Genomic DNA, 53414 nt, shown 5'->3' with positions numbered 1-53414 from the left:
TCTACATCTTCGTGCCCGACCGCTATCCGCGCCTGCTTGACAAGCTGTTTGCCAGCCGCGCCGTAGTCGACCCCGAGGATGCCGACTTCTTCGGCGCCTTTGCCGTCGATCCCGCCCGCTCGGCCGCAGAGCTCGAGGCCGCATACACTCCGGGATTGAGCGAAGCCGAGCAGAAGCTCACCGTCGGCGCGCTGGTGACGGCGCGGCTCGGCGGCCATGCCGAATATGCCGACCGGGTGCTGATCGGCCCGATCGAATTGATCGTCCGCGACGTCGACGACAAGGGCAAGATCACCGGTCTCGGCCTCTCCTTCGAGCCGACCGCGCCGGTGGCGCGGGTTCCGGTGTTCCTGAGCGCCGGCGAGATCGGCGATCGGGTCTCCGCCTTCATCCGCAACTGGCGCAAGCCGACCGAGACGCAGACTGCAGAGGCGACAGCCAATGAGAAGGCCCTTGAGCCGACGGCGGAAAAGATAACGACCGAAGGCTGACAAGCGATCGGTTCACGCTGACGTCCCGCATCATCACGACAGCCTTCGCCTTGATCTCAAAATTTAGCTCGCACCCCGGCTCAAGCCTTGCATCGTCATCGATGCGAGGTATGGTCCCGGCGATTTTCCACGGAAAGGAACCCGCATGGCCGCCTTCAAGACACTCGACGATATCGGCAATATCAGTGGCAAGCGCGTGCTGGTGCGCGTCGACCTCAACGTGCCCGTCGCCGACGGCAAGGTCACCGACGCCACCCGCATCGAACGCATTGCGCCGACCATCGCCGAACTGTCCGGCAAGGGCGCCAAGGTCATCCTGCTCGCGCATTTCGGCCGCCCGAAGGATGGTCCCTCGCCCGAATTCTCGCTGGAGCCGATCGCCAAGGCTGCCGCGGAGGTGCTTGGCCGCCCCGTCGGCTTTGCCGGCGACTGCGTCGGCGACACGGCGGGCAGTGCGGTCGCCGCCATGAACAAGGGCGATGTGCTGCTGCTGGAAAACACCCGCTTCCACAAGACCGAGGAGAAGAACGACCCGGCCTTTACAGAGCGGCTCGCCGCCAATGGCGATATCTTCGTCAACGACGCCTTTTCCGCCGCCCACCGGGCGCACTCCTCGACCGAAGGCCTGGCGCGGCTGTTGCCGTCCTATGCCGGCCGCACCATGCAGGCCGAGCTCGAGGCGCTGGAGAAGGGGCTCGGCAATCCGGTCCGCCCTGTCGTCGCCATTGTCGGCGGCGCCAAGGTGTCGACCAAGATCGACCTGTTGATGAACCTGGTGAAGAAGGTCGACGCGCTGGTGATCGGCGGCGGCATGGCCAACACTTTTCTCGCCGCGCGTGGCACCGCTGTCGGCAAGTCGCTGTGCGAGCATGACCTTGCCGCGACCGCCAAGCAGATCATGATCGAGGCCGCCGAAGCCGGCTGCGCCATCATCCTGCCTGTCGACGGTGTCGTCGCCAAGGAATTCAAGGCGGGTGCGGCCAGCGAGACCGTTGCCATTACGGATGTCCCGGCTGACGGCATGATCCTCGATGTCGGCGAAAAGACCGTGAAGACGATCCGCGAATGGATCGACCGCGCCGCGACCCTGGTCTGGAACGGCCCGCTCGGCGCCTTCGAGATCGAGCCTTTCGACCACGCCACGGTGGCGGCGGCCAGGCACGCGGCGGCCCGCACCAGGGCCGGCAAGCTGGTCTCGGTCGCCGGTGGCGGCGATACGGTGGCCGCCCTCAACCATGCCGGCGTCGCCGACGACTTCACCTATGTCTCGACCGCCGGCGGCGCTTTCCTCGAATGGATGGAAGGCAAGCCGCTGCCCGGCGTCGACGTGCTGAAGAAACAAGCCTGACCGGATCGGGGGCGCAAAAACGGACGCCAGGAACTTTCAATCGATTCGAGCTTTCCGATGCCATTCCTTTGGCGGTAGACTTCCGTTACGCGCGGAACGTACCCCCTTAGGAGAAGAAAAATGAGCGAACGTCTCGAAGACATTGCCGCCGCGATGGTGGCCGGCGGCAAGGGCCTGCTGGCCGCCGATGAGAGCTCCGGCACCATCAAGAAGCGCTTCGACGTCATCGGCGTCGAATCGACCGCCGACAGCCGCCGCGACTACCGCGAGATGATGTTCCGCGCCAAGGACGCGATGACGAAGTACATCTCCGGCGTCATTCTCTACGACGAGACCATCCGTCAGAAGGCTGCCGACGGCACGCCTCTCGTCGACATCATCAAGGCGGCGGGCGCCATCCCCGGCATCAAGGTCGATGCCGGCGCCAAGCCGCTCGCCGGCTTTCCCGGCGATACCGTTACCGAAGGCCTCGACGGCTTGCGCGAGCGGCTCGCAGATTATTACAAGCTCGGCGCCCGCTTCGCCAAATGGCGCGCGGTGATCGACATCGACACCGGCAAGGGCGTGCCCTCGGTCAATTCGATTGCCTCCAACGCCCATGCGCTGGCCCGCTATGCCGCACTGTGCCAGGAGGCCGGCATCGTGCCGATCGTCGAGCCGGAAGTGCTGATGGACGGCGCGCACGACATCGACACCTGCTACGACATCTCGAAGGCAACGCTGATCAAGCTCTATGACGAGCTGCATGCGGCGCGCGTTTTGCTGGGAGGCACCATCCTGAAGCCGAACATGGTGCTGGCCGGCAGGAAGTCGGGCAAGGTGAGCAGCCCCGAAGAGGTCGCGGAAAAGACCATAAAACTTTTCCGCGAAACCGTACCGGCAGCGGTGCCGGGCATCGCCTTCCTTTCGGGCGGGCAGTCGGACGAGGAGGCTACCGCCAACCTCAACGCCATCAACGCCATCGGCCCGCATCCGTGGAAGCTGACCTTCTCCTATGGCCGCGCCTTGCAGGCCGCCCCGCAAAAGGCCTGGAGCGGCAAGGCATCGAACGTCGCCGCCGGCCAGGCCGCCTTCACCCATCGTGCCCACATGAACCATCTGGCGGCGCTGGGACAATGGACGGCGAGCCTCGAACAGGCCGCCTGAGCGCAGTCCTCCCGTTGTCATACAACCCGGGCCGATGCGCCCGGGTTTGTTTATGCAAAGCCCGGCTTGGACGGAGTTCGTCCATCCTTATCTCCTTTTCGGCAAAAGCTGACGGCGATGTCGGTTTCTGCCCACCCCAAACGTCCTTGGGTGAACAGACAGGGAGAACTTCATGACTCGCAGCAAGGTGGTTTCGCGTGAAAACTGGTTTGAGGCGCACAAGGCGCATCTGGCGCGCGAGAAGGAATTGACACGGTTGCGTGAGCGCATCGCCGCCGAGCGGCGTGAACTGCCCTGGATGAAAATCCGCAAGGACTATGTCTTCGAGACCGAGCAGGGTCCGAAGAACCTGGCCGGACTGTTCGGCGCCAACAGCCAACTGATCGTCTACCACTTCATGATGACGCCAGGATCGAACCACCGCTGCGAAGGCTGCTCCTTCCTTGCCGACCATATAGACGGCGCCGATCAGCATCTCAGGCACCACGACGTGTCGCTGGTGGTGGTTGCGCGCGCGCCGCTGGCGGAACTGCTGCCTTACAAGCAGCGTATGGGCTGGAAATTCGACTGGGTGTCGTCCTATGCCTCCGATTTCAACTTCGACATGCAGGTCTCCTTCACCGACAAGCAGATCGCGGCCGGCGACACCACCTACAATTTCGAGACGCGTCCGCGCACGTCAAAGGACCTTCCCGGCACCAGTGTTTTCTACAAGGACGAGAACGGCGACATATTCCTTACCTTTATGTCGCGCGCCCGCGGCGGCGAGGCCCAGATCGGCACTTACGACTATCTCGACATGACACCGAAGGGCCGCGGCGAAAATGGCCCTTATCATAGCCTGATGGACTGGGTGCGGCTGCATGACGAATATCAGGACAAGCAGGCGGACAAGCCGAACTGCTGCGACTAGAAGCTCGTTCACCTCAGGCGAAACTTGCGCTAAGGCTGCCGCTGATCTCTAAACGGTATCGCCATGCGCTTCCCGGCCCTTCTTACCTGGCTCGCCTACCCCGTTTATGTCTGGCAGGGCCTCGGCGTGCGCCGCCGCACCACCCGCATGCTGCCGGCACAAGGGCCGGTCATGCACGAAATATCGGGCAAGGCGCCGGCCATCTCGCTGCTGGTGCTGGGCGATTCCTCGGCCGCTTCCGTCGGCATCGGCAATTCCGAGAACGGGCTTGCCGCGCAGCTTGCAATGCTGGTCGCAAAACGAACCGGCCTTGCCGTGCGCTGGCGCGCCGCCGGATTCAACTCGGCAACGTCGGGCCAGATCCGGGACCATGTGCTGCCCAATCTGTCGGCCGATCGGTGGACGCATATAGTGCTGGCCATCGGCACCAACGACACCAAGAATTTCCACTCGGTGCCGCGCTTCAAGAAAGAGTTCGGCGGCCTGCTTTACGCGCTGCGTGCCAAATGGCCGGAGGCCCGCGTCGTCTGGTCGCCGGTGCTGGAATTCACCCGCGCGCCGGCCATGCCGCCGCTGCTCGGCAAGATACTCGAAATCCGCGCTACCGCAATGAACCGCATGGGCGAGCGCCTCTGTTTCGAGCGCGGCGCCGTGCCGGCGCCACGGCTGCCGATCACCAACCCTGAGGCCGGCTTTGCCTCCGATGGCTTTCATGCCTCGGAAGCCGGTTACCGCGCCTGGGCCGAACATCTGGTCGGATGGGTGCTCGCCGATTGACCTGAGGGGGCACAAGCTCGGACTGGTGGGCTTCAGAGAACTGACACGAGTATTTCCAAATACTGTTGATTGCAGTCTGCTTCCAATGGATCTGAGCCAGAATATCATCCAGCAGCAATGGATGAGCTACGGCCTGGATTCCGAAACCGGCAACGACACCTGCACGCTGACCGGCAACCGCGCCGAATCGAGCAAGCATGTCATTCCGGCCGGTCCGGCCAACGCCACGCCCTCTATTGCGGCGAACCTGCCGAAATTCGTGACGACGCGCGGTGGCGATTATTTCTTCGTGCCCAGCCTCAACGCCATCCGGATGATTGCCGTGGGAACGGTGGACCCGACCTGACCCTCAAGGCTATGTCCAGTGCCCCAGCGCACCCGCCAGCGCGATGGCCGCCATGGCGAGCAGGGCCAGCTTCCAGAAATCGCCGCGCCGCTTCAGGCCCGGCCAGCCGAGCGGCTTGATCAGCTGAATGGCCATGATGCCGATGATGACGAGCGCGAGGAGTTTCGACATGCCCGCCTTTGAGCAGCATCGCGACAGGCTGTCAAAGCGGTTCTTGCATGGTCTCGGTCGACTTGGCCATTCCTGACAAAAGGCTCGTTTCCGAACCGACCGCGAAGCACCTCGCAGCTTTCTTCAACGAGCTGACATGCTCCTGACAGACTGCTGTCAGGAGGGGTATGCGATAGTGTCTCCATCAGAGAAGAGGAGATGGTCATGAACAGCTTTGGTATTTTGAACAGCGTACAGCACTATGTCGGCAAGATCCGCACGATGCGCAATGAAGTCCGTACCCAGCGCTTCCTGAACTCCTTGCCGGCGGACATCCGCAAGGACATTGGCTGGCCGGATATGTATGAGGGTCACAGCCGCATTCGCGAGATCTGAGGCGTTTTACATGACAATGCTTGGATGCGAACCCCGCAACGCCCGGATCATTGACATGGCCCCCCCGGGCGGCGACCCCTCGGGCTGGCGCAAAAACTTTGGCGCCTGCTACGGACAATGCTGAAGGCTCCTGACAGAATGCTGTCAGGAGCACCATGCCATAAACGTGTCAGGAGACATGAATGGTGAAAAGCTGGAACGACAGGCTGAACACGCCGGGCGTCAACGGCGTGAAGCCGACGCCACGCACAATGGGCGACGTCGTCGAGGGCCAGCCGATGCTGGTGCCGACGCCCCGTCAGGTCGATGATTTCATCCGCACGATCCCCAACGGCGTCGAGATGGATGTACGCGCCTTGCGCACCGCGCTCGCCATCGAGCATGGGGCGCAAGTGACATGTCCGGTCACCATCGGCTATCATCTGCGCACCGTCGCCGAAGCCGCCAATGAGGATCTCGAACGCGGCATGACGCTGAACGATACCACGCCGTACTGGCGTGTGCTCGACGTGAACACGCCGACAACGAAGAAATTGTCCTTCGGCGCGGAATTCGTCGCCGTGCAGCGCAAGCGCGAAGGACTTAAACCATAATGCGTGTCGCCCAAAAGTGCGCAGCGGTTTTTGGGAGAACGACAAGCATAAAACAGGAGATGGATGTCACCCGGAACCGGTTTCGGGACCGTGACATTCATAGAAAAGCAGCCGAGGGACCATACGATGCGACGTGCCGACAGGCTCTTTCAGATCGTGCAGCACCTGCGTGGCGGCCGGCTGGTCACCGCCCAGAAGCTCGGCACATGGCTCGAGGTTTCCGAGCGGACCATCTACCGCGACATCGCCGATTTGCAGTCGACCGGAGTGCCGATCGACGGCGAGGCCGGCGTCGGCTACATGATGAGGGAGGGTTTCGACCTTCCGCCGCTGATGTTCACGCGTGACGAAATCGTCGCGCTGGTCGCCGGCGCCCGCATGGTGCGGGCCTTTGGCGGTGCGGCCATGGCGCGTGCGGCCGACGAGGCGCTGGTCAAGATCGGCGCCGTGCTGCCGGACGCCGAGAAGGACCGCATCGCCCGCACCGAGATCCACACGCCGATGTGGGTGGTGAGCGACGCCGCGCGTGAGGCGATCGACGTGATCGAGCGCGCTGTCGAGAAGCGACAGGTGCTGACCATCGACTACCGCGACGAGGCCGGCCGCGGCACCGGGCGTGACATCCGTCCGCTCGGTCTGTGGTTCTGGGGCAAGGTATGGACGCTGGTTGCCTGGTGCGAGATGCGCGACGATTTCCGCGCCTTCCGCATCGACCGCATCGCCTCGGTGGTCATCGCCGGCCGCATCTTCAAGCCTGAGCGCGGCAAGCAGCTTGCCGACTTCTACCGCGCCGTCGAACGCTCGGAGGACTATGGCATGACGCCGGACCGGGCGGCGCGCAGCTGAGACTTCGATAATCAATGAAAAAGCCCGCTCGAAGCGGGCTTTTTTGATGAACTGTCGCAAACCTTACTCGTCGTCCGCATCTTCCTTCTTGGACTTGAGCGCCGAGAGCTTGGCGAACACGGCGTTTGCGTCGAGCTCGGCATCCTCGTCCTTCGGCTTCTCCGGCGCCGGCACCAGGCGCTCGGTCACGGCAGCCGGCAGCAGCGTGTCGCCGACAGGCTGCGCCTGCTCGCGGCCGCGCGAGGCGCGGTTGACTTCCATGTCGAGGTCGATCTGCGAAGCGAGACCCAGCGTCACCGGGTCCATCGGCTGCAGATTGGCCGAATTCCAGTGCTTGCGCTCGCGGATCTGTTCGATCGTCGACTTGGTCGTGCCGACCAGGCGCGAAATCTGCGCGTCCTTCAATTCCGGATGGTTGCGGACCAGCCACAGAATGGCGTTGGGCCGGTCCTGGCGCTTCGACAACGGCGTGTAGCGGGGACCCTTGCGCTTGGATTCCGGCACCCGCACCTTGGGGTCGGACAGTTTCAGGCGCTGGTTCGGATCCTTCTCGGCGCGCGCGATCTCGTCGCGGGTCAGCTGTCCGGTCATGATCGGATCCATGCCCTTGATGCCCTGCGCCGATTCGCCGTCGGCGATCGCCTTGACCTCGAGCGGATGCAACCCGCAGAACTGCGCGATCTGCTCGAAGGAAAGCGCGGTGTTGTCGACCAGCCAGACGGCGGTCGCCTTGGGCATCAGCAGCGTATTGGCCATTTCAAAAATCCTTCTCGTTCGCCCGCGTTCCCGCGCGGGCGGTGGTTTAGAGCCACCAAAATGGGAAATTCGCGGCCTGTATAACCGCTCCGCTGCCGTTTCGCAATGTTTTTGGCGCAGGGCGCAGCCGTCGGACACCGGACAGCGGGGGAGGCCAGGAGGACCTCGGCTCCGGCGATCATTGATGCCGAGTTGTACAGGGGGTCCAAGACGACAAAACCCGCCGGACAGGGTCCAGCGGGCTCGGAACCGGCGACGGGATACCGTCTGCGGCGGCTCTTGCTTCTGCCGCGTGGTCAGGCCTCATCGGCCGACCAGGCTTCGAATTAGATGGCCTTGCGGGCAATCCTCTCGATGTCGCCGCGGCTGATGCCGAGGTCGCTGAGCTGACGGGCGTTGAGCTTGTTCAGCTCGCGCACGGTTTCGTTGTACATACGCCAGTTACGGAAAGCGCGGATCGGGTTCATGGTGTCCTCCAGTTGTTGGATCAAATCGTTTCGATGACGCTTAGATAGGCAGTGCTGCCCACGAATTGAACAGACGTCTTTGCATAGCCGCAATGCAAATGCTGCATTGCAGCATTAAGCTTGTGTTCATCTTGCCGACAGGCTGAGCGCGGAGCATGGCGCGAGGTTCAGGTCAGGCCGAGCAGAGAATGGCGGCTCCCGAGAACCGGAGCGGAGCGTACTTCAGTACGAAGCACCGGCCTACGCCGGCCGTAGCCTTAACTGCCGCAACGCCGCATGAGGGCTTCGGCCGGCGAAGGCCCGAAGCGCAGGGAGCCGCCATTCGCAGGCCGGCCTCACCTAAATCTCGCCCCATCTAGCCGACGTCGAGAACGATCTTGCCTATATGCTCGCCCTCTTCCATGCGCTCATGCGCCCGCCAGGCGTCGGTCAGCGGGAAGATCATGTCCATCACCGGCGCTACCTTCCGGGTGCCGAGCAGCGGCCACACCTGTGCTTCCAGTGCGGCGGCGAGCGCCGCCTTGAACTCGACCGTGCGAGGCCGCAGCGTCGAGCCGGTGTGGGTCAGCCGCTTGACCATGATTTTCGAGAAATCGGCGCTCGCCACCGCGCCGGCCTGGACGGCGATCTGGACGATCCTGCCCTCGACCGCGGCGGCCTCGTAGTTGCGCGCGATATAGTCGCCGCCGACCATGTCGAGAATGACGTCGGCCCCGTTGCCGCCGGTCGCATCCTTGACCGCCGCGACGAAATCCTCCTCGCGGTAGTTGATCGCCCGGTCGGCGCCGAGCTTCAGGCAGGCGTCGCATTTCTCCTTCGAGCCGGCGGTGGTGACGACATAGGCGCCGAAGGCCGACGCCAGCTGGATCGCCGTGGTGCCGATGCCCGATGAGCCGCCATGGACCAGCAGCGTCTCACCCTTTTTCAGGCCGCCGCGCTCGAACACATTGTGCCAGACGGTGAAATAGTTTTCCGGAACCGCGGCCGCCTCCGTGTGGGTGAAGCCGGCGGGCAGCGGCAGCACGCTGCCGGCATGAACCTTGACATATTCGGCATAACCGCCCCCCGGCGTCAGCGCGCAGACCCGGTCGCCGATGCGCCAGCGCGATATGTCGTCGCCAAGGGCGGCCACTTCGCCCGATGCCTCGAGACCGGGCAGGTCGGAAGCGCCGGGCGGCGCCGGATAGGCGCCCTTGCGCTGCTGCACGTCGGGGCGGTTGACGCCGGCCGCACGCACCCGGATCAGGATTTCGCCGGGACCAGGCACCGGCACGTCGCGCGTTTCCGGTTTCAGCACCCGCGGCCCGCCCGGTTGCGAGATTGCGATGGCCGTCATCGTGGCTGGAATTTTATGTCCGCTCGCCATGAAATTTCCCGTCTCGGTCCGCCGGTCTGTCGCCGGCTGCCAGCTTCTTGCCGGCTGTTTGCATCTGCGCCCCTGCCCTATGTATGCTGATTGCCGGATCAGGCAAATGGCCAAATCAGCCCAATACTGAATAGGGAGGAGCGACGATGGCGATCTTCGACGACGAACCCAAAAAGAAAGCCCGCCCGCATGAGATCGGACAGGATCTGTCGCTGCTTTCGGTCGGTGACCTTACCGAATGGATCAGCATCCTGCGCGAGGAGATTGCCCGGCTCGAAGCCGAGCTCCAGACCAAGGGCAGCACCAAATCGGCGGCCGAAGCCCTGTTTCGCCGCGGCTAGTTTTCGCGTTAGTTTCGGCGTTGAGCATCCGCCGCCGAAAAGCCCGAATGCGCCTGTCTTCAGACCCCGCCACCGAATCTCCAGACGGATCAAACAATGTTTGCAAGCTACAGGCCGATCCTCTCGCTGCTTCGCGGCACCGCTTTCCTGCTTGCGGCTTCGGGATTGCACGGCCTGTTGTTGCCGTTGCGCGGCCAGATCGAAGGGTTTTCGACCGCATCGCTCGGTCTGATGGGCACGGCCTGGGCCGGTGGCTTCGTCACCGGCTGCTTCTTCGCACCGCGCCTGGTGCGCCGCGCCGGCCACGTCCGGGCGTTCGGCGCCTTTGCCGCTTCGGGCGCCATCGTGGCGTTGCTTACCGGCCTGATCATCGACGAATATGTCTGGATCCTGCTGCGCGCCTTCACCGGCTTCACCATGGCCGGAGCCTTCATGGTCATCGAAAGCTGGCTGAACGAGAAGGCCACCAACGAGAACCGCGGCACCGTCTTCGGCCTCTACATGATGGTCACCTATGCCTCGATCATGGGCGGCCAGATGATCGTTGCGGGCGGCGACGTCAGATCGGCGTCGCTGTTCATGATCACCGGCATATTGTTCTGCCTGTCGCTGATCCCGACCGCGGTGTCGTCGGCTTCGTCTCCCAAGCCTTTGCAGGACGTCAAGCTCGATGTCAAAGGTCTCTACGCCAACTCGCCGGTGTCGGCGATCGCCTGCCTGTTGGTCGGCATCGCCAATGGCGCCTGGGGCACGCTTGGCGCCGTCTACGGCGCCCGTATCGGCATCTCCACCGCCCAGATCGCACTGATGATGAGCCTTGTCGTTATTGCCGGCGCGGCCATGCAGCTTCCGGCCGGACGCCTCTCCGACAAGACCGACCGCCGTTTCGTGCTGGCGGGCGCGGCTTTCGGCGCCGCACTGTTCGCCATCCTGATCTTCCTGTTCGAACCGCGTTCCGCCGTCCTCGTCATTGTCTTCGCCGCCGCCTACGGCGCCTTTGCCTACACGCTCTATTCGATCGCCGTGGCGCATGCCAACGACCACGCCCGATCGGAGGATTTCGTCAAGGTCTCGGGCGGCCTGCTGCTTCTGTATGGCTTCGGAACCATGATCGGGCCCTTGCTGGCTGCCGCCCTGATGGGCTGGCTCCGCCCCGAAGGCCTGTTCCTGGCCACCGCGCTGGCGCATCTCAGCCTCGCCGCCTACACGCTGCTGCGCATCAGCCGCCGCGCGCCGGTGCCGATCGAAGACCGCGATGCCTTCAAGACCCAGCCGGCCGATCGCTCGGTCACCCCTGAAGCACTGCGGCTCAGAAAAGCGGAAGCCGACGGTTGAGATTTGAAAAGCTTTGCCCCACAAGTATAGGCATGATCTTTTCTGACGCCTTCATGGCGATTGCCGACCCCAACCGGCGCTATCTTCTGGAAGAGCTCCGGCGTGGCCCGAAAACCGTCAACGAGCTGGCTTCGGGCCTTCCAGTCTCCCGCCCGGCCGTGTCCCAGCATTTGAAAGTGCTGCTGGACGCCGGTCTGGTTCAGGCCAGGGCCGAGGGCACGAGGCGGGTCTATACAGTCAGCAGTGCCGGCTTCCTCAAGCTCAATATTTGGCTTGATCAGTTCTGGGAAGCATAGGCCGAGATTCCAGCTCGCCTCCCTGGCTTTCAAGTGTCCGTTGCCAGCGCCTTGCCCAGCGCATCGAGCAGGAATCCGGTACCATGCTCGCGCGATGACGGTGTGTCGTGCCCATCGAGAAACGCGCCCTGCTCGGTGAGCACCAGACGCGTGCCCGTGCCTTCCGGGCGAAGCTCAATTGTCGCCAGCGAAACCGAGATTCTGACATCACCGAACAGCATGTCGTAGCTGTAGACGATGCGCTGGTTGGGCACGATGTCCTGATAGGTGGCGGTATAGGTGTGGATCGGCCCGTCCTTCGGCCCGCCGGCATTGACCTCCTGGCCGCCGACGCGAAAATCCATTTCGTGCCTGTGGGTCATCGGGTTGTCGGGGTCGGCGAACCAGCGCCGCTTGGCGGCCGGATCGCTGAGCGCGAAATAGACTTTCGCCGGTGCAACTGTATAGAGGCGCTCGAGGACGAAGGTGGAGTGGACGACGGATCGTTCGGCCATGGTCAGGTCCTCTTGGTCAGCTTGATGGTTTCTGCGCGACGAAGACGCCGTCGCGATAGGACGCGCCGAAATAGACTTCGACGGCGCGCAACCTGTCGTCATGGAACAGATGCAGTTCGGTGTTGCGGAAGGTCTTTCCGTCCGCCGTCTCGCAGCGATAGAGGACAAAGGCGGCGTCCTCGTCCTCGCATATCCGCTCGATGACGATCGAGCTGAAGGCCGGGCTGTCCGGCCAGCAGCGCTCGAAATAGGTCGCACGGTTGATGGCGTCGTCATAGGGGCTGGTGAAGGTGAAATCGTCGGCGAGCACCGCCGCGACGGCAGCCTTGTTATTCGCCTGGTAGGCGGAAAAATAGCCGCGGATCAACTCCGCTCTGCTTTTGCCGGGCATGGTCATTTCTCCTCTGCTTCAGGTCATTCGGTCCCGGCGAGAAAATCGCCGAGCCGGTCGAGCCGACGCTCCCATGTCAGCCGCCGTTCGTTGATCCAGTGTTCTGCGCTGCGCAGCGCCTGCGGCGCGATCTGGCAGGTGCGCACGCGGCCGAGCTTTTCCGAGCGCACCAGCCCGCTTGCTTCGAGCACGTTGAGATGCTGGACGACGGCCGACAGCGACATCGCCAGCGGTTCGGCCAACTGGCTGACCGAGGCCGGCCCACGCGACAGCCGTTCGACCATGCTGCGCCTGGCCGGGTCTGCGAGCGCCTGGAACATCAGGTCGAGCTGGGCGGGATCGTGCAGCATCGCGATCAGCCGTTATTGTAGGGAAAGAACTTGAAGTAGGGCTGCGCCTCCTCGACCACCCGGGCGAAGGACGGCCGCTTGAGCAGGCGGTCGTGGTAGTGTTTCAGGGCCGGATAGCTGTCGCCGAATGGCTCGACCTTGTTGGCGTAGAACAGCGCCGGCGAGGCCGCGCAGTCGGCCATGGTGAAGGTAGGCCCGGCCGCCCAGAGTTTCGAGCGCATCTCCTCCTCGATGATCGCATAGGCGTTGCGCAGTTGCGCGCGCGCCTCATCGACCCCGAACGGATCGGTCTTGTCCTGCGGGCGCAACCTGTCGCCGACGATCTTCTGCATCGGCGCCTGCACGTAGAAATCGTAGAAACGGTCGGCCTGGCGGACCTGGAGAGCAAGGTCGGCCTCGGCCGGGATGAGCTCGACCGGCCCGGGATAATGCGCGGCCAGATATTCGATGACGATGGTCGATTCCAGCACCGTGCGATTGCGTGCATCGTCACGCAGCGCCGGCATCTTGCCGGTCGGCGACACCTTCAGGAACGCTGCCCGCGACTGCTCGTCGCCGAGGTCGACGATAACCGGCGTGAAGGGCGTATCGTTCTCGTAAAACGCAATCAGCGGTTTCCAGCAGAACGATGCCAGCGGATGGAAATGGAAGGTCAGGGACATTTTTTGCTCGTCTGTTTGCGGTTCGTCGATACTGGAGCGGTGCCAGCCAGCGCCAACACTGAAGCATTTACTTAACTATTTCCGTGAGGCGAATGTGTCAAGGTTCGAGACTGCCTTCAGGGCTTGGTATGCGTGACGATGGCGGCAACGATCGTGCCCCAGTCGTCGGGATGCAGTTCGTGGCCACCGCCTTCGACGCGGACAAGCCGCCCGCCGGCAACAGCGTCGGCAAGGGCTGCGCCATGCTCGACCGGAAAGATCGGATCCGATGTCCCGTGAATGACGAGCAGCGGAACCTTGATCTCGCGCAGGCGTCCTTTCAGATCCTCGCAGCTCTTCAGCATGAAATGGTTAGTCGCGCTCAGGAAGCCGCCGGATCGGTCGTAGTCCTGTTGGACGAACGCGCGCATCGCCTTCTCGTCGAAGGGATGCGCGGTGCTGGCGATCGCACGCGCATCCTTGACGACGAAGCCGATCACCTGGTCGCGGTCCGACCAATCGACCTTGGCGCCATCGGCCGAGTGCTCCATATAGGCCTCGGTCGTCCCCGGCAGGTGCGATGTATCGATCCCCACCGGCGAACTGCTGATTACGGTCAGCGAGATGATACGCAAGGGATGTTTCAACACCAATCGTTGCGCGATCATGCCGCCTATCGACATCCCGATCACATGCGCCTTGCCGATGCCGCAACTGTCGAGGACGCGCACCGCATCGTCCGCCATGTCGTCGAACGTATACGGCGGCTCGCCCGGCGTATATTTGGTCGACAGGCCGGTGTCACGATTGTCGTAGCGGATCACGAAGCGTTCGCCGGCGAGCTTTTTGCAGAGCGCCTCCGGCCACCAGAGCATCGAGGCCATGGCGCCCATGATCAGCAGAATGGCTGGATCTCCGGGATCGCCAAACGTCTGGGAGACGATTTCGGGTGCTGCGGCCCTTGTCATGGGACTCTCCTCGCATCGGCCAATCAAAGGCCAACCAAACTGATTGCGTTTTGCAATCGGTTGCACGATAATAAAACTGATACGATAATGCAACTGGTTTTTGAGGAGAGTCGGATGAAAACCGAACACCGCTCGGGATGCCCTATCAATCTGTCGCTGGAAGTATTCGGCGATCGCTGGAGTCTGATCATCCTGCGCGACATGATTTTTGGCGGCAAACGCCACTTTCGCGAACTGCTCAACGGCTCGATCGAGGGCATCGCTTCCAACATCCTGGCCGACCGGCTGAAGCGGCTGATGGAACTCGGCATGCTGACCAAGGCCGACGACCCCTCGCACAAGCAGAAGGCGATCTACAGCCTGACCGAGATGGCTATCACGCTGGTGCCGATCATGGCGCATCTCGGCGCTTGGGGCCGCGTCTGGCTGCCGGTGAGCGAGGAGCTTTCGATCCGCGCCGAGCTGCTGGAGAAAGGCGGACCGCCAATGTGGGAGCAGTTCATGGACGAGTTGCGCCACGACCATCTGGGCATGCCTGTCGCCCCACCCGCGCAGCCTTCCGTCCGCGCTACATTGCAGGCCGGATATGAGGCGGTGGTAGCCCGCAAGGCGTCGAGCGGCATCGAGGCCCCGGCCGCTTGACCAACTTATTTCCCCATTATCAGGCCGGCTCTGCTATCAAGGGGCTGAAAAACATAATTTACGGGATTGGATAACGCTCTTGGTCGAGAACTCTAAGGATACTGCCCGCGCCAGGGCAGATATGCGTTTCAAGAAGCAGGAAGAGGCAGCCACGGTGCGGCAAAAGGCGATGGCGGAGTATGTCGCCGAGGCCGACGCCCGCCAGGCCAAGACCAACAAGCTCCGGGCATTGCGCCTTGCCAAGGAAGCGGAAGACCTCGCCAACGCCCCTGCCGTTCCGGTCAAGAAAGCGCCCCGAGCCAAGAAAAAATAGCGCGGCCCTCTTCATCGACGCCCGATCTGGATGCCGGCGGATCGTATCCGCCATGTGCCACGATCAGCAATGCTCGCCATTTCCGCTTTCCCGCGCGAAGCAATTTCAACCGCAACCGGGATTTCGCATCCCGCATGTCAGGTCGATGATTGACGCGTTTTGATCAGGAGACAGCCATGACCGCACTGACCCTCGAAAAAGCCAAGCACATCATCGACGCCGCCTTCGCCAAGGGCGCCGAGATGAAGCTCAAACCGCTCGGCGTTTCCGTGCTGGATGCCGGCGCGCATCTCGTCGCCTTCCAGCGTCAGGACGGCGCCTCGTTCCTGCGCCCGCAAATGTCGGCCGGCAAGGCCTATGGGGCGCTGGCCATCGGCATGGGCTCGCGCCGTGTCGAGGCTTTCGCCAAGGAGCGGCCGCATCTCGTCGCCGGCATTTCCGACGTCTCGGGTGGACGCGTATTGCCGGTCGTCGGCGGCGTGCTGATCCGCGACAAGGCAGGCGCCGTCATCGGCGCCGTCGGAATTTCGGGAGATACGTCGGACAATGACGAAGCCGCCGCCATCGCCGGCATCGAAGCCGCCGGCTTCACCGCCGATCCGGGCTGAGGGGGAGCTTCGTCATCCCAGGGCGAAGCAGGAGCGAAGCTACGCGGCGCAGACCCCGGGATGACGACCAGAAAGAGCAGCCACGCCAATCGCGAACGGATGCGACCATCCAACGAAGGCGGCTAGTTCAAATTTATGTCTCTACTCGCCGACCGCATCGACACCGAAAACCCGGCCAGCACATCGAACAAGGCGATCACCATCAGCGTGAAGAAGACGGAGTGCGCCGCGCCCTTCACCAGCAGGAACTCGACCAGGAACGCCACGAAGACCAGCGTCGACAACAGATGGTCCATGATCGAGGCGTTCGTGGTGCGCACCGACTTCACCATTTCGAGGAACAGGAAGATCAGCCCGATCACCACCATCAGGTCGCCGAGCGTCATCGAGAACACCCCGCCCGACATCATGCTGAACGAGAAGATCTCGGTCGCCCACGGATCGTCGCCGCTGCCGAATATTCCGAGGAGTCCGAGATTGTAGGCCACGAAGGGCACGATCAGCAGCGGGATGGCACCGAACATCAGGCGTCTCCTCTAGCAATTCCAGGAAAGCGGTTTCCCAAGGAATTGCCTAAACAATGGGGGCACCTTCTGTAGAATGCCCCGCAGGCACGCCGTCAAGATTTTTCGCTAGCGCCCGCAAACACGGAAAAAGACCGCGCGAAACAACCCTGTCAGCCACAGTTGCCCCGGCTGACCACCGACACGCCGGATTCAGCGCTTGAACTGGCCTGTCCGCACGGCGGCGCCGATAGCGTTGAGGATGAAAAGGCCGGCGGTCATCGAGGTGATCTCGTTGACGTCGCGCGCCGGCGCGATCTCGACGATGTCGATGCCGACGACACGTCCCTTGGCGAACAGCCCCTTGATCAGTTCGATCGTCTGCCGGTAGCTGATGCCGCCAGGCGCCGGCCCTTCGACCGCCGGCATGACAGCGGGATCGAGACCGTCGGCATCGATGGTCAGGTAATAGCGGCCACGGTCCGGGATGCCCTTGAGCAGCGCCGCCGTACCGATATCCTGCCATTCATTGGCGGTGACGATGTTGGAGCCGTAGGCGCGGGCCGCCTCGACCTCCTCGAGCCGGGCGCTGCCCTGGCCGCGGATGCCGAGCTGGAAAATCCCGGCTATATGCGCCATCTCCGAAGCGCGGCGGATGGGGCTGGAATAGCCTTCCCTGACCCCGTTGACATTGTCGCGCCAGTCGAGATGGGCATCGATCTGAACCAGGGTGATCGGCCCTTCGCCGTCAAGCGCCCGCAGGATCGGGATCGGAACGCCGTGATCGCCGCCAATGGTGATCGGCAAGGCGCCGGCGACGCGGATCTTTCGGATCGCCGCTTCGGCCAACCTGTAGTGGCCGCCGGCGGCATCGCCGGGGACATCGCCGACATCGACCACCTTGACGTCCTGCCCGTCGAACAGGGTTCCGCCAATGTCGAAATCATAGCGGTCGAGCCCGAGGCTGATGCGTTGCGAGGCGCGCCGCACCGCCGTCGGCGCGTTGGTCTGGTCGTTGACCAACTCGTCGATCGTGTAGGGACTGCCGTAAGGCATGCCGATGATGGCGACATCCGCCTTCAGCGCATCGAGGTCCTCGACCAGCGGGAAGTTCATGAAGGTCTGGAAGATATCGCGCGGTGCTGTGGTGAGCTTGGTCATGCGGTCCCTCTGAAGCCGGCCGATCATCGCGCGGAAGCGCCGCGACAAGGCATCACTCAATACAGCACCGCCGCCGCAGCTTGTATCGCCACGGACGCCCGGTCTTTGGCATAGTTGGCGGCGCGACGCGCACCAAACGCAAAAAAACCGGCCAATGGCCGGTTCTTTTGGCATTCAAACCCTTCGAAAGCTGGTCTCAGCTTTCCTTGGGCGTCAGCACCTGGCGACCGCGATACATGCCGGTCTTCAGGTCGATATGGTGCGGGCGGCGCATTTCGCCGGAATTCTTGTCCTCGACATAGGTCGGGGCCTTGAGAGCGTCGGCCGAGCGGCGCATGCCGCGCTTGGACGGAGAGGTTTTTCGTTTCGGAACGGCCATGGATATGCTCCACTACATGGTCAAAATGCCCCGATAGCCCTCGTGAAAGGGCCGCGTCAGGGCCATAATCTGAGAAAGTCGGGTGCCTATACACGCCCTGCGCCGTTTTGGCCAGCACCGTGGCGATTTTTTTTGAACTGGCAGCGGTTCTACCTAATCAAGACAACCGACATACGCGCCCGAACGGCCGGCGCGGCGTTCGATCAGCGACGCCAGCCGCCGCAGACCCGGACCGGGCTTGGCCGGATTGCGGGCGATCGGATTGGGCAGCGAGACGGCCAGCAATGCCGCCTGCCGCCGCGACAGCTGTTTGGCCGAAACGCCGAAATGATGCTGGGCCGCCGCCTCGATGCCGTAAACGCCCGGCCCCCATTCGGCGATGTTGAGGTAGATCTCCATGATCCGCCGTTTCGACATCACCGCGTCGAAATAGACGGCCAGCGGCAGTTCGACCACCTTGCGCACCGAGCCCAGCGGCCGCGACCACAGGAAAAGGTTCTTCACCGTCTGCATGGTGATGGTCGAGGCGCCGCGCGTCGCCTCGCCGGCCAGCGCATCGTCGACGACGCCGCGCAATTCGCCGAGATCGATGCCGCGATGGAAGCAGAACTGACCGTCCTCCGACATGATCACCGAATTGGCCAGCACCGGCGACACATCGTCGATCGACACCCAGCGCCGGTCGTAGCCGGAAAAGGTCGCGAGGTCTTTGACCATCAAGGTCGATATCGGATGCACGAAGGACGGCAAATAAAGGAAGGTCAGCACAACGGGTATCGCCGCCAGCACGACGGCGACGACCAGGCCGCGCCGTGCCAGGCGCTTCAGACCGGCGCGGTTCACGCGCCTTGGTCGCGCCATCTCAAACCCTTCGGTTTCATGATCGACGATCGGTTCCGTCAAGCCGCCCCCACCCGCGCCACTCTCCCGCCTCCGGCATAATGGCGCGAGGCTTCTTGCGCAACGTCTGAGTGTCGGCTACCGCTCCCGGCCATGACGAAAGACGAGCAATTGGCCTTTGAGGCCGCACTTCCGAGGCGGGCGGCGGCGATCGAGACCGAACTCAGGCTGCTGCTCGAAGGCCGCACGCTTGCCGGCGAGATCGCCCGGCCGGAGCGCTTGATGGCTGCCATGCGCCATGGCGTGCTGAACGGCGGCAAGCGACTGCGCCCCTTCCTGGTCATGGAAAGTGCCGCCCTTTTTGGCGCCGATGGCGAGGCGTCGCTTCGCGTGGCGACAGCGCTCGAATGCGTGCATTGCTATTCGCTGATCCATGACGATCTGCCTGCTATGGACGACGACGATCTGCGCCGCGGCCAGCCGACCGTGCACAAGGCCTTCGATGAAGCCACCGCCATCCTTGCCGGCGACGCGCTTCTGACGCTTGCCTTCGATGTCCTCGCCGATGAGGCGACGGCGCTGCCGGCGGAGCGCAGGGCGGCGCTGGTGCTGGCGCTGGCGCGCGCCGCCGGCACGGGGGGCATGGTCGGCGGGCAGACGCTCGATCTCGAAGCCGAGCGCAACAGGCCGGACGAGGCCGGCATCGTCCGGCTGCAGGCGATGAAAACCGGCGCGCTGATCCGCTACGCCTGCGAAGCCGGCGCGATCATTGCCGGCGCTGCACCGCAGGACCGCGACCGGCTGGCCGAATTCGGCTCGGCGGTCGGGCTTGCCTTCCAGCTTGCCGACGACCTGCTCGACCTGACCGCCGATGCCAGCCAGATGGGCAAGGCGACCGGCAAGGACGCAGCCGCCGGCAAGGCGACGCTGGTGGCGCTGCATGGCGCGAACTGGGCGCGCAGCCAGCTCCATGGGCTGGTCAAGCAGGCCCATGAATTGCTTGAGCCTTACGGTGAACAGGCAGCCTTGCTGAAGGCAGCGGCAAGCTTCGTGGCAGTCCGCAACAACTGAGGTTTGGGCAATCGGATGCCGAACCGTTTTCGGAATTTGTCGGCCTTGCGCTGCCTTGCTTGGTGTCTCTCAAATGCCCCAAAGCAACTGGGCGCGCTATCTGACCTTGACGACGACCTTGCCCTTGGCGCGTCCTGTTTCGACGTAAGCCAGCGCCTCATTGGTCGCTTCAAAAGGAAAGACCCTGTCGACGACCGGGCGAATCGCCCCATCTTCGATGAGGGACGTGATTTTGCTCAGCTGCTCACCTTGCGCCGACATGAACAGGAACGAAAATCCCACGCCCCGGCGCTTGGCTTTGGTCCTGATACCACGGCTCAGCAGCCGCAGCAGCAGCCTTAGCACCACGTTCAGTCCCTGTTTCCAGGCAAATTCGGGATCCGGAGGACCGGAAATCGAGATGAGCTTCCCACCCGGTTTCAGCACAGTCAGGGATTTCTCAAGCGTCTTGGCGTCCTGGCTGTTCAGGACGACGTCGTAGCCCGACAGGATTTTCTCGAAGTCGTCCTTCCTGTAGTCGACGACAACATCGGCGCCGAGATCCCTGACCAGATCGGCGCTTGCCGCGCCCGCTGTTGTCGCAACGATCGCGCCGAGGTGCTTTGCCAACTGGATGGCGAATGTCCCCACGCCGCCGGAGCCAGCCTGGATGAAGATCTTCTGGCCTGTCTTCAGACCCGCCCTCTCGATGAGAGCCTGCCAGGCGGTCAGACCGACCAGCGGGATCGAGGCCGCCTCTTCCATGCTGAGGTTCGCCGGCTTCAGCGCCACGTCGGCTTCATCGATTGCGATGAATTCGGCGAATGTCCCGATCCGGCCGTCGCGCGGCCGCGCATAGACGGCGTCGCCGGGTTTGAATTTGCGGACTTTCGAGCCCACCCTGACAACCCTCCCAGCAACGTCGTGACCGAGGATGAAGGGCCGGCGATAGGGAAGGACGAGTTTGAATTCGCCGGTCCTGATTTTGGAATCCAGCAGGTTCACCCCGGCGGCATGGACCTCGACCAGGACGTCATTGTCCAGCAGCTCCGGCTCCGGCATCTCGGCCAGCCGCAAAATGCCTTTCTTGCTATATTTATCGACAACGAATGCCTTCATGGCAGTGACTTTCTGAGAGTGTCCGTTGGTGTGCCGTTTGTGTGTGAAATTCTCCGTCCCACCGTTGTTCAGACCGGCAGGCGGAACTGCTTGCGCAAGGTCTTGTCGAACATCCCCGCGGGGGCGAAGCGGCGCAGCAGGCTGACCTGGCGCGCTGCCTTCCCTGCGGTATAGCGCCGTCGCGGACGGGCGTCGGTCGCTGCCTTGACGACCACATCCGCCACCACTTCCGGCCGGTCGGCTTTGGGCATCACATCGGCAAGCAGCGCCTTGAGACCGGCGCGCGCCTGATCGTAGTCCTTCAACAGGGAATCCGGCTCGATGCCGTTCTGGTCGAAGACGGTGCGCACGAATGCCGGCTCGATGACCGAGACGCGAATGTTGAAGGCGCGAACCTCATGATCGAGCGATTCCGAATAGCCCTCCAGCGCGTGCTTGACCGCCGAGTAGTGCGCTGAGTATGGCGCGGGCACCAATCCTAGAATCGAGCCGATGTTGACGATGCGCCCTTGGCCGCGGCGCCGCATCGACGGCAACACCGCATTGGTCATGCGCATGACGCCGAACAGATTGACGTCGAACAGAGCCTGCACCTGTGCGACCGAAGATTCCTCGGCGCCGCCAAGCAGGCCGACACCGGCATTGTTCACCAGCAGATCGATACGACCGGTCTGGGCCAGCACGGTTGCAACGAGGGCGCTGACGGACTCCCCGTCGGTCACGTCGCAGGTCAGCATGGACACCTTAGCCGGGCCGTTGCCGGCCTTGCTGCGGCTTGTCCCGAAGACGGTATACCCCGCCCGCGCCAAGGCCTCGGCACTGGCGCGGCCGATGCCCGAAGAGGCTCCGGTCACGACTGCGGTTCTTCCCGAAAGGGTACTCATTTGATACTCCACAGACATGAGGGCTAGCTTTTTGCCGTTGATTGAATTATGATCGTAATATCACATTACACCTATAATGCAATAGCAGAAAGGAAGAGCGCCATGCGCTACGAAAAGGGCCGAAAGGACGCCTCCCGCGATCGCATCGTCGAGGTCGCAGCCCAGCGTTTTCGCGGTGACGGCATCGCCGCGTCCGGACTGGCAGCCATCATGGGCGACGCCGGGCTGACGAACGGAGCCTTCTATCCGCATTTCCAATCCAAGGCGGAGCTTGTGCGTGAAAGCCTGGTAGCGGCCCTAGAGAGCCAGGTGCAGCAACTGCAAGAGGTATTGGCCGCCGGTGGTCCGGAGATGGGGATAGCGGCGTATCTGTCAGCCGGGCACCGGGACAATCCGGGAAGGGGCTGCGCCAACGCCGCGCTGCTCCCGGAACTCGCGCGTCAGCCGCTCGAAACGCGCCAAGTCTACACCGAACGCTTGCTGGTTTTGGTGCGCCAGTTGTCTGCAGCGCTTCCGCAGGCCAGGGATCCGGAAGGCGTTGCCATGGGCGTCTTTGCGACCCTCATCGGCGCGCTTCAACTGGCCCGCGCGGTGGCAGGGACCGAATTGTCGGATCGCTTCCTTGCGGCAGGAGCAGATGCCGCGCGCAGGCTGATCCAGCCACGTGACGGCGAGAAGGCATCCTAGAGGCCGGTGGCGGCAGCGGCAAAGGGCCCTGACATCGTCCTGCGGGTCGCACACAGGAAGGGCCGGCTTTTGGAGGCGGGCCGAACCGGTATTTCGCTCCGATTCAATCGGGTCTAACGCAGATGCCTGAGCTTGTCGGGATTGCGCATGACATAGACGGCCGCGATCTTCCCGTCCTCGATGTCAAGCGCGGTCGTCTGCAGTTCGCCATCGGCCTCCTGGGTGACGAACCCCGGCAGTCCATTGACGAAGCCGATGCGCACCAGCGTCGAGCGATTGTCGCGCAGCCAGGCCGCGACTTGCGCGTATTCCTTCATGACGGCGTCGAAGCCCAGCACCGGCGCCAAAGCCGCCGGACGCTTGCCGCCGCCATCGGCATGAGCGCTGACATCTTCCGTCAGCAGCGCGCCGAGCGCCTCCATGTCGCCGCTGCGCGATGCCGCGAAAAAGGCTTCGGCGATCTCCAGGCCACGCTGCTTCTCCACCTTGAAGCGAGGCCGCGCCTCGCGGACATGGCCCCGTGCGCGAGCGGCAAGCTGGCGGCAGGCGGCTGAATCGCGCTCGATGGCGGTCGCGACCTCCTCGAATTCCAGTCCGAACACATCGTGCAGCAGAAAGGCCGCCCGCTCGAGCGGCGAAAGCCGCTCCAGCGCCAACATCAGCGGCAAGGTGACATCTTCAAGATCGTCCTCTTCGACGATCGGCTCGGGCAGCCAAGGGCCGATGTAGGTCTCGCGCTGGCGCCGCGTGGATTTGAGCTGGTCAAGGCAAAGCCGCGTCACCGTGCGGCGCAGGAACGCTTCTGGCTCGCGAACCTGCGAGCGGTCGGTCCCCATCCAGCGGATGAAGGCATCCTGCACGACATCCTCGGCGTCGCTCACCGAGCCCAGCATGCGATAGGCGACCCGCATCAGCTTCGGACGCAGCGGGCCGAAGCCCGCTGCCGCGTCGTCGGGTGCCGTCGCCGTCATCAGGCCGCCTTGGCGCTGGCGCGTATCGTTGCTGCGTCGGTGTAGAGCCCGAAGCCAACGGCGATGCGGTTCCAGCCATTGATGATGTTGATCAAAACGGTGAGCTTCACCTGCTCCTCCTCGGTGAAATGCGCCTTAAGATCATCATAGGCGCTTTCGCGGTCCTGTCCTTCCGAGAGGCGCGTCAGCGCATCGGTCCAGCCGAGCGCGGCACGCTCGCGGTCGCTGTAGCAGGGCGCTTCGCGCCAGGCCGGCAGCAGATAGATGCGCTGCTCGGTCTCGCCATTCTCGCGCGCTTCGGTGGCATGCAGATTGATGCAGTTGGCGCAGCCATTGATCTGCGACGCCCGAAGCTTCACCAGCTCGTTGAGGCTGTGCTCGAGCCCGGCGGCGACGGAGAGCTCGGTCGATGCGCGCTGCCACTGCTTGATCAGCGCAGGGGCGGCGGCGAAGAGGTCGATTTTGGCGGTCATGATTGCAGTCCTTGTGTTGGGTACGCCATCATGACGAGACAAGACCGGCCGGTGTGACATTCAGGCTTTATTTTTTCGAAGGTGCTTTCCCGGCGCGTTCAATCGTCTTTGATCAGCACGATCTTCGCCGGATCGAAATCGATCCCGACCATCGTCCCTTCCGCCACGGCGGGTGTGACATCAGGCGATGTCGCGAACAGTTCAACCGCCGGATCGCTGATCGCGATGCGGTATTCCATGTGGTCGCCGAGATACGAGCTCTTGACCACCCGGCCCTTCATGGTGCCCGCTGGCTGGCCGGGCAAGATGCGCACGGCATTCGGGCGCACAGCGAGCATCGCCGGCCCCGGAGCGTTACCGCGACCCGGCATGTCGAGCAGCAAGGGTCCGACCTTGACCCTCGCTCTGGTCGCATTGCTGGAAAGCACCTCGACGTCGAGCAGATTGGCGTCGCCCATGAAGTCGGCGATGAAACGGTTGGTCGGCTCGTTGTAGAGGTCGCGCGGCGTGCCGTCCTGGGCGACGCGAGCGGCGTTCATGACGATGATGCGGTCGGAGACGGCGAGCGCCTCTTCCTGGTCATGCGTGACATAGACCATGGTCAGCGCCAGATCTTGCTGGAGACCGCGGATTTCGTCGCGCACCCGCCGGCGCAGCTTGGCGTCGAGATTGGACAGCGGCTCGTCGAACAGCAGCACCTTCGGCTCCAGTACGATGGCTCGCGCCACCGCGACGCGCTGCTGCTGGCCGCCGGACAATTCGCTCGGCTGGCGCTTCTCGTAGCCGGACAGGCCGACAAGCGACAGCTTTTCGGCGGCGCGCTCGGCTGCCTGCGCCTTGCCAAGCCCCATAGCCCGCAAGCCGTAGCTGACATTCTCCATCACGTTCATGTGCGGGAACAGCGCATAGGACTGGAACACCATGGAGACATCTCGCTCGGCGGCGGACAGCAAGGTGACGTCCTTGTCGTCGATCAGGATGCGCCCGGTGCTGGTCTGTTCCAGTCCGGCGATCAGCCTGAGCGTCGTCGTCTTGCCGCAACCCGAGGGCCCGAGCAGCGTCACCAGGCTGGCCGGCGCGATGTCGAAGCTGACGTTGTCGACGGCGGTCACCGCGCCGTATTTCTTGGTGACGCCCTCGAACCGCACGGCCGGCCTGTCCGTGACAACCGGGGCAGCAGTCTTCGCCGTCTGATCCACGCCGCTTCTCCCCATCAGATTGCTGCCACAACGGCTTCCGGACCGGCACGGCGCCGGCCGAGCCGGCGTTCGCCGACCAGCAGCTGGATGCCGATGAGGATGACCATCATGACGACGATCATCACCGCCGAATAGACAATCGCGATGCCGTATTCGCCGACATCTGCGCGCCCGACAATGTAGACCGTGGCGAGGTTGAACCGGCCGCTCGCCAGGAAGATGACGGCGCTGACCGCCGTCACCGCGCGCACGAAACTGTAGATCATCGCGGTCACGATCGCCGGCTTCAGGATCGGCAGGATCACCCGCCGCAAGGTAGCAAAAGACCGCGCCCCAAGCGTCAGCGATGCCTCGTCCAGGCTCTTGTCAATCTGGCCGAGATTGGCGAGCCCGGCGCGGATCGCCACCGGCATGTTGCGGAAGATGAAGGAGATGACGATGATCAGCCCGGTGCCCGTCAACTGCACCGGCGGCACGTTGAAGGCAAGGATATAGCTGACGCCGATCACCGTGCCGGGAATGGCAAAGCTCATCATCGCCAGGAATTCGAACATGGTGCGCCCGGCGAAACGCTGCCGGTCGAGCAGATAGGCCGTCAGGATGCCGAGCGCCGCGGTGAACGGCATCGCCACCAGCGCCAGGCCGATGGTCATCAGCAGCGACGGCCAGGCCGAGCCGCTGAAAAACCAGCCATTGACGCCTTTCTCGATCGAAAAGGCGGTGAGGAAATATTCGAGCGTCGGCGTGTTGTCGCGCCCGATCGATTGCACGAAACCGCCGCACAGGATGATGCCGTAGACCACGATGGTCAGAACCAGCCACGGAACGACGGCGGCGTAGCAGCCGATCCGCAAGGCCTTGGGCAGCGTCGCCGGTACACCGCCATCGCCCTTGCCTGCGACGGTGACGTAGCTGCGGCTGCCGATCCAGCGGCGCTGGATGACGAAGGCTGCCAGCGTGAACATCAACAGCACGATCGCCAGCACCGCCGCGCGGCCCTGGTCGTGCGCCGCGCCAACCACCGCGAAGAATATATCGGTCGACAGCACGTTGAAATTGCCTCCCAGCACCAGCGGATTGGCGAAATCGGCCATGCTCTCGATGAACGAGATCAGGAAGGCGCTGGCCAGGCCCGGCCGGATCAACGGCCAGGTGACGGTACGAAACGTCCGCCAGCGACTGGCGCGCAAGGTCTGCGACGCCTCCTCCATGCTCGGGCTGACCCCTTGCAGCACGCCGACCAGAACCAGGAAGGCGATCGGCGTGAAGGCCAGCACCTGCGCGATGGTGATGCCGGCCATGCCATAGATCCAGCGGCTGCGCGGAATGCCGAGATGCACCGACATGAGGTTGGTGACGATGCCGGCGCGGCCGAACAGCAGGATCAGCGCCAGGCCGATGACGAAGGGCGGCGTGATGATCGGCAGGATGGACAGGCCGCGCAGCAGCCATTTGGCCGGCAGCTTGGTGCGAAGCGCAATCAGCGCCAGAGCCAGCCCAAGCGCCGTGCAGAAAAAGCCGACGAGGACTGCGATCGCCACCGTGTTCCACGCCACGCCGCAGGAGCCCTCGCCATAGAGGCAGCGCAGGCTCCATATGTTGGCGCTGAAGATCTTTTCGACGAACAGCGCCGGCACGACATTGCCGTCATTATCCTTGATGGCCGAGGTGAGGATCGACAGCAGCGGATAGGCGACGAACAGGATCAGCGAAGCAATCACGATTGAGAGCGAGCCGACGACGAAACGGTCGCCCTTGCACCAGCCGCGCGCGGCGAGCGCCTCGGCGATGAACATCAGCATCGCCACGGCATAGAGCGCCGCACCCCAGCCGAGCCCCGGCTGTATCGGTCCCGGCGTGCCGGCGACCTGGGTAAGCAAGCCAAATCCCCAGCCCGAATGGATGATGGAAAAGCCTTCGATGGCCAGCCACAGCAGGCCCGCCGCGCCTGCAATCGCAAGGCTCTTGGGTTTGTTGCGCGCCACCAGCCAGCTCGCCAGCAGAAGCGGCAGGACAAGCGGCAACAGCCAGGGCCGGCCACCGAGCGCCAGTATGATGGCCGGCGTCGCATCCGTCGGCTGTGCCAGCCAGTCGAACGACAGGAAGCCGCCTTCGACCTTGTACCAAGGCAAGAGCACGAAGCTCGCCCACGCGGCCATTACCCAGGCGAGCGCGCTGCGTCCAGGAGCGGAACTGACCATGGAACCGGCCGCGGCCATTCAATGTCTTTCTGTGCCAAAGGATGGTGCGCCAGCTGCCGCGAAGGGCAGCCGGCGATCAGATGCTAGAGTGAGCACGAAAGAACGCGCTCAGCCGCCATTGCGGACCTCGTCGGTGAACTTCTTCAACAGCCGCTTGCGTTCGGCCGACGAGCCGTATTTGGCGAAGTCGTAGTCGATCAGCTTGATCTTCGAGAGGTCCGGCGCCTCGGGCGGCACCGGCGTGGCGGTGTTCGACGGGATCTGGAAGCTGCCGTTCGGCGCCGCGAGCTTCTGCGCATCCGGGCTCAGCGCCCAGTCGTAGAATTTCTGCGCCTCTTCGACATGCTTGGCGCCCGTCACGATGCTCATCGAGCCGATCTCGAAGCCGGTGCCCTCGCAAGGCGAAACCACCTTCACCGCCGGGTTCTGCTTGGCCGCGTTGATGACGTCGTGCTGGAAGGAGATGCCGATCAGCGTCTCGCCCTTGCCGACGGCGAGTGCCGGCGCGGCCCCTGCCTTGGTGTATTCGGCGATGTTCTTGTTGAGCTGCTTGAGATAGTCGAATGCCTTGTCCTCGCCCATCAGCTGGACGATCGTGGCAAGCATGGTCCAGGCCGTGCCCGATGAATTCGGGTCGGCCATCTCGATCTCGCCCTGGAATTCCGGCTTGACCAGATCGGCCCAGCACGCCGGCGCGGTCAGCCCGCGCTGCTTCAGATCTTCCTCATTATAGCCGTAACCGAGCGCACCGAGATAAATGCCGACCGTGCGGTTCTTCGACCTGTCGGCCTGCTTCAGCGCCCAGTCGCGCAAGTTTGCCAGTTGCGGCGACTTGTATTCCTGGGTGAGGCCCTCTTCCGCCGCCTGCAGATGCGGGTCGCCGGTGCCGCCCCACCAGATATCGGCTTGCGGATTGTCCTTCTCGGCCCGGAGGCGGGCGTAGATTTCGCCGGCGCTCATGCGGGTCATGTCGACGCTGACGCCCGTCTCCTTCTGGTAGGTGGTCGCCATCGCCCGGCACCAGGCCTCGTCGACGGCGCAATACATTGTGAGGCTGCGGTCGGCCGCCTGGGCGGCACTCGCCAATCCGAACATGGCCAGCGCCGCGCCAAGGCCAAGCCAGGCGGCGCGCAAGCCTTGCTTACTGTCAAATGTCTTCATCGATATTCCTCCCTGTCTTCTCACTGGAAACGATCTACCCGTCGTCGAGCGGCACTCCGATCACCTGGGACAATGTCGCCGCAACGCCGGGTGCTGCCGCTAGCACGGGATTGCCCTTCGCCATGCCGTCGCCGTCGAGGAACCGGTTCACACGGCCGCCGGCCTCCTCCACCAGCAGCAATCCGGCCAGGCAGTCCCACGAATTGATGTGCAGCTCGGCATAGGCATCCGAGCGGCCGTCGGCCACATAGGCCAGCCCAAGCGCTCCGGAGCCGGAGCGCCGCACATTGGCGCCGAGTGCCCAGACAAGGCTCACCTTGTCCAGATAGTCGCGATTGGGAATCCTGGGCGACCAGCCGAACTCGACAAAGGCGCGGTCGAACGCTTGCGTCGGCGACACATGGATCGGCGCGCCATTGCGCGTCGCGCCCTGCCCGCGACGGGCAAAGTACGTTTCGCCGATGGCCGGATTGGCAATGCCGCCGATCTCGCTGCGGCCGTTCTCGACGAAAGCTATCGAAATGCAGAAATGCGGAATACCGCGCATGAAATTGGCGGTGCCGTCGATGGGGTCGACGACCCACATGCGGGCAGAGCCGATGCCACCGCCTTCCTCGCCCAAAAACCCGTCCTGCGGAAAAGCCTCTGCCAGCGTCGCGCGGATGTGCTCCTCGACCTTGCCGTCGGTTTCAGTGAGAAAATCCTGCGGGCCTTTCATCGCCACCGGCTGGACGGCGCCCTGCCGGGCATAGCCTTCCATCGCCAGTTGCCCGGCCGTGACAAGCAGTTTCCGGCAGACCTCGGCACGCCTGTCCATCTCGGCCTCGGACAGCCGGTCCGCCTTCGGATGCGCCGCCGCCCTGCTCATGCAGCCGGTCCGGACAATCGCGCCCTCAATGCCGTCTTCGGCGAAATGGACAGGGTATTCCTCCGATGCCACTCTTGAGCCGGCTTGTATTGCACGGCTGTGCAAAGCTGTTGCATTCGGCCATGCCTGTCAAGTGCGGTGGGTGGCAATGGCAGAAGAGTTGCATTACATTGCACTGGCGTGCAAAGAATCACGAAAACAGCAGCGAGAGCGTTCGCTTGACGGTTCCGAGAATCCGCACCGGTTTTTCCAGCGCCCAGCAGGTTGCCGACCTCGCCGGGGTTTCACGTTCGGCGGTGTCACGTACCTTCACGCCCGGCGCTTCCGTTTCCGGGGAAACCCGCGAGCGGGTGATGCTGGCCGCCGAGCAACTCGGCTATCACGTCAACCATCTGGCTCGCGGCCTGATGCGGGCCTCGACCGGCATTGTCTGCCTCATCGTTGCCGATGGCGACACGCCCTATCATGCCCGCCTGCAGAAGGCGCTGACCCAACATCTGCGGGACGCCGGCAAAATGGCCATGGTGTTCAACACCTCCGGCCCCAGCCACCATGTCGACCAGGCGCTGCGCAACACGCTGAACTATCGCGCCGATGCGAGCATCGTTCTGTCCGGCTCGCCGCCGCAGTTGCTGATCCGCACCTGTCTTGAGAACGGCCAGCGGCTGGTGCTGATCAATCGCGATGACCGCTTCGACGGCCCGCACAATATCGGTGTCGACAACGCTGCAGCCGCAGAGGCAGCGCTGCATGCCTTCATCCGGGCCGGCTGTACCCGCCCCGCTTTGGTGACCTCGGCTGCCGGCACGCCCAGCCTGCTCTCCCGCGAAACCGCCTTCCTTACCGCCGCGCAGAAGGAAGGGCTGGAGGTGACCGTGTGGCGCGAGGGCCGCACCGGCTATGCCACCGGAGCCGATGGCGCCAGGCGGCTCTTTTCCGGCCGGCAGCGGCCGGATGCGGCGTTCTGCGTGACCGACCTGATTGCGTGCGGCTTTCTCGATGCGGCCCGCCACGAGTTCGGCATCAACGTACCCCGCGATCTCTGCGTCATCGGCTTTGACGACATTGAACAGGCCGACTGGGCCTCTTACCGGCTGACGACGTTCTCGCCGCCGATCGAGGAGATCGCCAGGCGCGCCGTGCGGCTCGCGACCGGCGCGCGGGAGGAGGCTGGCAGCCGCCTGATCTGCCATGCGCCCATGGTCTGGCGCAGCACGGTGAGGCCGGGTCAGGGCTGATGCGAAACATGTGTCGGTCAAGACGGGAAACGTACTGATGTCCAAGAAAAAGGCCAGGAAGACCCGCCAGGCGGCAAGACCGGTGGAGATAGCTGTAGGCCCCGAAATCCGGAGCATGATGCGCAAGTTCGGCCTGACCGAGGAAGAAGCACTGCGGATGATGCGCGAATGCGATGCCACCCTCTATGGCGCCAACTCCGGGCACGTGCAGCCAGGATCTTGACGGCCCGCCAGGCGCGAACGGAATTTTAATGTAAATCAAGCGTAATCCCGACCGTTAAAATGATGCGTATGTGTTGGGGTTGCGCATGCCGGAATATTCTTTCTTCATCCGCTCGATCCGGATCCGCTACATCTCGGGATTGCTCATCTTTGCGCTGGCTTCCACCGCGGTGATGTTTGCGCTCAATCGCGTCAATTCCTTCCGCCACGACATCGACGCGCTGAGCAGCAATCTCGTCGTCTTCACCCGCGACCTGCGCAACGCCTCCAGCTTTGCCGAAACCGCCAGCACGACCTGGCGCACCGAAACCCGTGACGGCCTTGCCGCCGCAGCGCGCGGCCATTCGCAACGCCTGACCAGCGAGATCGAAACACTGTCCGCGGAGTTGGCCGCGATCAAGCCGAGCCTGTCGGCCAAAACGCTGGACGAACTCTCGTCGGCCGCCGTCAACGGCGACCTGTTCTGGTCGTCGCGCGACATCGTGCGCAACTTCAACCTGATGTCGGCGGCGCAACAGACCGACGAATGGAGTTCGCGCGAAATCCTCAACCAGAACGACCTGTTCGTCCAGCCGATGCTGGTGCGTGTGCGTACCGCCATGGATGGCGAACGCCATCTGGCCGACGCCTCCAGCGACAGGCTGCTGTTGTGGGCAAGCGGCCTTCTGTTCGCGGTTCTTGCCATCGTTGCCCTCTGGATCTTCCGGCCGATGGAAAATGCGATCCGCCGCGCCTTCACCGAATCCGCCGCATCCTTGTTCAAGGCCGAAGCGGCCGACCGCGCCAAATCGGAATTCCTGGCCAATATGAGCCATGAGATCCGCACGCCGATGAATGGCGTGCTGGGCATGGCCGAACTGCTCGCCAAGACCGAGCTTAACGCGCGCCAGAAAACCTTCACCGAAGTCATCGTCAAGTCCGGCAATGCGCTGCTCACCATCATCAACGACATCCTCGATTTCTCCAAGATCAATGCCGGTCAGCTGACGCTCGATCCTGCACCCTTCCGGCTTGCCGAAGCGGTCGAGGACGTGGCCACACTGGTGTCGGCGCGCGTCGCCGAAAAGAACCTCGAGCTGATCGTGCGTGTCGACCCGCGCCTGCCTGCCCATGTCGTCGGCGATGCCGGACGGTTCCGTCAGATCGTCACCAATCTGCTCGGCAATGCGGTGAAGTTCACCGAGAAGGGCCATGTGCTGATCGATGTCGGCGGCGAGGTGGTCGACGGCATGGTCCAGCTCAAGGTCCGCGTCGAGGACACAGGCATCGGCATTCCTGCCGAGAAGCTCGAGAACGTGTTCGAGAAATTCGCGCAGGTCGACGGCTCGTCGACGCGCCGCCATGAAGGCACCGGCCTCGGCCTTGCCATCGCCGCCCGCCTCATCGACCTGATGGGCGGCAAGATCGGCGTCGAAAGCGAGATCGGCCGCGGCTCGGTGTTCTGGTTCGCCGTGCCGCTGCCGGCGCATCAGCAGGACACGCGCAACGAGGTCGTGCCGGTCGATGTCACCGGCGCCCGCGTGCTGGTCATCGACGACAACCCGGTCAACCGCGAGATCTTGCTGGAACAGCTCAGAAGCTGGAGCTTCGACTGCGCGGCCGCCGAAAGCGGCGCCGTCGGCCTCGCCTTTCTAGACCGGGCCAGCCAGCTCGGTGCTGCGGTCGACTGCATCATCCTCGACTACCAGATGCCCGGCATGAACGGCGCCGATGTCGCCAAGGCGATTTCCGCCGACAGCCGTCTCTCCGCCATCCCGGTGGTGCTGCTGACCTCCGTCGACCAGGTCGATTTCGGCAAGATGGTCATCGATTTCGGCATCGCCGCGCATCTCACCAAGCCGGCGCGCTCGGCCATCCTGCTCGGCACCGTCATCTCGGCCATCCAGAAAGCGCGGGCCCAGATCGGCAAGGCCCAGTTCGTTCGCGAGCCTGTTGTTCCGCAGGCGGCACCCGTGACGCTACCCGCCTTCACCGTCATTCGCGGCCCGGCAATTCCGGCGGCCACAGTGCCTGAATCGATCGCCACGCCAAACGGCCCGATCGATATTCTGATCGCCGAGGACAATGACGTGAACCAGCTGGTGTTCGGCCAAATCCTCAATGGGCTTGGCCTCAGCTACCGCATCGCCAGCAATGGCCGCACGGCCGTTGAGATGTACCGGGCGCTGCGGCCGAAGCTGATCCTCATGGACGTCTCCATGCCGGAGATGAACGGCTACGAGGCGACCCGCGCCATCCGGGCGGCGGAGGCAGCGAGTGGCAATCACACACCAGTCATCGGCGTCACCGCGCACGCACTGAAGGGCGACCGCGACAAATGTATCGAGTCCGGAATGGACGACTATCTGCCCAAGCCGGTGTCGCCCGACCGCCTCGGCAGCAAGATCGGCACATGGCTCAGCGAAACGGTCGCGGTAAAGAGGGCTTGATCAAATCGCCGCGTCCAGACGATAGCGGCGCATCCAGTCCAGACTAATCTCGTCCGAGAGCTTGGCGACGCCCGGCTTTACGTCGGCGGCATTCGGCGCCGGAACGCCCAGGGCCTTGCAGATGGATGCCAATGCCGCTGCCGGATCGCCTGACAGGCGCTCATAGCCGATGCGCAGCGGGACGATCCCCTGCTCCGCGAACCAGACGTTCCAGCCCGCGTCATAGGCTTCGAGTTCGGCAAGCTCGCGCTGGATCCGCTTGAAATCGTAGCGGGGTTCCTGCGGCGGTGCGACTCGTTCGATCTCGGTTCCGTCGGGCGCGATGTGCCAAAGCCCGGTCTGCTCGGCCTTGATCAGCGACACCGCCTGCGCCAGCTTGTTTTCGCGCGAAAGATGGATGTAGAGGACCCGCCCGAAGGCCTTTTCAAAGCGTGCTTTGTCCGATGGCAGGTCTGGGTAGATCCGGTCGAGGATTGCCGAGAGTTCATCCAGGTTTTCCCGCATCAGGCGCAAGCCGAAGACGCCCGTTCCGCCCCTTCCCGCGCTGATTGCCGCACCGAGATAGGCGAGGTCGAAATCATGCGCGCTCATCGTCTCGGGATGCGGCAATTGCCACTCTTCGGCCCATTCCGCCTTGTCCTGCCGCCGGTAGAACGAGTGCGGATCGCCGGCTGTTTTCGTCGAGGCCAGAAGGCCGCACAGCAAGGTGCTTCCGGTTCTCGGCGTGCCGCAGATTATGTAGCCGTCACGCATCTCGGGGCTCTGTCGCTTGTCATGGATTGGGCTAACCTCGCCAGGCGCGGTGACACGCGCGCTTCGCGAAGGACTCCAGTCTAGCCGCGCCGGAAGGGATAGAGGAATTGCTGCCAGTATCCGTTCGGAACGGGATGTCCGTGAATGCCGTAGCCGTTCGGCCAGCGCCCTTCGGGCATATGGTGGGTACCGAACAGCCGGTCGAGCAGCGGGAAATGGATGGCGAAGTTTACGTCGATCGCTTCTTTCTCGAGGCCGTGATGCCAGTGGTGGTAACGCGGCGACACCAGCACCTTTTCGACTGGACCGAAACTGGTTCCGATGTTGGAATGGATGAAAGACGAATAGACGTAGACGATCAATATATACGTCTGGATAGCCGATTCATCGAACCCCAGCACGAACATCGGGGTGGCCGTCAGGCTGCGCAGCACGATGATTTCCAGGAAATGCATGCGCGCACCGGCAATCCAGTCCATCGACTTGGCGGAATGGTGCACGGCATGGAACTTCCACAGCCAGGGAATGCGATGAAAGGCCCGATGCACCCAATACTGGGCAAGGTCGGTCAGGAACATTACCGCCAGCAGTTGCACCAGCCACGGCAAGTCGTGGACCCAGGCGCGCACCGAACCAAGGGCGCCCTGCGCATTGACGAAGTTGGACGGCGCCAAGGTCAGGTAGGTCAAAATCTGCACTAGCAGCGATGAGACCAGATAGTAGAACAGGTCCTCGCGCCATTCGTCGCGGAACACGGTCTGATCCTTGTTGCGCGCGAAAAGACGTTCGAGCGGAACGAACAGCACACCCATGAACAGGGCGTTCAGGATGAAGAAATCAAGCCCGAAGAACACCCCTTCGATGTGCAGTTGATGGCGCACCGGAAGCATGCCGACCAGCGACGCCAGCAGCACAGTGAACATCGCTGCCGCGCCGAGCGTCTTTTGCCTGCGCAGCGTCATGCTGAGGATCGCCAGGATATAGCCGGAGATGAGGACGAAATAGAGCACCGGCTTGAAGAACAGCATCTGGTGGATGGGGGCCAGATCCGGCATCGATGTAAGCGACGGGTAGCGCAGCACGATGACCATCAGCAGGGCGGTGACCCCGGCAAGCAAGCCAATCGAGCCGGACAGCCAGCCAGAACCGAACGGCCGTTTGGCGCGCGGCGTTTCAAGTTCACTTACAACGCGTCTAAGGAAATTTGCCACCGCCCCCATGCCCCGCCTTTTTGACGATCGCAAAAGCTCTCGTCGAGATATCGACCTCTTTTGCTACAGCAGGGCTCATTAATATTTAATCGCCACGACCCTGCACATGACGGGTGACTATCGCTTTCGGGCGATTGGAAGAGCTATGATTGCAACAAAAGAACACCGGCCACTATAGTCGGAATCTTTCCTGGATGCGACGGGCGCATTCAAGCGGCGTCAGCCGGCTGGTGTCGACTTCGAGGTCGTAGTCCATGCCGTTGTGGACGCGTCCATATTGCCAGCGCGCCAGGCCAGGCAGCCTGTCGGCGCGCGGCCTCGCGCGCTTCCAGCACCTCCAGCGGCGCCATGACGCCGACCAGATGCAGATCGAAACCCGACAGCAGCATGCGGTACTCCGCTATCTCGTCATTGAAGACGTCGTCGACAATGAGATTGTTGCCTTGCCCGGCCATGGCGGCGATGGCATGGCGCATGCCGCGCATGGCTCGCGCGCCGACCGGCCCGCTCCTGATCACCACCGACGGCTTGCCGTCTTCCAGCACGGTCTCAAAGGAAAACCCGTCGGCATGATCCTGCAGCGCCGGCGGCAGCATGTCGATGAAAGCATCCATCTGGACATGCAGGAAGGGCTCGGTGGCGATCGTTTGCAGCGCCCTGGCGATCGAGCTTTTGCCGGCGCTGCCGACGCCATTAAGCAGGACGATTTTGGCCGTTATGTCGCCCCCTCCGCCTATCGGTTGCGCACGACGATACAGGCGCCCCCGACGCTTTGCAGTTTCTGGCAGATGACGTTGGCGGCGGCACGGTCGTCGACGCCGATCCTGACGGCGTAGATGCCGCGTCGGCCGATCGGCGTGCGCACCCGGCTGACCACCGGGTCACGACCGGAAAGCAGCGCCGGAAACCGGCTCCTGACCCGCAGCCACTGATTGATCGCAGCTCCCCTGCGGAAATTGCCGGCCACCTGGACGCCCCATGGCTTCACAGTGATCGAGGCCATCGCCACGGTTCTGGACATGATCACCGGCAGCTTGCGGCAGGCGACGGCAAAGCTGGTTTTCCCGTCGAGCGGCTCGACCGTCCCGGCGTAAGCGCTGTCGGAAAACTTGTCGGCCGGTTCGCCCATGATGTCGAAGACGTAGCTCTCGGTCTCCATCGGCAGGAAACCGCCGGAATCCAGCCAGCGCGAAACGCGGCTCTCGCCGGCATTGTAGGCAGCCGCCGCCAGGCCGAGATTGCCGAAGCCGGTCTTCATTTCGGCGAGATATTTCGCCGAAGCCGGGATCGCCTGGTCGATGTCGAAAGGATCGGCCAGCCCGCGCATCTTGGCGGTGCCCGGCATGAACTGGGCGATGCCTTCGGCACCGACCGGGCTCACCGCATTGGGGTCGAAGCGGCTTTCTTTCCAGATCAGCCGGGCGAAGTAATCCTTCGGCAGACCGTTCCGCTCGGCATGCGTCTCGATCAGGTCACAGACACGGCCGATCAATCGTTTCGCCGCCGAGCGCGATTGCGGTGGATCGGCGAGCGCCTGTCCGGCACCCAGCCCGCAGAGCAGGATCACACCGGCTTTGAGCAGCCCCCGCATGGCTTATTCGGCCGCAGCCTTGCCGTGCTGGCCAAACCGCTGCTCGATATAGTCGGCAACCATTTTTTCGAAATCGGCGGCGATCGACGGACCGCGCAGCGTCGCCGACTTCTTGCCATCGACGAAGACGGGCGCGGTCGGCGTCTCGCCGGTGCCGGGCAGCGAGATGCCGATATCGGCGTGCTTGGATTCGCCGGGGCCGTTGACGATGCAGCCCATCACCGCGACCTTGAGGTTCTCGACGCCGGGATATTTCTCCCGCCAGACCGGCATGTTCTTGCGCAAATCGGCCTGGATGTTCTGGGCGAGTTCCTGGAACACGGTGGATGTCGTGCGGCCGCAGCCGGGGCAAGCGGCGACGATCGGCACGAACTGACGGAAGCCCATGGTCTGCAGCAGTTCCTGCGAGACCTGCACCTCGCGAGTGCGATCGCCATTCGGCTCCGGCGTCAGCGAGATGCGGATGGTGTCGCCAATGCCTTGCTGCAAGAGGATGCCCATGGCCGCCGACGAGGCGACGATGCCCTTGGAGCCCATGCCGGCTTCGGTGAGGCCGAGATGCAGCGCATGGTTGGAACGCGTGGCAAGCTCGGTGTAGACGGCGATCAAATCCTGCACGCCGCTGACCTTGGCCGACAGGATGATCTTTTCGCGGGCGAGGCCTATCTCTTCAGCCATTTCGGCCGACAGGATCGCCGACTGCACGATCGCCTCGCGGGTTACTTCCTGCGCCGTCAGCGGGAAGCCTTGGCGCTGGTTCTCGTCCATCAGCCGGGTGAGCAACTCCTGATCGAGCGACCCCCAATTGACGCCGATGCGCACCGGCTTGTCATGCCTGATCGCCATTTCGACGATCGCCGCGAACTGGCGGTCCCTCTTGTCCTTGAAGCCGACATTGCCGGGATTGATGCGGTATTTGGCCAGCGCCTCGGCGCAGTCCGGATGGTCGGCCAGCAGCTTGTGGCCGATATAGTGGAAGTCGCCGACCAGCGGCACATTGATGCCGAGCCGCTCGAGCCGTTCGCGGATGCGCGGCACGGCGGCAGCGCTCTCGTCACGATCGACGGTGATGCGCACGATCTCGGAGCCGGCGCGATGCAAAGCCGCAACCTGCGCGACGGTCTGGTCGATATCGGCCGTGTCGGTGTTGGTCATCGACTGCACGACGACCGGCGCGCCGCCGCCGACGACCACGCCGCCGACATCGACGCCGACCGATGTCCGGCGCGCAAAGGGGGAGGAAAAATACCCGGTCATGCCGGCAGCCTCTTGATCACCCGAGCGACATACGTCCACGTCGACGCACGCTCAAACAGCTATCAGCGCATAGCGCTGAGGTTCGGGCATGAGGTGGAGGAGCAAAGATGGCTTGTCAATGGCGACAGACAAGCAGAGCCGCCAAATCGCAGTAGCGCGGCGATCCCACAGACGGGTTTCGCCGGCCAACAGTATCGGAACCAGTAGCAAAAACAGGCCTCCGGCGGCATGTCGCCACCGGAGCGATAGTCACGCGCCAAGGCGGCGCGTCTAATCCTGGAAGGGCGTCAGTGTCTCGTCGGTTTCGCCTTCAGTTTTTCAATCTCGTCCTTGAGTGCCAGCTTGCGTCGCTTCAGATTCACGATTTCGAGGTCGTCGACCGATGGATGGTTCATCGCATCGTCGATCTCGCGTTCGATATCACCGTGTTTCCGCTGCAACTCATCAAGATGGGATGCAAGAGACATGATTGGTTCTCCCTTTCATGGTTTCCTCGATTGCAGCCGTCAAAGGCACGTCCACCGCAGGTCGCATCTGTGACGGCACCATGACAGTCTGCCACCATCCGGCTGCGATGTCGAATGCTGCGTGGTAGCATTCCACGACAATGTGATATGTGATATTGGCTGCGCGCCGGCGGCAATTGATGCCGCCCCCGCCCAATCATGCCCATTGCCGGGCGCCGCAGACATGCAGACGGTAGAGAATGTCCGACCAGGAAAAGGCCGATGTCCGCCTCGAATTTTCCCGCCTGAAGCAGGAGCATGCCGATTTCGACGCGGCCATCAATGCGATGATCGCCATGGGCTGCGACCCCTTGCAGATCCAGCGCATGAAGAAGAAGAAGCTTTTCCTCAAGGACCGGCTGATGGCGCTGGAAGACAAGATCATTCCGGACATCATCGCTTAGCCGACGGCCTCGGGGCCTAACTGCTCACCCCGCTATCGACAGCCGCGCCGCGCGATGGCGCAGCAACGTCAGCAATTCGTCGGTCTTCTCCGCTGAAGTGTCGATCGGCACCACCAGGCACATCGTCGCCTCGACCTTGCCGGCGGCCGCGAAGACAGGGGCGGCCAGGCATTTGGTGTAGGCGTCGACCAGCCCCGAAGTGATGCAATAGCCGGTCGTTCTGGCCGTCGCGATATCGGCGATGAAGTCGTCGAACTGCAGCCTGCGGCCGTCGGGCAGCAAAAGGTCGTCTTCCGAGACCATGTCCTGGATGGCGGCCCTTTCCAATCCGGCCAGAAGCAGCCGCCCCGATGCCGTCCATGGCAGCGGGATCTGCAGGCCGGTGGCCGAGCTGATGCGGAACGGCCTGGTGCCGGGGCTGGAATGGACGATGGTATAGCGCCCGCTTTGCAGCATGCACAATTCGGAGGTCTCGCCGGTCTCGCGCGACAGATTGTCGACCTCCTGCCGGCCCCGCCTAAGCAGGTCGTTGCCCCTGACATAGTCCATCCCATAGAGGTAGAGCTTCTTGCCGAAATAGACCCGGTTGCCGTCGCCCTCCATCTCCAGGAGACCCGCATCGACCAGCGAACGCACCAGCGTATAGGTGGTGGAGCGCGGCGCATTCACCCCCTTGGCGAGATCGCCAATGCCGATGGCGCGCTGCGTAACATGCAGGAAGTCCAGGATCTCCAGCACCCGGTTGAGGCCCTTCTCGCGCGAGCCGGAGGTCTTGTCGGGCGTCGGGCTCTCGGCTGGACCAAGCTCCGCCCGATCCGTGAGTCCATTGCTGTCTTGCATAACTGATTCCTGATGTTAGTATCTGTCTTGTACAGGATACATGTGTCTATTGTAAGAGACAATTCAGGTCGGCGACACGTGTGTCTGTAAGGGGAACTCAAACAACAGGAGGTCGCAGTGAACGACGCATCCAAGCGAGATTTTCTGAAACTGGGCATGGCCGGGCTTGCAACGGCGGGCGTGATGACCGCTGTCAGCGCCGAAAAGGCGGCGGCACAAGCCGCATCCGACAGCGTTCTGCGCACCGCGCTTGACCGCGGCAAGCTGATCGTCGGCACCGGCAGCACCAACGCGCCATGGCATTTCGAAAACGATGCCGGCGAGCTGGTCGGCATGGACATCACCATGGGCCGCATCCTGGCCAAGGGTCTGTTCGACGATCCGAGCAAGGTCGAGTTCGTCATGCAGGATCCGGCGCAGCGCATCCCCAATGTCACCACCAACAAGGTCGACATCACCATCCAGTTCATGACCATGACCGCGCAGCGCTCGCAGCTGATCCACTTCTCCAGGCCATACTATGTCGAGGGCGTCGCCCTGCTGACGCTGCCGACGGCGGAAAACAAGACCTTCGACAAGCTGCTCGCCGGCGGCTCGGCGACGCGCATCTCGATCCTGCAGAATGTCGATGCCGAAAGCTCGGTCCATTACGCCCTGCCGGAGGCGCAGGTGCTGCAGATCGACACCCAGGCCAATGTGCTGCAGGCACTGGAATCGAAACGCGCCGATGCCGCCGCCGTCGATCTTTCAACCGTGCGCTGGCTGGCCTCGCGCAACCCCGACAAATATTTCGATGCCGGCAAGAGCTGGTACTCGATGCTCTACGGCGCGGCGGTCAGGCAGGGCGACCTGGACTGGCTGACCTTCGTCAACCAGACCTTCACCATCGCCATGTTCGGCCATGAGACCGCACTCTACGACGCCGCCTTCAAGGACTATTTCGGCCAAGAGCCGCCGGCCCGCCATCCCGGTTTCCCGGTTGTCTGACAAGTGCTGGCGGAAGGGTTAGCCCTTCCGCCTTCTAGTTCGCATCCCCTTGGTTATTGCGGGAGACGCATGGGCTATACGCTCAACTTCAACCTGATCTGGCGTCATTTCGACAAGCTGTGGGGCGGCCTTCTGCTCAGCCTCGAGCTTGCCGTGATTTCGATTGCCATCGGCGTCGTCATCGGCCTGGTGCTGGCGGTCTGGTATGTCTCGGCCGGACGCGTGGTGCGCGCCATCATTGCGGCTTACGTCGAATTCATCCGCAACGTGCCGCTGATCCTGCTCGTCTATCTTGTCTTCTACGGCCTGCCGACGGTGATCGACGTCGCCTACGACGCGCCGACCTCGTTCGTGCTGACGCTGTCGGTCTATAGCGGCGCCTATCTGGTCGAGGTGTTCCGCTCCGGCCTGGAAGCCGTGCCGCGCGGCCAGCTCGATGCCGGCAAGGCGATCGGGCTGACGCCTTGGCAGCGGTTGGTTCACGTGCGCCTGCCGACCATGCTGCGCATCACGCTGCCGGCGCTGTCCAACACCTTCATCTCGCTGTTCAAGGACACGTCCATCGCATCGGTCATCTCGGTGCCCGAGCTCACCTTCGGCGCCCAGTGGATCAACTTCAACACCTTCCGCATCGTCGAGGTCTATCTGGTGACGACGGCGATGTACCTGGTGACCGGTTACACCCTGCTCTTCGGGCTGCGGCTGGTCGAACGCCGGTTCAGGGCTGCGCGCTGACATGCTGAGCCAGATCCTCTACGCCGTACCGTTCCTCGCCCAGGGCTTCGCCATCACCTTGTGGGTGTCGCTGCTGGTCGTGGTGCTGTCGCTGATTGCCGGTGTCGCGCTCGGCGTCGGCCTGGTCTACGGCCCGGCGCCGCTGCGCTGGGCGGTGCGTATCTTCTCCGACACCATCCGCGGCATCCCGATCCTGGTGCTGATGTTCTTCGTCTATTACGGCCTGCCAGCCATCGGCCTGCATCTGCAATCCTTCTCGGCGGCGGTGCTGGCGCTGACCTTGTTCAAGACCGCGCAGGTCATTGAGTATCTCCGGGGCGCCGTCGGCTCCATTCCCAAGGGCCAGTCAGAAGCGGCGATGGCCATTGGGCTGACTTTTCGCCAGCGGCTCACCTACGTCATCTTTCCGCAGGCCTTCCGGCGCTTCCTGCCGCCCTGGATCAACGGCGTCACCGATGCGGTCAAGGGCAGCGCCCTGGTCTCGCTGCTCGGCATCACCGACCTGATGCAGGCGATCAACCAGGTCATCGGCCGCACCTATGAGGCGATGCCGCTCTACATCCTCGGCGCCTTGATCTATTTCGCCGTCAACTATGCGCTTTCCTACGCCAGCCGGCGGCTGGAACGGCGCTTTGCCTTCATCCGGGACTAGCACGATGGCCACAAGCTCGAACGACAATGCTGCCCTTCTCGACATTGCCGGGGTCTCGAAAGCCTTTGGTTCGGTCGAGGTGCTTCGCTCGGTCAGCCTCAAGGTGGACAGGGGCGAGGTGGTCACCGTCATCGGCCCTTCCGGCAGCGGCAAAACCACCCTGCTGCGCTGCGTCAACTTTCTCGAAAGCTACGACTCAGGCTCGATCCGCATCGACGGCAAGGAGGTCGGTTTTCGTGAGGCCGGCGCGCGCCAGCGGCGCAGCGAGCGCGACCTTGCCAATATGCGCGCCGAAACCGGCATGGTGTTCCAGAGCTTCAATCTGTTTCCGCACCTCACCGCCGCCGGCAACATCATGCTCGGCCTCACCAAGGTGCGCGGCAAGAGCAAGGCCGAGGCGCGCCAGATCGCCGAGCATTGGCTGAGCCGCGTCGGCCTCGCCCACAAGGCCGACAGCCTGCCGGCGGAACTCTCCGGCGGCCAGCAGCAGCGCGTCGGCATAGCGCGGGCAGTCGCCATGGAGCCGAAGATCCTGCTGCTCGACGAGATCACCTCCGCGCTCGATCCCGAACTGGTCGGGGAGGTGTTGGCCGTTGTGCGCAGCCTGGCCGAAGACGGCATGACCATGGTGATGGTCACGCACGAGATGGCCTTTGCCCGCGACGCTTCGAGCCGCATTGTCTTCATGGCCGATGGCGGTGTCAGCGCTGTTGGCCCGCCGAAGGAGATCCTTGCCGAAGAGACCACCAATGAGCGCCTGCGCTCTTTCCTGGCGCGCTTCCGCGCCTCGCATTTCTGACATGGGCGGCCCAAAGCAATTCCAGGAAAAGTGTAAGCGGTTTTCCCGGGAAAAGCGCGAAGCGCTTTGCCTTGGGAATTGCGTAAAACAACGGGCCGGCCCAAGGAGAATTCTTCCATGACGCCTTACATCCGGCTAGCCGAACTCGGCCTGACGCTGCCCGAGCCGCCGACGCCGATCGCCAATTTCGTCACCCATGCGGAAAGCGGCCGGCTGATCTTTCTTTCGGGTCAAGGGCCGTTGCGCGCCAACGGCACGCTGTGCACCGGCAAGGTCGGCGAGGACGTCACCGTCGAGCAGGCCTATGAGCATGCCCGCCTCACCGGCCTCAACCTGCTCGCCGTCATGCACGCCGCCGCCGGCGATCTCGGCCGCATCGTGCGCGTCGTCAAATTGCTCGGCTTCGTCAATGCGACGCCGACCTTCAGCGACCACCCGAAAGTGGTCAATGGCTGCTCGGACCTGTTCGCCAGCGTCTTCGACAAGATTGGGGGCCATGCCCGCTCGGCGATCGGGGTCGGCTCGCTGCCTGGAAACATCACCGTCGAAATCGAAGCGGTCGTCGAGATCGCTGCCTGACAGTCAAGGGATATGCTCCAAATGAAAACCTATTCCGACACCGGCTCCAACACCACGATCCGTGAACGGCTGGGACTGAGGCCGATCATCAACGTCTCCGGCACGATGACGACCCTCGGCGCCTCGATCATCGTTCCCGAGGCGATCAGCGCCATGGCCGAGATCGCCTCGCAATGGGTGGAGATGGACGATCTGCAGCGCGCCGCAAGCGTGACCACCGCCCGCCTCACCGGCGGCGAGGCCGGCTTCATCACCGCCTGCTGCGCCTCAGGCATCACAATGGCGATCGCCGGGGCGATGACCGGCACCAATTTGCTGGCGATCGAACGGCTGCCCGACGATACCGAGGGGCTGAAGTCCGAAGTCGTCATCCAGCTTGGCCATATGGTCAATTACGGCGCGCCGATCGACCAGTCGATCCGCGTTGCCGGCGCCAAGGTCATTTCGGCGGGTACGGTCAGCGTCACCCAGGATTATCACGTGCGCGAGGCGATCAATGAGCGCACGGCGGCGGCGCTCTACGTCGTGGCGCACCACACCGTGCAATACGGCATGCTTTCCCTCGAGGAATTCTGCGATATCTGCCACGCCATGGGCGTGCCGGTGATCGTCGATGCGGCTTCCGAATATGATCTACGCAGCTTCCTGGCGCGCGGAGCCGACATCGTCGTCTACAGCGGCCACAAATTCCTTTCGGGGCCAACCAGCGGCATCGTCGCCGGCCGCAAGGATCTCGTCCGCGCCGCCTATCTGCAAAACCGCGGCGTCGCCCGCGCCATGAAGGTTGGCAAGGAAAGCATCGCCGGCACGATGGCGGCGCTCGAAGCCTGGGAAAAGCGCGACCATGCCGGCATCCGCCAGCGCGAGGAAGCGGCGCTCAATCAATGGAGGGATTCGCTGCAGGGAATACCCGGCATCGTCGCAAACATCATTCCCGACCCGACCGCCAATCCGCTCGACCGGCTGCAGATCTTCGTCTCCCCCGAAAGCCGCTTCAGTGCCGCCGGCCTCGCCTCGGCATTGGCGGCCGGATCGCCGCCCATCATCGTGCGCAACCACGAGGTCGAGCGTGGCCATTTCTTTCTCGACCCCTGCAACCTGCACCCAGGCGAGGCCGAGATCGTCGCCGAACGCCTCCGCGCCGTGCTCACCGCGGCCGACAGGCCGGCGGATGCGATGAGACAGCCGCGAAAGGATTCATCCGGCGCCCTGCGCTGGCCGGACTAGGCTGCGGCGGCCGCCATCCTTGCGGGCCAGCCCGAATTCCGCTAAGGCGCGCCTTTACCGCCGGGAGCATGCGCTTGACCGACCACCGCGCCGACGTCGCCATCATCATGGGCAGCCAGTCCGACTGGGCGACGATGCGCCACGCCGCCGAAACGCTGGAGGCGCTGGGCATTCCGCACAAGCGGCTGATCGTCTCCGCCCACCGCACCCCGGACCGCCTCTATGATTTCGCCAAGGGCGCCAAGGCGGCCGGCTACAAGGTGATCATCGCCGGCGCCGGCGGCGCCGCCCACCTGCCCGGCATGACGGCGGCGATGACGCCGCTGCCGGTGTTCGGCGTGCCGGTCGAATCGAAGGCGCTGTCCGGCCAGGATTCGCTGCTCTCCATCGTCCAGATGCCGGCCGGCATTCCGGTCGGCACGCTTGCCATCGGCAAGGCGGGTGCGGCCAACGCCGCCCTTCTGGCGGCCGCCGTGCTGGCGCTGAACGACGAAGAACTTGCCGCCCGCCTGGATGCCTGGCGCACCGCCCAAACCGCCAGGGTCGCCACCGAACCGACGGACGCGCCATGAGCCTGCCCGCGGGATCGAGCATCGGCATCATCGGCGGCGGCCAGCTCGGCCGCATGCTGGCTGTTGCCGCAGCGCGCCTCGGCTACCGCACAATTATCCTCGAACCGCAGGCCGATTGCCCGGCGGCTCAGGTCGCCAACCGCCAGATCGCCGCCGCCTATGACGATGCGGACGCCCTTGCCGAACTGGCGGCAGTCAGCGCCGTCGTCACCTACGAATTCGAGAATGTGCCGGTAGCGGCTGCCGGCGCGCTCGCCGCCAAGGTCCCGGTCTATCCGCCGCCCAGGGCGTTGGAAGTCGCCCAGGACCGGGTGGCGGAGAAGCTATTCCTGAACGGCATCGGCATCAGGACAGCGGATTTCCGCTCCGTCGACAATGACGACGAGCTGACGGCGGCGCTGAGAGAGTTCGGTGGCAGCGGCATCTTGAAAACCCGCCGCATGGGGTATGACGGCAAGGGCCAGCGCGTCTTCCGCAACATGGAGACGGGCGGCTTTGCCGGCACATGCGAGACCATGGGCAACGTGCCGCTGATCCTCGAATCCTTCGTCGCTTTCGAGCGCGAAATCTCGGTCATCGCCGCGCGCGGGTTGGACGGCGCGGTCGCCGCCTACGATCCGGCTGAGAACGTCCACCGCGACGGCATCCTGCATACCTCGACCCTGCCGGCCCAGATCAGGCTGGAGACGGCGGCAACGGCACAGGCCGCGGCGGCGAAAATCCTGTCGGCCCTCGACTATGTCGGCGTCATCGGCGTCGAGTTCTTCGTTCTTGCCGATGGCACGCTGCTGGCCAACGAAATGGCACCGCGCGTGCACAATTCCGGCCACTGGACGGAAGCCGCCGGCATCGTTTCGCAGTTCGAGCAGCATATCCGCGCCATTGCCGGCCTGCCGCTGGGCAACCCTGGCCGGCATTCAAACTGCGTCATGGAAAACCTGATCGGCGACGATGTGCTGCGCGTACCCGCTTTGCTCGCCGAGCCCGATCTGATGCTGCATCTCTACGGCAAGGCGGAAGCGCGCCCAGGCCGCAAGATGGGCCATTTCACGCGCATCAGCCGCCGTAGCTAAGCCATTCCGGCACTTTGCGCGAGGGCGTGGCTCGAGCCCTATTGCAGCTCGTCGTTCAGATCCCCGTCCTCGTCGGGGCTGGCGCAACTCGCATCGCCTTCCCTACAATTGGCGCCCGCGGTGAGCTGTTTGATTCGCTGGTCCGTCAGTTCGGTCAGGCATTGTGAAACCTCCATCGGATGGATGGAGCCGCCTTCGCTGTCTGTCGTCGTATAGGCGCATTCGGCGTTGCGGAAGGCGATCCAGGCGCGTTGCGCGACCTGCAGCAGCTTCCTGCTCTTGTCGTCGTTGCGACCGACGAGATCCTTGTAGGCCTGGTTGAGCTTGGCATCGGCCGCCTGATAGTCCTCGCCGGCGCAGATGTTCATCATCTGCTGGCTGTCGTCGTTGCGGTCGCATTCCTGCGCCTGCGCGGTGGATGCCGCTGCCACAACGGCAAGGCAGGCGGACACAAACAACAGGCGCATGGAGGTCTCCAAATCGGCTTGCGGGTGCCGCACCATTCCAGCCCGCCTTCGGCCGCGCAATGGCGTGGAGCCGAGATGGCGGATATTTTGATAGCCAAAGCCATTCTCGGCCTCTATCCAGCACGCTTGCGGTTGACACGGGCAAGGCTCCTCGTTTATGAGCCACCGCAAGTTCAAAGGCGCGCTTTTCAGGCGCGCCTTAATAATTCGGCCCGGACAGGGCCCAGACCGACGGGCAAGACCATGAAGATCAAGAATTCGCTCAAGGCGCTGAAGGCGCGTCACCGCGACAACCAGTTGGTTCGCCGCAAGGGCCGCGTCTACATCATCAACAAGACCGCTCCGCGCTACAAGGCGCGCCAGGGCTGAGTGTTCGGCCGGGGGCTCGTTGCCTCCGTCCATATGATGGTAATTGCCTGGTTCCAGGCACTTTCACGCTAATTTCAGTTTGACGATCCGCCGTCCGGGGTTAGATTCCGGCGATGCGGATTCTTTTTGCATTTTTGGCCACCCTGTTTCTTTTCGGCGTCGCTCCGGCGTCGGCGGACGATCCGCCGGCAAAGCCGCCGGTTGCCCTGACCAGGGAAGCCAGGCTCGACCAACTGTTTGCCGAGCTGAAGCGCGAGCGCAACGAAAAGGCGGCCGAGCGCATCGCCGGGCGCATCTGGGGCGAATGGTTCCAGTCCGGCAGCGCCTCGATCGACCTGATGATGCAATGGTCGCAAAAGGCGATGGACGACCAGAAGTTCGACGTCGCCCTCGACTTCCTCGACCAGGTCGTCATCCTTCAGCCAAAATATGCCGAAGGCTGGAACCGGCGCGCCACCGTCCATTACATGATGAAGAATTTCGGGAAATCGATGTCCGACATCGACCAGACGCTGCAGCTGGAACCACGCCATTTCGGCGCGCTTTCCGGCCTGGCCCAGATCATGGCCGCCACCGGCCACAAGCAATCGGCGCTCGAAGCCTGGCAGAAGGTGCTTACCATCTATCCGATGATGCGCAGCGCCCAGGACCAGGTCGCGGCAATTTCGGAAGAGCTTGCCGGCGAAGGAATTTGATTAGGCAGTAGGAATCAGGGATTAGTCAGTAGTCAGTAGAGAAGATTGGTGAGACGCCACCTCCCTACTCCCTACTCCCTACTCCCTACTCCCTACTCCCTACTCCCTACTCCCTACTCCCTACTCCCTCCACCCCGTATCTCCGCGCATGAACCTCATTTACGCCGCCTGTGCTTTGCTCCTCGCGCTCGTCTTTGCCTTGGCCGGTGTCACCCGCGCCGGCGCGTGGCTGATCGAGTGGCGAAACCCGCCGGCCGGCGAATTTGCCGACATCGACGCCACCCGCATCCACTATGTCCACGTGCCGGCGCCTCAAAATGCCGAGCTGCCGGCGATCGTCTTCATCCATGGCGCCAGCGCCAACCTCAGGGATCAGATGCTGCCGATCAGGCCTTTGCTCGAAGGCCGCGCCGAGATGGTCTTCCTCGACCGGCCGGGCTTCGGCTGGTCGGCGCGCGGCCCCGGCAATGAGAGCCCGTCGGGGCAGGCCGACACCATCGCCAGGCTGATGGACCGTCTCGGCATCCACAAGGCGATCATCGTCGGCCATTCGTTTGGCGGCGTGATCACCGCCGCCTTTGGCCGCGAACACCCGGAGAAGACGCTCGGGCTGGTCTTTCTGTCGCCGGTCAGCCACCCCTGGCCGGGCGGCGCGACCGCCTGGTACTACAAGCTGACCGCCACCCCCATAATCGGCTGGCTGTTCTCGGAGACATTGACCTATCCGGCAGGCACGCTGCAGATGGACGGCGCCACGGCCTGCGTGTTTTCTCCCAACAAGGTGCCGGAAGGCTATGTCGGCAATGCCTCGATTCCGCTGGTGCTGCGTCCCGGCGCTTTCCGCGCCAACGCCATCGATGTCGCCGGCCTCTACGACTATACGTTGAAGGCCGCGCCGCATTACCGCGACATCACAGCGCCGACGATTGTCATCTCGGGCGACCGCGACAAGGTGGTCTATGCCTCGATCCATTCGGTCGGCCTGGTCAGGGACATCCCCGGCGCCGAACTGATCTGGGTCCACAATCTGGGCCACAAGCCGGATTGGATCGCCTCCGACCTCGTCGTCGGCGCGATCGAGAAAGTCGCCGGCAAGGACGTCGACCTGCAGGCAATCGCGAAAACCGTGGAAGCGCGGATCGCCGGCGATGCCTACAACGATGCACAGTGCCCCGACATTACGGTGCCCGACGCGCAACTCGCCCCGACGTGACGGCCGCATGTATGTCCTGAAGCACGGAATCAAGAAAAACCCCGAAGCGTTCTGGGCGCTACCGGATCGCATCTTCTTCGGCTACGGCGCCTGCCACATCCTTGCGGGCACCTTCCTCAGCCATCCTCCCCTGGACGGATTCTACGGCGAACGGATCATTCCGGGCGAGGATTTCTACGGCAACCATATCTATATGACGAACGGCGTGATCGCCTTCGACTATCACGGCTATTCCAGCCGAGCGCGGCTTCTGCAGCACCATGGAAGGGGATGGGCTTCGCATAGCGCAGGCTGGCACTGCACGCTGGAAAGGGTCGATTTCGACCTGCTCGACACCGCCGACCTCAACCGGCGAAAGATGCGCGGCCCAGATCAGTATCTCTATGACCCAATCCCTCGCGCACACCGCTTCCTTCGGCGCATCGATCACGCCGAAGGTGCGGCAAGAGCGCTGCGAACTGTGATGAGTTGAAGCCTCTGTCAACCTATGTTGCGGGTGGCCTGCACGTCCGACCCGACATAGGCGATGCGCAGCATGTTGGTCGAACCCGGCGTCCTCAGCGGCACGCCCGCCGTGATGATGACACGGTCGCCCGGCTGGCCGAACCCCTCTTCGAAAGCGATGCGGCAGGCGCGGTCGACCATGTCGTCGAGGTCGCTGGCGTCGGGCGAGACGACGCAATGCGTGCCCCACAAAAGCGACAGCCGCCGCGCCGTGTTGAGGATCGGCGACAGGGCGATGATCGGCACTTGCGGCCGCTCGCGCGCGGCGCGCAGGCCGGTGGTGCCCGAAGCCGTATAGGTGATGATCGCCGACAGTTTCAGCGTCTCGGCAATCTCGCGGGCGGCGAGCGAAATGGCGTCGGCGCCGGTTGCTTCCGGTTCCGAGCGCTGCGCGTTGATGATGCCGGCATAGGTCGGGTCGGTTTCGACCTTGGTGGCGATGCGGTTCATCATCGCCACCGCCTCGACCGGATAGGCGCCGGCAGCGGATTCGGCTGAAAGCATGATTGCGTCGGCGCCCTCGAACACGGCGATCGACACGTCGGACACCTCGGCGCGGGTCGGCACCGGCGCGGTGATCATCGATTCCAGCATCTGCGTGGCGACCACCACCGGCTTGCCGGCGCGGCGCGCGGCGCGCGTGATCTGCTTCTGGATGCCGGGCACCGCTTCCAGCGGCATTTCCACACCGAGATCGCCGCGGGCGACCATCAGCGCGTCGGAGAGTTCGATGATTTCGGCCAGCCGGGCGACGGCCTGCGGCTTTTCAATCTTGGCCATGATCAGTGCCCGGCCGCGCGCGATCTTGCGGGCTTCCGCCAAATCCTCCGGCCGCTGCACGAAGGACAGCGCCACCCAGTCGACGCTTTCCGCCAGCACCGCATCGAGGTCCTTGCGGTCCTTTTCGGTCAGCGCACCGACCGGCAGGTCGGTGTCGGGCAGGCTGACGCCCTTCTTGTCGGAAATGGTGGTGCCGGCGACGACGGTGCAGGTGATCGATTTGCCGTCGCTCTTCACCGCCCTGAGCTCCAGCTTGCCGTCATCGATCAACAGACGGTGGCCGGCCTCGACCGAACTCAGGATTTCGGGATGCGGCAGGTAGACCCGGGTCGACGTGCCGGGCTCGGGATTGTTGTCGAGGGTGAAGGTCTGGCCCGGCGTCAGCACCTCCTTGCCGTTGGCGAACTTGCCGACGCGCAGCTTCGGTCCCTGCAAATCGGCCAGGATGCCGATCGGACGGCCGACCTTTTCCTCGACCGCGCGGATGCGGCCGACCAGCGTGCGCATCAGTTCGTGATCGGTGTGGCTCATATTGATGCGGAAGACATCGGCGCCGGCTTCGAAGAGCTTCTGGAGCATCTCCTCGGACGAGGAGGCAGGACCGATGGTGGCGAGGATCTTGACCTTGCGGCTACGTCTCATTGACTGTTTGTTCCCGGGGCGGCTGGAGCGCCTCCCGTTGTGGACTCATCGGTCAGCTGGACCATCCAGCTTGCCTGCTCGCCCGTGTCATATTCCTGGAATCCGGCGCGCTGGAAGCCCCGGGCGACGCAATCGGTAACGCCGGCAATCTTGAATTCTTTTTCGGCCACGCACATGTTGATCGGGCCATCCCAGCGCCCGCCGCGCTCGGCGTCTTCTGCATAAAGATAGTAAAACCTCGATGACAGCGGACCTTCGATCAGCGTCTTGCAGCTCGATCCTTCGATGTGCCACCACCCCTCGGTGATCCAGCCTGCCTTGGCGCGGTAGCCGATGCCAACGCCGACCAGGTTCTGCGTGGCGTTGCAGACGCGGAAATCGGCGCGGGCAGGCGAAGCCGCGACCAGCGCGGTGAGCCCTAGCGTCAGGGTCAGGAGCGGCACGGCAAAGGCGGTGCGCGCACGCGGCCTGCCGGCGGAACCCATCCCGAAACCCCTCAATAACGTCATCTGCATCTCTCAACGCCCCTTTTCGGAAAAGTCCGGGCGCATGTCAACGCGCCGTTCTGTCCAATTCCAATCGATTTAGAAAGGCCCCCGACACGCGATCTGCCGCGCGTCACAGGATTTTCGCAGAAACCGTGGCCAAACAACGGCATTGCGCAACAGTCCTCTTCGTGGGAATGACGATACCACCCTCCCCGGAAGCCAGCGAACAGACCTTTCCAGCCAATGACCCGATCCACAGTTTTCGCGCCTTTCGATATCGTCGAAGCTGACCGCAAGCGAGGCATCGTGCTTGTCGCCGACCATGCCCGCCGCGACCTGCCGGAGGAGTATGGCAGTCTCGGCTTGCCGGCGGCGGAACTCGATCGCCATATCGCCTACGACATCGGTGTCGAGACGGTGACGCGCGAACTGGCGGCGGCGCTCGACGTGCCGGCGGTGATCGCCAATTTTTCGCGGCTGCTGATCGATCCCAATCGCGGCGAGGACGACCCGACGCTGATCCGCCAGCTCTATGACGGCACCGTCGTGCCGGGAAACTATCCCATGGCACCGGCCGAACGCGAAAGGCGGCTCGACGGCTTCTACCGGCCTTATCAGGACGCGGTCGGCGCCATGATCGCGTCGGTGGCGCACGCCTCAGGCAAAGCGCCGTTCATCTTCTCCGTACACTCCTTCACCCCTGTCATGCAGGGCTTCATCCGCCCTTGGCATGTCGGCATATTGTGGGACCTCGACGACCGCGTGGCGCGGCCGCTGATCGACATGCTGGCGCAGGATAAAAACCTCGTCGTCGGCGACAACGAACCCTATGACGGCGCGTTGCGCGGCGACACCATGTTCAAGCACGCCATCGTCAACGGCTTTGCCCATGCGCTGATCGAGATCCGCCAGGACCTGATATCAGACAGCAAGGGGGCGCTGGCCTGGGCGCAACGGCTGGCGCCGATCGTTGACGCCATCGACCGCCGTCCCGATATACATCAGGTGAAGATGTTCGGCTCGCGCACCGGGCCGCTGTGAGGACCCAAGAAAATGACCGAACTCAGCGATGACCAGAAACGCGATTTCGAGGCCGCGGCCTTCCGCCGGCTGGTCGAGCATCTGCGCGAGCGCAGCGATGTGCAAAACATCGACCTGATGAACCTCGCCGGCTTCTGCCGCAACTGCCTGTCGAACTGGTACCGCGAAGCGGCCGAAGCTGAGGGCGTCGATCTCGGCAAGGATCAGTCGCGCGAAATCGTCTACGGCATGCCTATGCGCAATGGCAGGCGCTGAACCAGACCGAGGCTTCGGACGCCAAGAAAGCGGAGTTCGAGGCAAGACGGCCGAGGGATCACTGAAGTAGCGCGCGGTTCACAGGATTGACGTCGGCGGGACAGCGCCCCCCCTCTGTCCTGCCGGACATCTCCCCCACTTGGGCATAAGCGCTAAGATAGCTTTGGCATGGACTGAAACTTGCGCTTTCGTGGTGGTTCGCGCCAGCGATATCGCAAGGCATGGAGATTGTGGCGCAGGGCCGCCAAGGAAGGTTGAGTAAAGATGGTCGCGATCAGAGAGGCGACGATCTGGCGGGTGGCGCGCCACAGCAGCGGGCGCCCGTCGCTCAAGGGGGAGAGACACCCAACTCCTGCGAGAGGGGTTCGGTCACAAGCGCGATGAGGAAGTGTGCAAGGATCCAAGGCTTTGCGAT

Annotated in this window: 64 protein-coding genes and 2 pseudogenes (1 of these 66 running past the window's edge); 35 read left to right on the top strand and 31 right to left on the bottom strand. The window is 63.5% G+C overall.

All coding sequences use genetic code 11. The features are described from left to right. The 6 genes from NKJ57_RS15795 to NKJ57_RS15770 all read left to right on the top strand — a co-directional run. Positions 1–491: the end of a potassium/proton antiporter gene (locus tag NKJ57_RS15795; RefSeq protein ID WP_023670131.1), read on the top strand. The gene continues 1396 nt to the left of window position 1, outside the view; the window shows 491 of its 1887 coding nt (coding positions 1397–1887); its start codon lies off the left edge, out of view; its stop codon occupies positions 489–491. A 145-nt stretch (positions 492–636) separates the two neighbouring features. Then, positions 637–1839: a phosphoglycerate kinase gene (locus NKJ57_RS15790; protein ID WP_352511901.1), complete on the top strand. Its 1203-nt coding sequence runs from the start codon at positions 637–639 to the stop codon at positions 1837–1839. A 120-nt stretch (positions 1840–1959) separates the two neighbouring features. Further along, a complete protein-coding gene (locus tag NKJ57_RS15785) occupies positions 1960–2985 on the top strand; it encodes a class I fructose-bisphosphate aldolase (RefSeq protein ID WP_023708586.1) in 1026 nt (341 codons plus the stop codon). A 172-nt stretch (positions 2986–3157) separates the two neighbouring features. Beyond that, positions 3158–3898 (top strand): DUF899 domain-containing protein, encoded by a 741-nt coding sequence (locus tag NKJ57_RS15780; protein ID WP_352511903.1) that lies wholly within the window; start codon positions 3158–3160, stop codon positions 3896–3898. Between the two features lie 63 nt (positions 3899–3961). After that, the gene (locus NKJ57_RS15775) at positions 3962–4675 is read left to right on the top strand and encodes an SGNH/GDSL hydrolase family protein (protein ID WP_023706280.1); all 714 of its coding nucleotides are present in this window, start codon (positions 3962–3964) and stop codon (positions 4673–4675) included. A gap of 85 nt (positions 4676–4760) precedes the next feature. Further along, positions 4761–5021 carry a hypothetical protein gene (locus tag NKJ57_RS15770; protein ID WP_352573725.1) on the top strand — a complete coding sequence of 87 codons (261 nt, stop codon included), beginning with the start codon at positions 4761–4763 and terminating at the stop codon, positions 5019–5021. Positions 5022–5030: 9 nt separating this feature from the next. On the opposite strand, the gene NKJ57_RS15765 is transcribed toward NKJ57_RS15770, so the two are convergent. After that, positions 5031–5192: a hypothetical protein gene (locus tag NKJ57_RS15765; RefSeq protein ID WP_352511906.1), complete on the bottom strand. Its 162-nt coding sequence runs from the start codon at positions 5190–5192 to the stop codon at positions 5031–5033. Between the two features lie 204 nt (positions 5193–5396). Here NKJ57_RS15765 and NKJ57_RS15760 point away from each other — a divergent pair, with 204 nt between their 5' ends. The 3 genes from NKJ57_RS15760 to NKJ57_RS15750 all read left to right on the top strand — a co-directional run bounded on the left by NKJ57_RS15760 (position 5397) and on the right by NKJ57_RS15750 (position 7006). Next, positions 5397–5567, top strand: a complete 171-nt coding sequence (locus NKJ57_RS15760; protein WP_023670139.1) for a hypothetical protein — start codon at positions 5397–5399, stop codon at positions 5565–5567. Between the two features lie 182 nt (positions 5568–5749). After that, positions 5750–6160, top strand: a complete 411-nt coding sequence (locus tag NKJ57_RS15755) for a hypothetical protein (protein WP_352511908.1) — start codon at positions 5750–5752, stop codon at positions 6158–6160. A 126-nt stretch (positions 6161–6286) separates the two neighbouring features. Next, on the top strand, positions 6287–7006 hold the full coding sequence (locus tag NKJ57_RS15750) for a helix-turn-helix transcriptional regulator (protein WP_023683994.1): 720 nt from the start codon (positions 6287–6289) through the stop codon (positions 7004–7006). Positions 7007–7069: 63 nt separating this feature from the next. Here the strand turns inward: NKJ57_RS15750 and NKJ57_RS15745 are convergent, their stop codons facing one another. The 3 genes from NKJ57_RS15745 to NKJ57_RS15735 form a co-directional block, all read right to left on the bottom strand. Beyond that, positions 7070–7762, bottom strand: coding sequence for a DUF1013 domain-containing protein (locus NKJ57_RS15745; protein ID WP_023670142.1), 693 nt, complete (start codon positions 7760–7762; stop codon positions 7070–7072). A 326-nt stretch (positions 7763–8088) separates the two neighbouring features. Continuing rightward, positions 8089–8229, bottom strand: coding sequence for a DUF1127 domain-containing protein (locus NKJ57_RS15740; protein WP_023670143.1), 141 nt, complete (start codon positions 8227–8229; stop codon positions 8089–8091). A 355-nt stretch (positions 8230–8584) separates the two neighbouring features. After that, complete coding sequence (locus tag NKJ57_RS15735; RefSeq protein WP_031244805.1) at positions 8585–9595, bottom strand: NAD(P)H-quinone oxidoreductase; 1011 nt, start codon at positions 9593–9595, stop codon at positions 8585–8587. Between the two features lie 146 nt (positions 9596–9741). On the opposite strand from NKJ57_RS15735, the gene NKJ57_RS15730 reads away from it, so the two are divergent. The 3 genes from NKJ57_RS15730 to NKJ57_RS15720 all read left to right on the top strand — a co-directional run bounded on the left by NKJ57_RS15730 (position 9742) and on the right by NKJ57_RS15720 (position 11567). Further along, the gene (locus tag NKJ57_RS15730; RefSeq protein WP_352511910.1) at positions 9742–9936 is read left to right on the top strand and encodes a DUF1192 domain-containing protein; all 195 of its coding nucleotides are present in this window, start codon (positions 9742–9744) and stop codon (positions 9934–9936) included. Positions 9937–10032: 96 nt separating this feature from the next. Continuing rightward, positions 10033–11271 carry an MFS transporter gene (locus NKJ57_RS15725; protein ID WP_023670146.1) on the top strand — a complete coding sequence of 413 codons (1239 nt, stop codon included), beginning with the start codon at positions 10033–10035 and terminating at the stop codon, positions 11269–11271. Between the two features lie 32 nt (positions 11272–11303). Further along, positions 11304–11567 carry an ArsR/SmtB family transcription factor gene (locus tag NKJ57_RS15720; RefSeq protein WP_023690079.1) on the top strand — a complete coding sequence of 88 codons (264 nt, stop codon included), beginning with the start codon at positions 11304–11306 and terminating at the stop codon, positions 11565–11567. A gap of 29 nt (positions 11568–11596) precedes the next feature. Here the strand turns inward: NKJ57_RS15720 and NKJ57_RS15715 are convergent, their stop codons facing one another. The 5 genes from NKJ57_RS15715 to NKJ57_RS15695 form a co-directional block, all read right to left on the bottom strand. Next, positions 11597–12061 (bottom strand): SRPBCC family protein, encoded by a 465-nt coding sequence (locus NKJ57_RS15715; RefSeq protein ID WP_352511913.1) that lies wholly within the window; start codon positions 12059–12061, stop codon positions 11597–11599. A gap of 16 nt (positions 12062–12077) precedes the next feature. Beyond that, positions 12078–12452 (bottom strand): nuclear transport factor 2 family protein, encoded by a 375-nt coding sequence (locus NKJ57_RS15710; RefSeq protein WP_032894652.1) that lies wholly within the window; start codon positions 12450–12452, stop codon positions 12078–12080. 23 nt (positions 12453–12475) lie between these two features. Next, on the bottom strand, positions 12476–12802 hold the full coding sequence (locus NKJ57_RS15705; protein WP_023699361.1) for an ArsR/SmtB family transcription factor: 327 nt from the start codon (positions 12800–12802) through the stop codon (positions 12476–12478). Positions 12803–12807: 5 nt separating this feature from the next. Continuing rightward, positions 12808–13464: a glutathione S-transferase family protein gene (locus tag NKJ57_RS15700; RefSeq protein ID WP_023816408.1), complete on the bottom strand. Its 657-nt coding sequence runs from the start codon at positions 13462–13464 to the stop codon at positions 12808–12810. A 116-nt stretch (positions 13465–13580) separates the two neighbouring features. Further along, positions 13581–14411 (bottom strand): alpha/beta fold hydrolase, encoded by an 831-nt coding sequence (locus NKJ57_RS15695; protein ID WP_352511915.1) that lies wholly within the window; start codon positions 14409–14411, stop codon positions 13581–13583. A 114-nt stretch (positions 14412–14525) separates the two neighbouring features. Between NKJ57_RS15695 and NKJ57_RS15690 the strand changes: the two genes are divergently transcribed. The 3 genes from NKJ57_RS15690 to NKJ57_RS15680 all read left to right on the top strand — a co-directional run bounded on the left by NKJ57_RS15690 (position 14526) and on the right by NKJ57_RS15680 (position 15974). Continuing rightward, positions 14526–15053, top strand: a complete 528-nt coding sequence (locus NKJ57_RS15690) for a winged helix-turn-helix transcriptional regulator (protein WP_352511917.1) — start codon at positions 14526–14528, stop codon at positions 15051–15053. Between the two features lie 79 nt (positions 15054–15132). Then, complete coding sequence (locus tag NKJ57_RS15685) at positions 15133–15366, top strand: hypothetical protein (protein ID WP_023684002.1); 234 nt, start codon at positions 15133–15135, stop codon at positions 15364–15366. Positions 15367–15542: 176 nt separating this feature from the next. Next, on the top strand, positions 15543–15974 hold the full coding sequence (locus tag NKJ57_RS15680; RefSeq protein WP_023733046.1) for a GlcG/HbpS family heme-binding protein: 432 nt from the start codon (positions 15543–15545) through the stop codon (positions 15972–15974). Positions 15975–16096: 122 nt separating this feature from the next. Here the strand turns inward: NKJ57_RS15680 and NKJ57_RS15675 are convergent, their stop codons facing one another. From NKJ57_RS15675 to NKJ57_RS15660, 4 genes are all read right to left on the bottom strand, one after another. Beyond that, positions 16097–16498, bottom strand: a complete 402-nt coding sequence (locus NKJ57_RS15675) for a hypothetical protein (RefSeq protein ID WP_023670154.1) — start codon at positions 16496–16498, stop codon at positions 16097–16099. A gap of 192 nt (positions 16499–16690) precedes the next feature. Beyond that, positions 16691–17638 carry an agmatinase gene (locus tag NKJ57_RS15670; RefSeq protein WP_023816407.1) on the bottom strand — a complete coding sequence of 316 codons (948 nt, stop codon included), beginning with the start codon at positions 17636–17638 and terminating at the stop codon, positions 16691–16693. A gap of 196 nt (positions 17639–17834) precedes the next feature. Next, entirely contained in the window at positions 17835–18017 is a 183-nt protein-coding gene (rpmF, locus tag NKJ57_RS15665; protein ID WP_008834724.1) for a 50S ribosomal protein L32, read from the bottom strand. A 153-nt stretch (positions 18018–18170) separates the two neighbouring features. Next, positions 18171–18878: a biosynthetic peptidoglycan transglycosylase gene (locus tag NKJ57_RS15660; RefSeq protein WP_050593969.1), complete on the bottom strand. Its 708-nt coding sequence runs from the start codon at positions 18876–18878 to the stop codon at positions 18171–18173. A gap of 132 nt (positions 18879–19010) precedes the next feature. Between NKJ57_RS15660 and NKJ57_RS15655 the strand changes: the two genes are divergently transcribed. After that, positions 19011–19928, top strand: coding sequence for a polyprenyl synthetase family protein (locus NKJ57_RS15655; protein ID WP_352511919.1), 918 nt, complete (start codon positions 19011–19013; stop codon positions 19926–19928). Between the two features lie 96 nt (positions 19929–20024). Here NKJ57_RS15655 and NKJ57_RS15650 read toward each other — a convergent pair whose 3' ends face one another. Together NKJ57_RS15650 and NKJ57_RS15645 are read right to left on the bottom strand one after the other, a co-directional pair. After that, on the bottom strand, positions 20025–21026 hold the full coding sequence (locus NKJ57_RS15650) for an NADP-dependent oxidoreductase (RefSeq protein WP_352511920.1): 1002 nt from the start codon (positions 21024–21026) through the stop codon (positions 20025–20027). 68 nt (positions 21027–21094) lie between these two features. Further along, the gene (locus NKJ57_RS15645; RefSeq protein ID WP_023748328.1) at positions 21095–21910 is read right to left on the bottom strand and encodes an oxidoreductase; all 816 of its coding nucleotides are present in this window, start codon (positions 21908–21910) and stop codon (positions 21095–21097) included. Between the two features lie 102 nt (positions 21911–22012). Between NKJ57_RS15645 and NKJ57_RS15640 the strand changes: the two genes are divergently transcribed. Then, positions 22013–22597, top strand: coding sequence for a TetR/AcrR family transcriptional regulator (locus tag NKJ57_RS15640; RefSeq protein ID WP_352511921.1), 585 nt, complete (start codon positions 22013–22015; stop codon positions 22595–22597). 113 nt (positions 22598–22710) lie between these two features. Here NKJ57_RS15640 and NKJ57_RS15635 read toward each other — a convergent pair whose 3' ends face one another. From NKJ57_RS15635 to NKJ57_RS15610, 6 genes are all read right to left on the bottom strand, one after another. Beyond that, a complete protein-coding gene (locus NKJ57_RS15635) occupies positions 22711–23568 on the bottom strand; it encodes a sigma-70 family RNA polymerase sigma factor (protein WP_352511922.1) in 858 nt (285 codons plus the stop codon). Further along, a complete protein-coding gene (locus NKJ57_RS15630) occupies positions 23568–24041 on the bottom strand; it encodes a carboxymuconolactone decarboxylase family protein (protein WP_023673089.1) in 474 nt (157 codons plus the stop codon). The genes NKJ57_RS15635 and NKJ57_RS15630 overlap by 1 nt, the downstream gene beginning before the upstream one ends. A 98-nt stretch (positions 24042–24139) precedes the next feature. Next, positions 24140–25240, bottom strand: a complete 1101-nt coding sequence (locus tag NKJ57_RS15625) for an ABC transporter ATP-binding protein (RefSeq protein WP_352511924.1) — start codon at positions 25238–25240, stop codon at positions 24140–24142. Positions 25241–25254: 14 nt separating this feature from the next. Then, on the bottom strand, positions 25255–27459 hold the full coding sequence (locus NKJ57_RS15620) for an ABC transporter permease (protein ID WP_023706272.1): 2205 nt from the start codon (positions 27457–27459) through the stop codon (positions 25255–25257). A 90-nt stretch (positions 27460–27549) separates the two neighbouring features. After that, positions 27550–28575, bottom strand: coding sequence for an ABC transporter substrate-binding protein (locus NKJ57_RS15615; RefSeq protein WP_023706271.1), 1026 nt, complete (start codon positions 28573–28575; stop codon positions 27550–27552). A gap of 61 nt (positions 28576–28636) precedes the next feature. After that, positions 28637–29470 (bottom strand): inositol monophosphatase family protein, encoded by an 834-nt coding sequence (locus NKJ57_RS15610; RefSeq protein ID WP_352511925.1) that lies wholly within the window; start codon positions 29468–29470, stop codon positions 28637–28639. A gap of 218 nt (positions 29471–29688) precedes the next feature. Between NKJ57_RS15610 and NKJ57_RS15605 the strand changes: the two genes are divergently transcribed. The 3 genes from NKJ57_RS15605 (at position 29689) to NKJ57_RS15595 (ending at position 33359) form a co-directional block, all read left to right on the top strand. Beyond that, on the top strand, positions 29689–30708 hold the full coding sequence (locus tag NKJ57_RS15605) for a LacI family DNA-binding transcriptional regulator (RefSeq protein WP_031195645.1): 1020 nt from the start codon (positions 29689–29691) through the stop codon (positions 30706–30708). Between the two features lie 37 nt (positions 30709–30745). Beyond that, positions 30746–30931 carry a hypothetical protein gene (locus NKJ57_RS15600; RefSeq protein ID WP_023684018.1) on the top strand — a complete coding sequence of 62 codons (186 nt, stop codon included), beginning with the start codon at positions 30746–30748 and terminating at the stop codon, positions 30929–30931. Positions 30932–31016: 85 nt separating this feature from the next. Beyond that, complete coding sequence (locus NKJ57_RS15595) at positions 31017–33359, top strand: response regulator (protein ID WP_352511926.1); 2343 nt, start codon at positions 31017–31019, stop codon at positions 33357–33359. Here NKJ57_RS15595 and NKJ57_RS15590 read toward each other — a convergent pair whose 3' ends face one another. The 6 genes and pseudogenes from NKJ57_RS15590 to NKJ57_RS15565 all read right to left on the bottom strand — a co-directional run bounded on the left by NKJ57_RS15590 (position 33360) and on the right by NKJ57_RS15565 (position 38638). Further along, positions 33360–34112, bottom strand: a complete 753-nt coding sequence (locus NKJ57_RS15590; RefSeq protein WP_023730822.1) for a Stf0 family sulfotransferase — start codon at positions 34110–34112, stop codon at positions 33360–33362. A gap of 80 nt (positions 34113–34192) precedes the next feature. Continuing rightward, the gene (locus NKJ57_RS15585; protein WP_198020049.1) at positions 34193–35332 is read right to left on the bottom strand and encodes a sterol desaturase family protein; all 1140 of its coding nucleotides are present in this window, start codon (positions 35330–35332) and stop codon (positions 34193–34195) included. A 163-nt stretch (positions 35333–35495) separates the two neighbouring features. Further along, positions 35496–35976, bottom strand: a pseudogene (locus NKJ57_RS15580) (chloramphenicol phosphotransferase CPT family protein). An 80-nt stretch (positions 35977–36056) separates the two neighbouring features. After that, positions 36057–36914 carry a lytic transglycosylase domain-containing protein gene (locus NKJ57_RS15575; RefSeq protein WP_023730823.1) on the bottom strand — a complete coding sequence of 286 codons (858 nt, stop codon included), beginning with the start codon at positions 36912–36914 and terminating at the stop codon, positions 36057–36059. Positions 36915–36917: 3 nt separating this feature from the next. Next, the gene (gene ispG, locus NKJ57_RS15570) at positions 36918–38171 is read right to left on the bottom strand and encodes a flavodoxin-dependent (E)-4-hydroxy-3-methylbut-2-enyl-diphosphate synthase (RefSeq protein WP_023684023.1); all 1254 of its coding nucleotides are present in this window, start codon (positions 38169–38171) and stop codon (positions 36918–36920) included. Between the two features lie 287 nt (positions 38172–38458). Further along, complete coding sequence (locus NKJ57_RS15565) at positions 38459–38638, bottom strand: YdcH family protein (protein WP_023684024.1); 180 nt, start codon at positions 38636–38638, stop codon at positions 38459–38461. 239 nt (positions 38639–38877) lie between these two features. On the opposite strand from NKJ57_RS15565, the gene NKJ57_RS15560 reads away from it, so the two are divergent. After that, positions 38878–39081: a YdcH family protein gene (locus NKJ57_RS15560; protein WP_023673103.1), complete on the top strand. Its 204-nt coding sequence runs from the start codon at positions 38878–38880 to the stop codon at positions 39079–39081. Between the two features lie 24 nt (positions 39082–39105). On the opposite strand, the gene NKJ57_RS15555 is transcribed toward NKJ57_RS15560, so the two are convergent. Then, complete coding sequence (locus NKJ57_RS15555) at positions 39106–39921, bottom strand: IclR family transcriptional regulator (protein WP_023684025.1); 816 nt, start codon at positions 39919–39921, stop codon at positions 39106–39108. A gap of 156 nt (positions 39922–40077) precedes the next feature. Here NKJ57_RS15555 and NKJ57_RS15550 point away from each other — a divergent pair, with 156 nt between their 5' ends. From NKJ57_RS15550 to NKJ57_RS15515, 8 genes are all read left to right on the top strand, one after another. Continuing rightward, complete coding sequence (locus NKJ57_RS15550) at positions 40078–40908, top strand: transporter substrate-binding protein (protein ID WP_023673105.1); 831 nt, start codon at positions 40078–40080, stop codon at positions 40906–40908. A 69-nt stretch (positions 40909–40977) separates the two neighbouring features. Next, positions 40978–41643: an amino acid ABC transporter permease gene (locus tag NKJ57_RS15545; RefSeq protein ID WP_023693641.1), complete on the top strand. Its 666-nt coding sequence runs from the start codon at positions 40978–40980 to the stop codon at positions 41641–41643. Between the two features lies 1 nt (position 41644). After that, positions 41645–42295, top strand: coding sequence for an amino acid ABC transporter permease (locus tag NKJ57_RS15540; protein ID WP_023684027.1), 651 nt, complete (start codon positions 41645–41647; stop codon positions 42293–42295). Positions 42296–42299: 4 nt separating this feature from the next. After that, positions 42300–43094 (top strand): amino acid ABC transporter ATP-binding protein, encoded by a 795-nt coding sequence (locus NKJ57_RS15535; protein ID WP_023673108.1) that lies wholly within the window; start codon positions 42300–42302, stop codon positions 43092–43094. 117 nt (positions 43095–43211) lie between these two features. After that, positions 43212–43673, top strand: coding sequence for a RidA family protein (locus tag NKJ57_RS15530; RefSeq protein WP_352511927.1), 462 nt, complete (start codon positions 43212–43214; stop codon positions 43671–43673). Between the two features lie 21 nt (positions 43674–43694). Further along, positions 43695–44900 carry an aminotransferase class V-fold PLP-dependent enzyme gene (locus NKJ57_RS15525; RefSeq protein ID WP_352511928.1) on the top strand — a complete coding sequence of 402 codons (1206 nt, stop codon included), beginning with the start codon at positions 43695–43697 and terminating at the stop codon, positions 44898–44900. A gap of 74 nt (positions 44901–44974) precedes the next feature. Beyond that, a complete protein-coding gene (gene purE, locus NKJ57_RS15520; protein WP_023745755.1) occupies positions 44975–45472 on the top strand; it encodes a 5-(carboxyamino)imidazole ribonucleotide mutase in 498 nt (165 codons plus the stop codon). Beyond that, positions 45469–46545 carry a 5-(carboxyamino)imidazole ribonucleotide synthase gene (locus NKJ57_RS15515; RefSeq protein WP_352511929.1) on the top strand — a complete coding sequence of 359 codons (1077 nt, stop codon included), beginning with the start codon at positions 45469–45471 and terminating at the stop codon, positions 46543–46545. The genes purE and NKJ57_RS15515 overlap by 4 nt, the downstream gene beginning before the upstream one ends. A gap of 38 nt (positions 46546–46583) precedes the next feature. On the opposite strand, the gene NKJ57_RS15510 is transcribed toward NKJ57_RS15515, so the two are convergent. Beyond that, positions 46584–47012, bottom strand: coding sequence for a lysozyme inhibitor LprI family protein (locus tag NKJ57_RS15510; protein ID WP_352511930.1), 429 nt, complete (start codon positions 47010–47012; stop codon positions 46584–46586). Between the two features lie 243 nt (positions 47013–47255). Here NKJ57_RS15510 and ykgO point away from each other — a divergent pair, with 243 nt between their 5' ends. From ykgO to NKJ57_RS15490, 4 genes are all read left to right on the top strand, one after another. Next, positions 47256–47381, top strand: a complete 126-nt coding sequence (ykgO, locus tag NKJ57_RS15505) for a type B 50S ribosomal protein L36 (protein ID WP_006327841.1) — start codon at positions 47256–47258, stop codon at positions 47379–47381. Positions 47382–47494: 113 nt separating this feature from the next. Then, a complete protein-coding gene (locus NKJ57_RS15500; protein WP_023684032.1) occupies positions 47495–48076 on the top strand; it encodes a tetratricopeptide repeat protein in 582 nt (193 codons plus the stop codon). A gap of 148 nt (positions 48077–48224) precedes the next feature. After that, on the top strand, positions 48225–49289 hold the full coding sequence (locus NKJ57_RS15495; RefSeq protein WP_352511931.1) for an alpha/beta fold hydrolase: 1065 nt from the start codon (positions 48225–48227) through the stop codon (positions 49287–49289). Positions 49290–49296: 7 nt separating this feature from the next. Continuing rightward, a complete protein-coding gene (locus tag NKJ57_RS15490; protein WP_352511933.1) occupies positions 49297–49761 on the top strand; it encodes a hypothetical protein in 465 nt (154 codons plus the stop codon). 8 nt (positions 49762–49769) lie between these two features. Here NKJ57_RS15490 and pyk read toward each other — a convergent pair whose 3' ends face one another. Together pyk and NKJ57_RS15480 are read right to left on the bottom strand one after the other, a co-directional pair. Further along, positions 49770–51215, bottom strand: coding sequence for a pyruvate kinase (gene pyk, locus NKJ57_RS15485; RefSeq protein WP_023673117.1), 1446 nt, complete (start codon positions 51213–51215; stop codon positions 49770–49772). After that, the gene (locus tag NKJ57_RS15480) at positions 51212–51700 is read right to left on the bottom strand and encodes a DUF1036 domain-containing protein (protein WP_023673118.1); all 489 of its coding nucleotides are present in this window, start codon (positions 51698–51700) and stop codon (positions 51212–51214) included. The genes pyk and NKJ57_RS15480 overlap by 4 nt, the downstream gene beginning before the upstream one ends. 246 nt (positions 51701–51946) lie before the next feature. Between NKJ57_RS15480 and NKJ57_RS15475 the strand changes: the two genes are divergently transcribed. Together NKJ57_RS15475 and NKJ57_RS15470 are read left to right on the top strand one after the other, a co-directional pair. Further along, positions 51947–52744 (top strand): N-formylglutamate amidohydrolase, encoded by a 798-nt coding sequence (locus NKJ57_RS15475; RefSeq protein WP_352511934.1) that lies wholly within the window; start codon positions 51947–51949, stop codon positions 52742–52744. Positions 52745–52756: 12 nt separating this feature from the next. After that, positions 52757–53064 (top strand): annotated as a pseudogene (locus NKJ57_RS15470) (DUF1244 domain-containing protein). Positions 53065–53414 lie beyond the last annotated feature (350 nt).

Source organism: Mesorhizobium sp. M0077 (assembly GCF_040322955.1).
In the GTDB taxonomy this organism is placed as follows: Bacteria; Pseudomonadota; Alphaproteobacteria; order Rhizobiales; family Rhizobiaceae; genus Mesorhizobium.
This window is presented reverse-complemented; position numbering and strand designations above follow the sequence as displayed.

Excerpts from the sequence above, each read along its gene's own strand:
- NKJ57_RS15790 (WP_352511901.1), top strand. The coding sequence starts at position 637 with ATGGCCGCCTTCAAGACACTCGACGATATCGGCAATATCAGTGGCAAG.
- NKJ57_RS15785 (WP_023708586.1), top strand. The coding sequence starts at position 1,960 with ATGAGCGAACGTCTCGAAGACATTGCCGCCGCGATGGTGGCCGGCGGC.
- NKJ57_RS15780 (WP_352511903.1), top strand. The coding sequence starts at position 3,158 with ATGACTCGCAGCAAGGTGGTTTCGCGTGAAAACTGGTTTGAGGCGCAC.
- NKJ57_RS15775 (WP_023706280.1), top strand. The coding sequence starts at position 3,962 with ATGCGCTTCCCGGCCCTTCTTACCTGGCTCGCCTACCCCGTTTATGTC.
- NKJ57_RS15770 (WP_352573725.1), top strand. The coding sequence starts at position 4,761 with ATGGATCTGAGCCAGAATATCATCCAGCAGCAATGGATGAGCTACGGC.
- NKJ57_RS15765 (WP_352511906.1), bottom strand. The coding sequence starts at position 5,192 with ATGTCGAAACTCCTCGCGCTCGTCATCATCGGCATCATGGCCATTCAG.
- NKJ57_RS15760 (WP_023670139.1), top strand. The coding sequence starts at position 5,397 with ATGAACAGCTTTGGTATTTTGAACAGCGTACAGCACTATGTCGGCAAG.
- NKJ57_RS15755 (WP_352511908.1), top strand. The coding sequence starts at position 5,750 with ATGGTGAAAAGCTGGAACGACAGGCTGAACACGCCGGGCGTCAACGGC.
- NKJ57_RS15750 (WP_023683994.1), top strand. The coding sequence starts at position 6,287 with ATGCGACGTGCCGACAGGCTCTTTCAGATCGTGCAGCACCTGCGTGGC.
- NKJ57_RS15745 (WP_023670142.1), bottom strand. The coding sequence starts at position 7,762 with ATGGCCAATACGCTGCTGATGCCCAAGGCGACCGCCGTCTGGCTGGTC.
- NKJ57_RS15740 (WP_023670143.1), bottom strand. The coding sequence starts at position 8,229 with ATGAACCCGATCCGCGCTTTCCGTAACTGGCGTATGTACAACGAAACC.
- NKJ57_RS15735 (WP_031244805.1), bottom strand. The coding sequence starts at position 9,595 with ATGGCGAGCGGACATAAAATTCCAGCCACGATGACGGCCATCGCAATC.
- NKJ57_RS15730 (WP_352511910.1), top strand. The coding sequence starts at position 9,742 with ATGGCGATCTTCGACGACGAACCCAAAAAGAAAGCCCGCCCGCATGAG.
- NKJ57_RS15725 (WP_023670146.1), top strand. The coding sequence starts at position 10,033 with ATGTTTGCAAGCTACAGGCCGATCCTCTCGCTGCTTCGCGGCACCGCT.
- NKJ57_RS15720 (WP_023690079.1), top strand. The coding sequence starts at position 11,304 with ATGATCTTTTCTGACGCCTTCATGGCGATTGCCGACCCCAACCGGCGC.
- NKJ57_RS15715 (WP_352511913.1), bottom strand. The coding sequence starts at position 12,061 with ATGGCCGAACGATCCGTCGTCCACTCCACCTTCGTCCTCGAGCGCCTC.
- NKJ57_RS15710 (WP_032894652.1), bottom strand. The coding sequence starts at position 12,452 with ATGCCCGGCAAAAGCAGAGCGGAGTTGATCCGCGGCTATTTTTCCGCC.
- NKJ57_RS15705 (WP_023699361.1), bottom strand. The coding sequence starts at position 12,802 with ATGCTGCACGATCCCGCCCAGCTCGACCTGATGTTCCAGGCGCTCGCA.
- NKJ57_RS15700 (WP_023816408.1), bottom strand. The coding sequence starts at position 13,464 with ATGTCCCTGACCTTCCATTTCCATCCGCTGGCATCGTTCTGCTGGAAA.
- NKJ57_RS15695 (WP_352511915.1), bottom strand. The coding sequence starts at position 14,411 with ATGACAAGGGCCGCAGCACCCGAAATCGTCTCCCAGACGTTTGGCGAT.
- NKJ57_RS15690 (WP_352511917.1), top strand. The coding sequence starts at position 14,526 with ATGAAAACCGAACACCGCTCGGGATGCCCTATCAATCTGTCGCTGGAA.
- NKJ57_RS15680 (WP_023733046.1), top strand. The coding sequence starts at position 15,543 with ATGACCGCACTGACCCTCGAAAAAGCCAAGCACATCATCGACGCCGCC.
- NKJ57_RS15675 (WP_023670154.1), bottom strand. The coding sequence starts at position 16,498 with ATGTTCGGTGCCATCCCGCTGCTGATCGTGCCCTTCGTGGCCTACAAT.
- NKJ57_RS15670 (WP_023816407.1), bottom strand. The coding sequence starts at position 17,638 with ATGACCAAGCTCACCACAGCACCGCGCGATATCTTCCAGACCTTCATG.
- rpmF (WP_008834724.1), bottom strand. The coding sequence starts at position 18,017 with ATGGCCGTTCCGAAACGAAAAACCTCTCCGTCCAAGCGCGGCATGCGC.
- NKJ57_RS15660 (WP_050593969.1), bottom strand. The coding sequence starts at position 18,878 with ATGGCGCGACCAAGGCGCGTGAACCGCGCCGGTCTGAAGCGCCTGGCA.
- NKJ57_RS15655 (WP_352511919.1), top strand. The coding sequence starts at position 19,011 with ATGACGAAAGACGAGCAATTGGCCTTTGAGGCCGCACTTCCGAGGCGG.
- NKJ57_RS15650 (WP_352511920.1), bottom strand. The coding sequence starts at position 21,026 with ATGAAGGCATTCGTTGTCGATAAATATAGCAAGAAAGGCATTTTGCGG.
- NKJ57_RS15645 (WP_023748328.1), bottom strand. The coding sequence starts at position 21,910 with ATGAGTACCCTTTCGGGAAGAACCGCAGTCGTGACCGGAGCCTCTTCG.
- NKJ57_RS15640 (WP_352511921.1), top strand. The coding sequence starts at position 22,013 with ATGCGCTACGAAAAGGGCCGAAAGGACGCCTCCCGCGATCGCATCGTC.
- NKJ57_RS15635 (WP_352511922.1), bottom strand. The coding sequence starts at position 23,568 with ATGACGGCGACGGCACCCGACGACGCGGCAGCGGGCTTCGGCCCGCTG.
- NKJ57_RS15630 (WP_023673089.1), bottom strand. The coding sequence starts at position 24,041 with ATGACCGCCAAAATCGACCTCTTCGCCGCCGCCCCTGCGCTGATCAAG.
- NKJ57_RS15620 (WP_023706272.1), bottom strand. The coding sequence starts at position 27,459 with ATGGCCGCGGCCGGTTCCATGGTCAGTTCCGCTCCTGGACGCAGCGCG.
- NKJ57_RS15610 (WP_352511925.1), bottom strand. The coding sequence starts at position 29,470 with ATGAGCAGGGCGGCGGCGCATCCGAAGGCGGACCGGCTGTCCGAGGCC.
- NKJ57_RS15600 (WP_023684018.1), top strand. The coding sequence starts at position 30,746 with ATGTCCAAGAAAAAGGCCAGGAAGACCCGCCAGGCGGCAAGACCGGTG.
- NKJ57_RS15595 (WP_352511926.1), top strand. The coding sequence starts at position 31,017 with ATGCCGGAATATTCTTTCTTCATCCGCTCGATCCGGATCCGCTACATC.
- NKJ57_RS15590 (WP_023730822.1), bottom strand. The coding sequence starts at position 34,112 with ATGCGTGACGGCTACATAATCTGCGGCACGCCGAGAACCGGAAGCACC.
- NKJ57_RS15585 (WP_198020049.1), bottom strand. The coding sequence starts at position 35,332 with ATGGGGGCGGTGGCAAATTTCCTTAGACGCGTTGTAAGTGAACTTGAA.
- NKJ57_RS15575 (WP_023730823.1), bottom strand. The coding sequence starts at position 36,914 with ATGCGGGGGCTGCTCAAAGCCGGTGTGATCCTGCTCTGCGGGCTGGGT.
- ispG (WP_023684023.1), bottom strand. The coding sequence starts at position 38,171 with ATGACCGGGTATTTTTCCTCCCCCTTTGCGCGCCGGACATCGGTCGGC.
- NKJ57_RS15565 (WP_023684024.1), bottom strand. The coding sequence starts at position 38,638 with ATGTCTCTTGCATCCCATCTTGATGAGTTGCAGCGGAAACACGGTGAT.
- NKJ57_RS15560 (WP_023673103.1), top strand. The coding sequence starts at position 38,878 with ATGTCCGACCAGGAAAAGGCCGATGTCCGCCTCGAATTTTCCCGCCTG.
- NKJ57_RS15555 (WP_023684025.1), bottom strand. The coding sequence starts at position 39,921 with ATGCAAGACAGCAATGGACTCACGGATCGGGCGGAGCTTGGTCCAGCC.
- NKJ57_RS15550 (WP_023673105.1), top strand. The coding sequence starts at position 40,078 with ATGGCCGGGCTTGCAACGGCGGGCGTGATGACCGCTGTCAGCGCCGAA.
- NKJ57_RS15545 (WP_023693641.1), top strand. The coding sequence starts at position 40,978 with ATGGGCTATACGCTCAACTTCAACCTGATCTGGCGTCATTTCGACAAG.
- NKJ57_RS15540 (WP_023684027.1), top strand. The coding sequence starts at position 41,645 with ATGCTGAGCCAGATCCTCTACGCCGTACCGTTCCTCGCCCAGGGCTTC.
- NKJ57_RS15535 (WP_023673108.1), top strand. The coding sequence starts at position 42,300 with ATGGCCACAAGCTCGAACGACAATGCTGCCCTTCTCGACATTGCCGGG.
- NKJ57_RS15530 (WP_352511927.1), top strand. The coding sequence starts at position 43,212 with ATGACGCCTTACATCCGGCTAGCCGAACTCGGCCTGACGCTGCCCGAG.
- NKJ57_RS15525 (WP_352511928.1), top strand. The coding sequence starts at position 43,695 with ATGAAAACCTATTCCGACACCGGCTCCAACACCACGATCCGTGAACGG.
- NKJ57_RS15515 (WP_352511929.1), top strand. The coding sequence starts at position 45,469 with ATGAGCCTGCCCGCGGGATCGAGCATCGGCATCATCGGCGGCGGCCAG.
- NKJ57_RS15510 (WP_352511930.1), bottom strand. The coding sequence starts at position 47,012 with ATGCGCCTGTTGTTTGTGTCCGCCTGCCTTGCCGTTGTGGCAGCGGCA.
- ykgO (WP_006327841.1), top strand. The coding sequence starts at position 47,256 with ATGAAGATCAAGAATTCGCTCAAGGCGCTGAAGGCGCGTCACCGCGAC.
- NKJ57_RS15500 (WP_023684032.1), top strand. The coding sequence starts at position 47,495 with ATGCGGATTCTTTTTGCATTTTTGGCCACCCTGTTTCTTTTCGGCGTC.
- NKJ57_RS15495 (WP_352511931.1), top strand. The coding sequence starts at position 48,225 with ATGAACCTCATTTACGCCGCCTGTGCTTTGCTCCTCGCGCTCGTCTTT.
- NKJ57_RS15490 (WP_352511933.1), top strand. The coding sequence starts at position 49,297 with ATGTATGTCCTGAAGCACGGAATCAAGAAAAACCCCGAAGCGTTCTGG.
- pyk (WP_023673117.1), bottom strand. The coding sequence starts at position 51,215 with ATGAGACGTAGCCGCAAGGTCAAGATCCTCGCCACCATCGGTCCTGCC.
- NKJ57_RS15480 (WP_023673118.1), bottom strand. The coding sequence starts at position 51,700 with ATGGGTTCCGCCGGCAGGCCGCGTGCGCGCACCGCCTTTGCCGTGCCG.
- NKJ57_RS15475 (WP_352511934.1), top strand. The coding sequence starts at position 51,947 with ATGACCCGATCCACAGTTTTCGCGCCTTTCGATATCGTCGAAGCTGAC.